Origin of the sequence: Martelella mediterranea (assembly GCF_021021415.1) — a bacterium.
In the GTDB taxonomy this organism is placed as follows: domain Bacteria; phylum Pseudomonadota; class Alphaproteobacteria; order Rhizobiales; family Rhizobiaceae; genus Martelella; species Martelella mediterranea_C.
In genome coordinates, this window is sequence record NZ_JAINWJ010000010.1 from 113,393 (window position 1) to 169,997 (window position 56,605).

General features: G+C 63.0%; 55 protein-coding genes, 1 pseudogene and 1 riboswitch (2 of these 57 cut by a window edge). Of the genes and pseudogenes, 32 read left to right on the forward strand and 24 right to left on the reverse strand.

Annotation, left to right across the window (positions count from 1 at the left end; genetic code table 11):
* The 5 genes from dapB to mepA all read right to left on the reverse strand — a co-directional run.
* On the reverse strand, positions 1–232 hold the 5' portion of the coding sequence (gene dapB / locus K7H91_RS08355; protein ID WP_230719765.1) for a 4-hydroxy-tetrahydrodipicolinate reductase. Its footprint begins 590 nt before the window's first position; the window shows 232 of its 822 coding nt (coding positions 1–232); it begins with the start codon at positions 230–232; the stop codon falls past the left edge of the window.
* Positions 233–299: 67 nt separating this feature from the next.
* On the reverse strand, positions 300–1,169 hold the full coding sequence (locus tag K7H91_RS08360) for an oxidoreductase (RefSeq protein ID WP_230719766.1): 870 nt from the start codon (positions 1,167–1,169) through the stop codon (positions 300–302).
* Positions 1,170–1,311: 142 nt separating this feature from the next.
* Positions 1,312–1,920, reverse strand: a complete 609-nt coding sequence (locus tag K7H91_RS08365; RefSeq protein WP_230719767.1) for a TetR/AcrR family transcriptional regulator — start codon at positions 1,918–1,920, stop codon at positions 1,312–1,314.
* A 105-nt stretch (positions 1,921–2,025) separates the two neighbouring features.
* On the reverse strand, positions 2,026–3,048 hold the full coding sequence (locus K7H91_RS08370) for a glucokinase (RefSeq protein ID WP_230719768.1): 1,023 nt from the start codon (positions 3,046–3,048) through the stop codon (positions 2,026–2,028).
* Between the two features lie 137 nt (positions 3,049–3,185).
* A complete protein-coding gene (gene mepA / locus K7H91_RS08375; protein ID WP_230719769.1) occupies positions 3,186–4,202 on the reverse strand; it encodes a penicillin-insensitive murein endopeptidase in 1,017 nt (338 codons plus the stop codon).
* A gap of 159 nt (positions 4,203–4,361) precedes the next feature.
* Here mepA and K7H91_RS08380 point away from each other — a divergent pair, with 159 nt between their 5' ends.
* The 15 genes and pseudogenes from K7H91_RS08380 to ureC all read left to right on the forward strand — a co-directional run bounded on the left by K7H91_RS08380 (position 4,362) and on the right by ureC (position 20,562).
* A complete protein-coding gene (locus K7H91_RS08380; protein WP_230719770.1) occupies positions 4,362–6,191 on the forward strand; it encodes an extracellular solute-binding protein in 1,830 nt (609 codons plus the stop codon).
* Between the two features lie 241 nt (positions 6,192–6,432).
* Positions 6,433–7,530: a microcin C ABC transporter permease YejB gene (locus K7H91_RS08385; protein WP_230719771.1), complete on the forward strand. Its 1,098-nt coding sequence runs from the start codon at positions 6,433–6,435 to the stop codon at positions 7,528–7,530.
* Between the two features lies 1 nt (position 7,531).
* Complete coding sequence (locus K7H91_RS08390; RefSeq protein WP_230719772.1) at positions 7,532–8,674, forward strand: ABC transporter permease; 1,143 nt, start codon at positions 7,532–7,534, stop codon at positions 8,672–8,674.
* Positions 8,671–10,290: an ABC transporter ATP-binding protein gene (locus K7H91_RS08395; RefSeq protein ID WP_230719773.1), complete on the forward strand. Its 1,620-nt coding sequence runs from the start codon at positions 8,671–8,673 to the stop codon at positions 10,288–10,290. Before K7H91_RS08390 ends, K7H91_RS08395 begins: the two co-directional genes overlap by 4 nt.
* A 212-nt stretch (positions 10,291–10,502) precedes the next feature.
* The gene (gene urtA / locus K7H91_RS08400) at positions 10,503–11,798 is read left to right on the forward strand and encodes an urea ABC transporter substrate-binding protein (RefSeq protein WP_419197454.1); all 1,296 of its coding nucleotides are present in this window, start codon (positions 10,503–10,505) and stop codon (positions 11,796–11,798) included.
* Between the two features lie 92 nt (positions 11,799–11,890).
* Complete coding sequence (gene urtB, locus K7H91_RS08405; protein WP_419197455.1) at positions 11,891–13,531, forward strand: urea ABC transporter permease subunit UrtB; 1,641 nt, start codon at positions 11,891–11,893, stop codon at positions 13,529–13,531.
* A pseudogene (gene urtC, locus K7H91_RS08410) lies at positions 13,528–14,596 on the forward strand (urea ABC transporter permease subunit UrtC); the annotation flags it as partial. The gene urtB and the pseudogene urtC, both read left to right, overlap by 4 nt.
* Positions 14,597–14,699: 103 nt before the next feature.
* Positions 14,700–15,458 carry an urea ABC transporter ATP-binding protein UrtD gene (urtD, locus tag K7H91_RS08415; RefSeq protein ID WP_230719775.1) on the forward strand — a complete coding sequence of 253 codons (759 nt, stop codon included), beginning with the start codon at positions 14,700–14,702 and terminating at the stop codon, positions 15,456–15,458.
* A 278-nt stretch (positions 15,459–15,736) separates the two neighbouring features.
* A complete protein-coding gene (urtE, locus tag K7H91_RS08420; RefSeq protein WP_230719776.1) occupies positions 15,737–16,432 on the forward strand; it encodes an urea ABC transporter ATP-binding subunit UrtE in 696 nt (231 codons plus the stop codon).
* Between the two features lie 286 nt (positions 16,433–16,718).
* On the forward strand, positions 16,719–17,558 hold the full coding sequence (locus K7H91_RS08425) for an urease accessory protein UreD (RefSeq protein ID WP_230719777.1): 840 nt from the start codon (positions 16,719–16,721) through the stop codon (positions 17,556–17,558).
* A 24-nt stretch (positions 17,559–17,582) separates the two neighbouring features.
* Positions 17,583–17,885, forward strand: a complete 303-nt coding sequence (locus tag K7H91_RS08430; RefSeq protein WP_018065206.1) for an urease subunit gamma — start codon at positions 17,583–17,585, stop codon at positions 17,883–17,885.
* A 9-nt stretch (positions 17,886–17,894) separates the two neighbouring features.
* Positions 17,895–18,149: a DUF1272 domain-containing protein gene (locus tag K7H91_RS08435; protein ID WP_230719778.1), complete on the forward strand. Its 255-nt coding sequence runs from the start codon at positions 17,895–17,897 to the stop codon at positions 18,147–18,149.
* A 10-nt stretch (positions 18,150–18,159) separates the two neighbouring features.
* A complete protein-coding gene (locus K7H91_RS08440; RefSeq protein ID WP_230719779.1) occupies positions 18,160–18,465 on the forward strand; it encodes an urease subunit beta in 306 nt (101 codons plus the stop codon).
* Positions 18,466–18,467: 2 nt separating this feature from the next.
* Positions 18,468–18,824 carry a GFA family protein gene (locus K7H91_RS08445; RefSeq protein WP_230719780.1) on the forward strand — a complete coding sequence of 119 codons (357 nt, stop codon included), beginning with the start codon at positions 18,468–18,470 and terminating at the stop codon, positions 18,822–18,824.
* Positions 18,825–18,849: 25 nt separating this feature from the next.
* Complete coding sequence (gene ureC, locus K7H91_RS08450) at positions 18,850–20,562, forward strand: urease subunit alpha (RefSeq protein ID WP_230719781.1); 1,713 nt, start codon at positions 18,850–18,852, stop codon at positions 20,560–20,562.
* A 14-nt stretch (positions 20,563–20,576) separates the two neighbouring features.
* Here ureC and K7H91_RS08455 read toward each other — a convergent pair whose 3' ends face one another.
* Positions 20,577–20,855, reverse strand: coding sequence for a helix-turn-helix domain-containing protein (locus K7H91_RS08455; protein WP_230719782.1), 279 nt, complete (start codon positions 20,853–20,855; stop codon positions 20,577–20,579).
* Positions 20,824–21,138 carry a BrnT family toxin gene (locus K7H91_RS08460; protein ID WP_230719783.1) on the reverse strand — a complete coding sequence of 105 codons (315 nt, stop codon included), beginning with the start codon at positions 21,136–21,138 and terminating at the stop codon, positions 20,824–20,826. Before K7H91_RS08460 ends, K7H91_RS08455 begins: the two co-directional genes overlap by 32 nt.
* A 140-nt stretch (positions 21,139–21,278) precedes the next feature.
* Here K7H91_RS08460 and K7H91_RS08465 point away from each other — a divergent pair, with 140 nt between their 5' ends.
* The 4 genes from K7H91_RS08465 (at position 21,279) to ureG (ending at position 23,756) form a co-directional block, all read left to right on the forward strand.
* Complete coding sequence (locus tag K7H91_RS08465) at positions 21,279–21,818, forward strand: peroxiredoxin (RefSeq protein WP_230719784.1); 540 nt, start codon at positions 21,279–21,281, stop codon at positions 21,816–21,818.
* 169 nt (positions 21,819–21,987) lie between these two features.
* The gene (gene ureE, locus K7H91_RS08470) at positions 21,988–22,458 is read left to right on the forward strand and encodes an urease accessory protein UreE (protein WP_230719785.1); all 471 of its coding nucleotides are present in this window, start codon (positions 21,988–21,990) and stop codon (positions 22,456–22,458) included.
* Positions 22,370–23,128: an urease accessory protein UreF gene (locus tag K7H91_RS08475; protein WP_419197456.1), complete on the forward strand. Its 759-nt coding sequence runs from the start codon at positions 22,370–22,372 to the stop codon at positions 23,126–23,128. The genes ureE and K7H91_RS08475 overlap by 89 nt, the downstream gene beginning before the upstream one ends.
* Before the next feature lie 16 nt (positions 23,129–23,144).
* Entirely contained in the window at positions 23,145–23,756 is a 612-nt protein-coding gene (ureG, locus tag K7H91_RS08480) for an urease accessory protein UreG (RefSeq protein ID WP_230719786.1), read from the forward strand.
* Between the two features lie 4 nt (positions 23,757–23,760).
* Here the strand turns inward: ureG and K7H91_RS08485 are convergent, their stop codons facing one another.
* The 14 genes from K7H91_RS08485 to K7H91_RS08550 all read right to left on the reverse strand — a co-directional run bounded on the left by K7H91_RS08485 (position 23,761) and on the right by K7H91_RS08550 (position 38,188).
* On the reverse strand, positions 23,761–24,447 hold the full coding sequence (locus K7H91_RS08485; RefSeq protein ID WP_230719787.1) for a Crp/Fnr family transcriptional regulator: 687 nt from the start codon (positions 24,445–24,447) through the stop codon (positions 23,761–23,763).
* A gap of 327 nt (positions 24,448–24,774) precedes the next feature.
* Positions 24,775–28,059, reverse strand: coding sequence for an efflux RND transporter permease subunit (locus K7H91_RS08490; protein ID WP_230719788.1), 3,285 nt, complete (start codon positions 28,057–28,059; stop codon positions 24,775–24,777).
* Positions 28,060–28,070: 11 nt separating this feature from the next.
* Positions 28,071–29,258: an efflux RND transporter periplasmic adaptor subunit gene (locus K7H91_RS08495; protein WP_230719789.1), complete on the reverse strand. Its 1,188-nt coding sequence runs from the start codon at positions 29,256–29,258 to the stop codon at positions 28,071–28,073.
* A gap of 338 nt (positions 29,259–29,596) precedes the next feature.
* Positions 29,597–30,592: an ABC transporter substrate-binding protein gene (locus K7H91_RS08500; protein WP_419197457.1), complete on the reverse strand. Its 996-nt coding sequence runs from the start codon at positions 30,590–30,592 to the stop codon at positions 29,597–29,599.
* Positions 30,593–30,622: 30 nt separating this feature from the next.
* Entirely contained in the window at positions 30,623–31,489 is an 867-nt protein-coding gene (locus tag K7H91_RS08505; RefSeq protein ID WP_230719790.1) for an ABC transporter permease, read from the reverse strand.
* On the reverse strand, positions 31,486–32,355 hold the full coding sequence (locus K7H91_RS08510) for an ABC transporter permease (RefSeq protein WP_230719791.1): 870 nt from the start codon (positions 32,353–32,355) through the stop codon (positions 31,486–31,488). The genes K7H91_RS08505 and K7H91_RS08510 overlap by 4 nt, the downstream gene beginning before the upstream one ends.
* Complete coding sequence (locus tag K7H91_RS08515) at positions 32,345–32,809, reverse strand: GNAT family N-acetyltransferase (RefSeq protein WP_230719792.1); 465 nt, start codon at positions 32,807–32,809, stop codon at positions 32,345–32,347. Before K7H91_RS08515 ends, K7H91_RS08510 begins: the two co-directional genes overlap by 11 nt.
* Entirely contained in the window at positions 32,802–33,593 is a 792-nt protein-coding gene (locus K7H91_RS08520) for an ABC transporter ATP-binding protein (protein ID WP_230719793.1), read from the reverse strand. The genes K7H91_RS08515 and K7H91_RS08520 overlap by 8 nt, the downstream gene beginning before the upstream one ends.
* A complete protein-coding gene (locus tag K7H91_RS08525) occupies positions 33,590–34,012 on the reverse strand; it encodes an NUDIX hydrolase (RefSeq protein WP_018065223.1) in 423 nt (140 codons plus the stop codon). Before K7H91_RS08525 ends, K7H91_RS08520 begins: the two co-directional genes overlap by 4 nt.
* Positions 34,009–34,668, reverse strand: coding sequence for a LysE family translocator (locus tag K7H91_RS08530; RefSeq protein ID WP_230719794.1), 660 nt, complete (start codon positions 34,666–34,668; stop codon positions 34,009–34,011). The genes K7H91_RS08525 and K7H91_RS08530 overlap by 4 nt, the downstream gene beginning before the upstream one ends.
* 3 nt (positions 34,669–34,671) lie before the next feature.
* Positions 34,672–36,126 (reverse strand): dihydropyrimidinase, encoded by a 1,455-nt coding sequence (hydA, locus tag K7H91_RS08535; protein ID WP_230719795.1) that lies wholly within the window; start codon positions 36,124–36,126, stop codon positions 34,672–34,674.
* A gap of 54 nt (positions 36,127–36,180) precedes the next feature.
* On the reverse strand, positions 36,181–36,381 hold the full coding sequence (locus tag K7H91_RS08540; RefSeq protein WP_230719796.1) for a hypothetical protein: 201 nt from the start codon (positions 36,379–36,381) through the stop codon (positions 36,181–36,183).
* Positions 36,378–36,770, reverse strand: coding sequence for an endonuclease domain-containing protein (locus tag K7H91_RS08545; RefSeq protein WP_018065227.1), 393 nt, complete (start codon positions 36,768–36,770; stop codon positions 36,378–36,380). Before K7H91_RS08545 ends, K7H91_RS08540 begins: the two co-directional genes overlap by 4 nt.
* Positions 36,771–36,940: 170 nt before the next feature.
* Positions 36,941–38,188, reverse strand: a complete 1,248-nt coding sequence (locus K7H91_RS08550; protein WP_230719797.1) for a Zn-dependent hydrolase — start codon at positions 38,186–38,188, stop codon at positions 36,941–36,943.
* 219 nt (positions 38,189–38,407) lie between these two features.
* On the opposite strand from K7H91_RS08550, the gene K7H91_RS08555 reads away from it, so the two are divergent.
* Positions 38,408–39,043, forward strand: a complete 636-nt coding sequence (locus K7H91_RS08555; protein WP_230719798.1) for a TetR family transcriptional regulator C-terminal domain-containing protein — start codon at positions 38,408–38,410, stop codon at positions 39,041–39,043.
* Between the two features lie 9 nt (positions 39,044–39,052).
* Here K7H91_RS08555 and K7H91_RS08560 read toward each other — a convergent pair whose 3' ends face one another.
* The 3 genes from K7H91_RS08560 to K7H91_RS08570 all read right to left on the reverse strand — a co-directional run bounded on the left by K7H91_RS08560 (position 39,053) and on the right by K7H91_RS08570 (position 44,641).
* Positions 39,053–41,743 carry an EAL domain-containing protein gene (locus K7H91_RS08560; protein ID WP_230719799.1) on the reverse strand — a complete coding sequence of 897 codons (2,691 nt, stop codon included), beginning with the start codon at positions 41,741–41,743 and terminating at the stop codon, positions 39,053–39,055.
* Positions 41,744–41,960: 217 nt separating this feature from the next.
* Entirely contained in the window at positions 41,961–43,268 is a 1,308-nt protein-coding gene (gene preA / locus K7H91_RS08565; protein WP_230719800.1) for an NAD-dependent dihydropyrimidine dehydrogenase subunit PreA, read from the reverse strand.
* 11 nt (positions 43,269–43,279) lie between these two features.
* The gene (locus K7H91_RS08570; RefSeq protein ID WP_230719801.1) at positions 43,280–44,641 is read right to left on the reverse strand and encodes an NAD(P)-dependent oxidoreductase; all 1,362 of its coding nucleotides are present in this window, start codon (positions 44,639–44,641) and stop codon (positions 43,280–43,282) included.
* Positions 44,642–45,005: 364 nt separating this feature from the next.
* Here K7H91_RS08570 and K7H91_RS08575 point away from each other — a divergent pair, with 364 nt between their 5' ends.
* From K7H91_RS08575 to ptsP, 12 genes are all read left to right on the forward strand, one after another.
* Positions 45,006–45,965: a 2-hydroxyacid dehydrogenase gene (locus K7H91_RS08575; protein ID WP_230719802.1), complete on the forward strand. Its 960-nt coding sequence runs from the start codon at positions 45,006–45,008 to the stop codon at positions 45,963–45,965.
* 74 nt (positions 45,966–46,039) lie between these two features.
* Positions 46,040–46,261, forward strand: a complete 222-nt coding sequence (locus K7H91_RS08580) for a hypothetical protein (RefSeq protein ID WP_230719803.1) — start codon at positions 46,040–46,042, stop codon at positions 46,259–46,261.
* Between the two features lie 3 nt (positions 46,262–46,264).
* Complete coding sequence (locus K7H91_RS08585; RefSeq protein ID WP_230719804.1) at positions 46,265–46,507, forward strand: hypothetical protein; 243 nt, start codon at positions 46,265–46,267, stop codon at positions 46,505–46,507.
* 136 nt (positions 46,508–46,643) lie between these two features.
* The gene (pncB, locus tag K7H91_RS08590) at positions 46,644–47,948 is read left to right on the forward strand and encodes a nicotinate phosphoribosyltransferase (RefSeq protein WP_230719805.1); all 1,305 of its coding nucleotides are present in this window, start codon (positions 46,644–46,646) and stop codon (positions 47,946–47,948) included.
* A 1-nt stretch (position 47,949) separates the two neighbouring features.
* The gene (locus K7H91_RS08595; protein WP_230719806.1) at positions 47,950–48,579 is read left to right on the forward strand and encodes a GNAT family N-acetyltransferase; all 630 of its coding nucleotides are present in this window, start codon (positions 47,950–47,952) and stop codon (positions 48,577–48,579) included.
* 119 nt (positions 48,580–48,698) lie between these two features.
* Positions 48,699–49,208, forward strand: a complete 510-nt coding sequence (locus K7H91_RS08600) for a DUF421 domain-containing protein (protein ID WP_230719807.1) — start codon at positions 48,699–48,701, stop codon at positions 49,206–49,208.
* Positions 49,209–49,276: 68 nt separating this feature from the next.
* Positions 49,277–49,466: riboswitch (cobalamin riboswitch) on the forward strand.
* A 151-nt stretch (positions 49,467–49,617) separates the two neighbouring features.
* Positions 49,618–51,537, forward strand: a complete 1,920-nt coding sequence (locus tag K7H91_RS08605) for a TonB-dependent receptor domain-containing protein (protein WP_230719808.1) — start codon at positions 49,618–49,620, stop codon at positions 51,535–51,537.
* The gene (locus tag K7H91_RS08610) at positions 51,538–52,395 is read left to right on the forward strand and encodes an ABC transporter substrate-binding protein (RefSeq protein ID WP_230719809.1); all 858 of its coding nucleotides are present in this window, start codon (positions 51,538–51,540) and stop codon (positions 52,393–52,395) included.
* Complete coding sequence (locus K7H91_RS08615; RefSeq protein ID WP_230719810.1) at positions 52,388–53,389, forward strand: FecCD family ABC transporter permease; 1,002 nt, start codon at positions 52,388–52,390, stop codon at positions 53,387–53,389. Before K7H91_RS08610 ends, K7H91_RS08615 begins: the two co-directional genes overlap by 8 nt.
* A complete protein-coding gene (locus tag K7H91_RS08620) occupies positions 53,386–54,162 on the forward strand; it encodes an ABC transporter ATP-binding protein (RefSeq protein ID WP_230719865.1) in 777 nt (258 codons plus the stop codon). The genes K7H91_RS08615 and K7H91_RS08620 overlap by 4 nt, the downstream gene beginning before the upstream one ends.
* A 200-nt stretch (positions 54,163–54,362) precedes the next feature.
* Complete coding sequence (locus K7H91_RS08625) at positions 54,363–55,613, forward strand: aspartate kinase (protein WP_230719811.1); 1,251 nt, start codon at positions 54,363–54,365, stop codon at positions 55,611–55,613.
* Between the two features lie 78 nt (positions 55,614–55,691).
* Positions 55,692–56,605: the beginning of a phosphoenolpyruvate--protein phosphotransferase gene (gene ptsP, locus K7H91_RS08630; protein ID WP_230719812.1), read on the forward strand. Its footprint extends 1,354 nt past the window's final position; the window shows 914 of its 2,268 coding nt (coding positions 1–914); the start codon lies at positions 55,692–55,694; its stop codon lies beyond the right edge, outside the window.

Genomic DNA, 56,605 nt, shown 5'->3' on the forward strand with positions numbered 1-56,605 from the left:
CAAGCACGCCATCGGCATCGACAAAGGCCTTCAGCGGATCGTCGGTGATCGCCACGCCAAGCTCGCCGACGCCGGCAAGAACGCCGGCATCCTTGCCAAGCGCCGGACTGTCGGGCCGGTCGATCGCGGCGTGCAGCACGGCGCCTTCGGTTTCGCAGATGACGCGGATGAGGGTCTGACCCATCCGTCCGCTGGCGCCCACGACGACAAGCTTCATTGCCGGAGAATTCATATGTCTTCCTGGTATTTTCGATTTACGGCGACCCCGCCGCAGGTGAATGCGGCGGGGCAGGCAGACCTTATTGCAAGCGCTCCAGGAAGGAAAGATCGGCATCGGCGAAATCCGTCGAACGCGAGACCGCTTCCCATTCGGCATCGACCTTCAGGCGGTTCTCCTCGGTGCTTGTGACCAGTTCGAAGGCATCGCTGCCAAGCAGGAGATGTGCCGGCAGGTCGGCGCGGTTGGAAAGGTCGACAAGGACGGCCGCGATCTTGTCCGGATCGCCGACCTCGTTGCCGGCCACGGCCTGCAGCATCTCCTCCAGGTTTTGCATGCCCGGCGCGTAATCCTCCATCAGTTCGGGCGTGCTGCTGCCTGCAATTTGGGCCCATTCGGTGCGCATGCCGCCCGGTTCGATGGCAACGCAGTTTATGCCGAATTCACGCACTTCGCTCGCAACCGCTTCGGAAAAGCCGCTGACGGCCCATTTGGAGGCATGATAGGCCACCATTCCGGGAATCGTCAGACGGCCGCCCATCGAGGAAATGTTGAAGATGTGACCGGCGCGCTGGCGGCGCATCAGCGGCAGCGCGGCGCGCATCAGGTAGACGACGCCGAAGAAATTGGTTTCGATCTGGGCGCGGAAAATGCCGGGGTCGGCCTGTTCGAACGGGGCGAAGTGGCCGAAGCCGGCATTGTTGACCAGCACGTCGAGGCGACCGAAGCTTTCGATCGCGAAATCGACGGCGGCCCGGGCCTGCGTCTCATCCGAGACGTCGAGCTGGAAGGGTTTTACACGATCGCCGAATGCTTCCACCAGCGGCTGGAGCTGTTCGGGCCTTCGGGCGGTAGCGACGACATTATGACCGGCTTCGAGAGCCGCGCGCGCGATATTGAGGCCGAGCCCGTGGGCGCTGCCGGTGATGAGCCAGGTCTTGTTGGATGTCACAGTCGTTCTCCATAATTTATTGAGTGAGTAGGCACTCAATTTTTTGAATAAAACAGGCGATCATAATGCCTGCGGTGGGACCGGTGTTCGACACCGGAATAGGGTTGAAGTCCTTGTTTGCCGGAGGGCGGTTGATTCTTCCTCAAGCCGGCCGCATCGAAACCTCGGCTTGGTCAGTTTTTCCTGCGGCAATGCCGTTCCAGAACAGTTCGAACCCGAGCTCGGTATAGTGCCGTTCGCGGCTCGGTTCGGCGGCGATGCATTCGAATGTCACTTCGGCCAGCGCATTCAGGACAAGGGCGGCATAATCGACGGTCACGCCCTTATGCGCATGGTTGCGGAGCGCCTTCGCCAGGGCCGTATGGACATCGCCGAACAGCGCGTCCATCTGCTGGCGTCCGGCGTCGGTCAGAAACTCCGATGCTTTGAGGCGTTTTATGGCGCGCCATTTCGCCGAGTGAGTGGCGCCGAAGGCGATCATCCGCTCCCATGCATGGCGGATATCCTCGCGTCCGCCATCGCCGGGCATGGCATCGACCTTAAATGCCGCCGCAAGTTGCTGCTCCAGCTCACTGAGCAGTGCGGCCATAAGCGCGGCCTTGGTTTCGAAGTAGACGAACACGGTGCCTTCGGCGACGCCCGCAGCCTTGGCAATCCGGGCGGTGGACACGCCGGTGCCGGTCTCGGCAACCAGCTTTTCGGCGGCTGCGAGGATCGCCTTGCGTTTTTCTTCACTGATGGGGCGTGCCATGTCGCTCGTCAATAATAAGTGAGTAGGCACTCAATATAGCGAGCCGCCGCCGCCGTGCAAGGGGCAGCCCTGAGAATTCAGCCGTGTGGCGAGGTCGCCATGCGGCTACACCCGCCAGCGGCGGCCGTCGAGGGCGAGGCCGAAGCGGGTGGGGGTGCGGGCGAAGCTGGAAAGGCCGGCAAGGGCTGCCAGCGGATGGGTCACGACATAGGTCGGGATCGCTTGCAGAAGCTTGGTGTGCGGGGCCTTGTCCTCGAAGGCGGCCCGGAATTCCGGCTTTTTCAGCGCCGGCAGGATTTTCTGCGAAATGCCGCCGGCGAGATAGACGCCGCCGCGCGCCATGAACACCATGGCCATGTCGCCGGCAAGGCGGCCGAGATAGGTGGAAAACAGCGTGAGGGTTTCGACCGCTTGGCGGTCGGCGCCGTCGAGCCCGTGCTGGCTGACATCCTTCGGCTCATAGGGTTTCGGCTCGATGCCGTCGGCGGCGCAGATGGCGTTATAGAGGTTCACCATGCCGCGGCCACACAGGATCTGCTCGGCCGCCACCCGTCCCTCGATCGTCTTGATATGGGGGAAAACCTCGTAGTCGCGCGCGGTGCGCGGGCCGACATCGATATGCCCGCCTTCGCCGGGAACCGGAATCCAGCGCTCCTCGGCATGGACGAGGCCGGCCACGCCGAGCCCGGTGCCGGGGCCGAGCACGACCCGCGAGGCGAGCATCTTGTCCGGCCGGTCGCCGATCGGCTCGCGAAACTCGTCGGGCATGTTGGCGATCGCCAGCGCCTGGGCCTCGAAATCATTGATGACGATGACGTCGACAAGGCCGAGATGGGCGATCATGTCGCGCGGCTTCACCACCCAGTCGCAATTGGTCAGCGGAATTTCATCGCCCCGGATCGGTCCGGCGACCGCGAGGATCGCGCTTCTCGGCTGCAGCGAGGACTTGTCCATCACCGCGGCCTGGATCGCGTCGCCGATCGTGGCGAAATCGGCGGTATGCACGATCGGGAAGTCGCGCGGCTCGGCATAGGGATCGACCAGCAGCGAGAACCGGGCGTTGGTTCCCCCGATGTCGCCGATCAGGATGGGGAAGGCGAGCGGTTGTTCGAGCGGTATTCTGGCCATGGTGTCTCCCCTTGCGATCGGCAAAGCGCTTCTGCTTCTGGCGGTTCCGGACGGTGCGGTGATATCAACGCGAAAGTAAGATCCGCAAGCCGGTTGGCGTTTCCTACATCAGTTCAAACCGCTTTGAAAGGGCCGGCTCACCCTCTCGGCCTTTGCGTCGGCACGGGGCCGATCTCGGGCCATGGCGCCAGCGGCGGCAGCGGGATTACCGGCGTCAGCGCGGCCTGCGGCAGCTCGGCCGGCGCCGGCGCATCGAGCACGGCCGTGCAGGCCGCCGGCAGGTCCGACATGATGGTGTAGCTCGGCCGGGTCGGCTTCGGCGGCGGCTTTTCGGGCTTTTCGGGCGGTTTTTCAGGCTTTGCGGGCGCCCAGGGTTCGTCGGAAAGCCACCAGGCGAGGTTCGCGCCGCAGCCGTCATCGGCCATGTCCACCCGGTTCTGCGGGTCGCAGTCGGGCGAGCCGGGGCGGCAGAACAGGCGGATATGGAAATGGTAGTGATGGCCGTAATAGGGCCGCACCTTGGCAAGGTTTGTGCGCTCGCCCTTCCAGTCGTCGCACAGCGCCTTCTTGATGCCGGGATGGACGAAGATCCGCTGCACCTCCGGGTAGCTCGCCGCCCGCATGATCAGGCGTTCGTGGGCGGGGGTGAATTTCTCCGGGTCGACGAACAGCGTGCCGTCGTTCTTCAGCACGGACTGAGCGGAGATGTCTTCCCGCTCGCGTAGCGTCAGTCGCCGGTCGGGCATCGGGTTCAGCCAGATATCGGCGTCGAGCCCCACCTGATGCGAGGCGTGGCCGGAAAGCATCGGTCCGCCGCGCGGTTGGGAGATATCGCCGACCAGCAGTCCCGGCCAGCCATCATACTGGGCGGCCTCGCGCGACAGTTTCTTGATCAGCGCGATCGTGTCGGGGTGGCCGAAGCGACGGTTGCGCGAAAGCCGCATCGCCTGCCATGTCGGCCCGTCGATCGGCAGCGCCTCGGCGCCGGCGAGGCAGCCCTTGGAATAAAAGCCGATCGATTGCGGCTTGCCGGCGCTCGGCGCGGCTTCCGACGCGAACAGCACCTTGGCGGGCGGCGGAAAGTCCTCGGCAACGGCGGAAGATGCCGCCATCGCAAGGGCGAGGACCGCGGACAGGGTTTTGATCCACCGCATGCTGTTGCTCCCTCCACGCCGCGCGTTCTGGCCGAAAACGACAGGCGCAAAACCCGCTGCCACCATGTTTTCACGAAATGGCCACTTGTGCACCCATGCCGATATTTGCTTATTCTTGTTGATGAAACGAGAAAAGCAAGCACGCAGAAGGCAAAAACCATGTGGATAAAGGCTGCTTGGGCGATCGTGATCGCAGTTGCGGGGCTTTCCGCCCCCGCTGTTCTGGCTGAGGACAATGGCGGTGGCGATTGGCATTATGCCACGGCGCTGACCGGGAGCCCGCAATACGCCGCGGATTTCGCGCATTTCGACTATGCCAATCCGGATGCGCCGAAGGGCGGCGAGTTGAAGCTTTCGGCGACCGGCACCTTCGATTCGCTCAATCCTGTGCCCTATGGCGGCAACAAGGCGATCGGTCTCGGGCTGGTGTTCGAAACGCTGATGACCTCGTCTCAGGACGAGATCAACGCGATGTACGGCCTTCTGGCCGAGGCTTTCCGCTATCCCGAAGACCTCTCCTCGGTCACCTACAGGCTGAACCCGGAAGCGAAATTCTCCGATGGCGAACCGGTGACAGCGGAAGACGTCGTGTTCTCCTTCGACAGCTTCAAGAAGCTGAACGCCCAATATGCCAATTATTATCGCCACGTGACCAGCGCTGAAGCGACCGGAGAGCGGGAGGTGACGTTCCATTTCGACGAGACGGGAAACCGCGAACTCCCGCAGATCGTCGGGCAGCTTCTCGTCCTGCCCAAACACTGGTTCGAGGATGAAAGCGGCAATGTCGTGCACGATATTTCGGCAAGCACGCTCGAAAAGGTGGTCGGTTCCGGCCCCTATGTGGTCGACACCGTCAATCCGGGTTCGTCGATCACCTATCGCCTCAACGACGACTATTGGGGCAGGGACCTGAACGTCAATGTCGGGCGCAATAATTTCGGCACGGTGAAATATCTTTATTTCTCCGATCTCGACGTCGCCTTCGAGGCCTTCCGCGCCGGCACGTTCGATTTCTGGGTCGAGACCCGGGCCAAACGCTGGGCGACGGGCTATAATTTTCCGGCGGTGAAGGATGGTGACGTCACCCGTGAGGCCGTGCCCAATCCGCTGCGCACCGCCGGCATCATGCAGGCGCTGGTGCCCAACAACCGCCGCGCGCCGTTCGACGACAAGCGGGTGCGCGAGGCACTGATCTATGCCTTCGATTTCGAGACCATCAACAAGAACCAGTTGAGCGACGCCTATGCGCGCGACAATTCCTTCTGGTTCGGAACCGAGCTTGCCTCATCCGGACTGCCGAAGGGCGAGGAGCTGCAGATCCTCGAATCCGTGCGCGATCTGGTGTCGCCGGACGTGTTCAACAAGGCCAACAAGCTGCCCGTGGGCGGCACGCAGGAGGAGGCGCGCGCCAACCTGCAAAAGGCGTTCGAACTCCTGCGGGAGGCCGGATATGAAAGGCAGGGCGGCAAGCTAGTCAACAGCGAAACCGGCGAACCCTTCGCCTTCGAAATCCTGCTCGACAATCCCTCGCTTCAGGTGGTCGTGTTGCCCTATGTCGAAAACCTGCGCAAGCTTGGCATTGATGCTTCGGTTCGCGTTGTCGACACTTCGCAATATCAGAACCGCGTGAATGATTTCGACTACGACATGATCTGGGAACTCTGGGCGCAGTCGCTGAGCCCGGGCAATGAGCAGTTCAACTACTGGGGCTCGCAATCGGCCGACCAGCCGGGCTCGGAAAACTATGCCGGCATTTCCGACCCCGGCGTCGACGCGCTGATCCAGAAAATCGTGTTCGCCGATGACCGCGACACGCTGGTCGCCGCCACCAAGGCGCTCGACCGGGTGCTGCTCGCCAATGACTATATCATCCCGCTCTATTATTCGAGGGACTACCGCATCGCCTACTGGAACGGGATCACCCACGGCGAATTCCCCGAATACGGCCTCGACTTCCCCGCCGGCTGGTGGTCGACGGAGGCGGAATGAGCGTGCGGTTTGGCGGCGGCGTAGTGGATTTTTTGCGCAAGAACATCCAAGACCTCCAAACAATCTCCCCCCTTGAGGGGGAGATGTCGCGAACGCGACAGAGAGGGGTAATGGGCGTAAGCCGCTCGCTCCGAATTTGCCGAAACGGTTCACCCCTCTCTGCCCCTGTCGGGGCATCTCCCCCTCAAGGGGGGAGATTGGCGGAGGCTATGCGGTCAGGTTCCGTCAGAGGATACGCCTGATGGGCTCCTATATCCTTCGCCGCATCCTGCTGATGATACCGACGCTGATCGGGATCATGACGATTTCCTTCGTCATCGTGCAGTTCGCGCCGGGCGGGCCGGTGGAGCAGGTGATTGCCGAGATCAACGGCCAGGGCGGCGGCGCGGAAAGCCGGATTTCCGGCGGCTCGGATGCCGGCATGTCGATGGACAGTTTCGACAGCGCGTCGTCGTCCAGCTATCGCGGCGCCCAAGGGCTCGATCCTGAGCTGATCGCCGATCTCGAGCGCCAGTTCGGCTTCGACAAGCCGCCGCTGACCCGCTACCTGCTGATGATGCGGGATTTCGCCACCTTCGATTTCGGCGACAGTTTCTTCCGCAATTCCTCGGTGATCGATCTGATCATCGACAAGCTGCCGGTGTCGATCTCGCTTGGCGTCTGGGTGCTGATCCTGTCCTACGGCATCTCGATCCCGCTCGGCATCCGCAAGGCGGTGAAGGACGGATCGCGCTTCGATGTCTGGACCTCGGGCGTGATCGTGATCGGTTACGCCATTCCGGGCTTCCTGCTCGGCATCCTCTTGATCATCCTTTTTGCCGGCGGCTCGTTCTTCAACTGGTTTCCGCTGCGCGGCCTGGTCTCCGACAATTTCGCGCAACTGCCCTTGTGGCAGAAGCCGCTCGACTATTTCTGGCATCTGGCCCTCCCGCTGATCGCGCTGTCGGTGTCGTCCTTCGCCACGACCACGCTTTTGACCAAGAACTCGTTCATCGACGAGATCGGCAAGCAATATGTCGTCACCGCCCGCGCCAAGGGGCTGACCGAGAACAAGGTGCTCTACGGCCACGTGTTTCGCAATGCGATGCTGATCGTGATCGCGGGCTTCCCGGGCTCGTTCATCCTGGCCTTCTTCACCGGGTCGCTGCTGATCGAGAACGTGTTCTCGCTCGATGGCCTCGGCCGGCTCGGCTATCTCTCGCTGGTCAACCGCGATTATCCGGTGGTGTTCGCCACGCTCTACATCTTCTCGCTTCTCGGCCTGGTAATCGGGCTCGTCTCCGACCTGATCTACACCTGGATCGATCCGCGCATCGATTTCGAAAAGAGGGATGTGTGAGATGAGTGAGCTCGCATCCCCCGACGTGGCGGCGAACGTGCCGAAATCCGGCATATTGTCGCCGATGAACGCCAGGCGCTGGCAGAACTTCAAGGCGAACCGGCGCGGCTTCTGGTCGCTGTGGATCTTCCTGTTCCTGTTCATCATCAGCCTCGGCGCGGAATTCGTGGCCAACGACAAGCCGCTGGTCGCCTCCTATAATGGCGAGATCCTGTTTCCGGTTCTGGTCGATTATCCGGAGGAGAAATTCGGGGGCTTTCTGGCCGTCACCGATTACCGCTCCGGCTTTATTCAGGAGGAGATCGAGGCCAATGGCTGGATGATCTGGCCGCCGGTGCGCTATTCCTATCGCACGATCAACGCCAATGTGCCCTATTCCGCGCCGACGCCGCCCTTCTGGCTGATGAGCAAGGAGGAGCGCTGCGCCGGCTATCCGCAGGGCGTTGACGATCCGGGCTGCGTACTCGGCAACATGAACTGGCTCGGCACCGACGATCTGGCGCGCGATGTGCTGGCGCGGGTGATCTACGGCTTCCGCGTCTCCGTGTTGTTCGGCCTGCTGCTCACCGGCTTTTCCGCCGTGATCGGCGTCAGCGCGGGCGCGGTTCAGGGGTATTTCGGCGGCTGGGTCGATCTTTTGATGCAGCGGTTCATCGAGATCTGGTCGTCGCTTCCGACGCTGTACATTCTGCTGATTATTGCCGCGATCCTGCCGCCCGGATTCTGGGTGCTGCTCGGCGTGATGCTGGTGTTCTCCTGGGTCAGTTTCGTGGCGGTGGTGCGCGCGGAATTTCTCAGGGCGCGCAATTTCGAATATGTCCGCGCCGCCCGCGCGCTCGGCGTCGGCAATGGCACGATCATGTTCCGCCATCTGCTGCCGAACGCGATGGTGGCGACTCTGACCTTCGTGCCCTTCATCCTGTCGGGGGCGATCGTGACGCTGACCTCGCTCGATTTCCTGGGCTTCGGCATGCCGCCGGGCTCGCCCTCGCTCGGCGAGCTGGTCAATCAGGGCAAGAGCAATCTGCAGGCCCCCTGGCTCGGCATCACCGCCTTTATGACGCTGTCGATCATGCTGTCGCTGCTGGTGTTTGTCGGCGAAGCGGTGCGCGATGCCTTTGATCCGAGGAAGACCTTCCAATGACAAAGACGCCGCTTCTTTCCGTCAAGGGCCTTTCCGTCGCGTTCCGCCAGGGCGGGGCGGAAAGCCTTGCCGTCGACCGGGTGTCGTTCGACATCATGCCGGGCGAGGTGGTCGCGCTGGTGGGCGAATCGGGCTCCGGCAAGTCCGTGACCGCCGCCTCCGTGCTGCGGTTGCTGCCCTATCCGGCGGCAAGCCATCCGAGCGGGGAAATCCTGTTCGAAGGCCGCGACCTGCTGAAGGCCGATGACCGCACGCTGCGCCATGTGCGTGGCGGCGATATCACCCAGATATTCCAGGAGCCGATGACTTCGCTCAACCCGCTCCACACCGTCGAGCGCCAGGTGGGCGAGACGCTGGCGCTGCATGCCGGGCTGACCGGGGCCGCCGCGCGCAAGCGGGTACTGGAGCTCCTGAACGAGGTCGGCATCCGCGAGGCGGAAAAACGTCTCGGCGCCTTCCCGCACGAGCTTTCCGGCGGACAGCGCCAACGCGTGATGATCGCAATGGCGCTCGCCAACCGTCCGAAACTCCTGATCGCCGACGAGCCGACGACCGCGCTCGACGTCACCGTGCAGGCGCAGATCCTGAAGCTGCTGAAGTCGCTCCAGCGCGACCACGGCATGTCGATGCTGTTCATCACCCATGATCTCGGCATTGTGCGCAAATTCGCCGATCGGGTCTGCGTCATGACCAAGGGCAAGATCGTCGAACACGGCCCCGTTGCCGAGATTTTCGACGATCCGCAGCATGATTACACCAAACACCTGCTCGCTGCAGAGCCGAAGGGCACGCCGCCGGCGCATGATCCGGCGCGCGAAGTGGTGATGGAGGCGGACAATCTGAAGGTCTGGTTCCCGGTCAAGGTCGGCCTGCTGCGCAAGACCGTCGATCATGTGAAGGCCGTCAACGGCATCTCGCTGAAGCTGAGGGCCGGCGAGACGCTCGGCGTCGTCGGCGAGAGCGGGTCGGGAAAGACAACGCTCGGCCTGGCGCTGACGCGGATGATCTCGTCGGAAGGCCGGATCGCCTTCATCGGCAAGGACATCGACGCTTACAGTTTCAAGGCGATGAAGCCGCTGCGCGAACAGATGCAGATCGTGTTTCAGGACCCCTACGGCTCGCTCTCCCCGCGCATGTCGATCGGCGAGATCATCGCCGAGGGGCTGAAGATCCACGAGCGCGGCCTTTCCGCCGCCGAACGGGAGGCCCGCGTCGGCGCGGCGCTGGAGGAGGTCGGCCTCGATGCCGCCACCCGCTGGCGCTACCCGCACGAATTTTCCGGCGGCCAGCGCCAGCGCGTCGCGATCGCCCGCGCAATGGTGCTGAAACCCCGCTTCGTGATGCTGGACGAGCCGACCTCGGCGCTCGACATGAGCGTGCAGGCGCAGGTGGTCGACCTGCTCTCCGCGCTGCAGAAGAAGCATAATCTCGCCTATCTGTTCATCAGCCACGACCTGAAGGTGGTGCGGGCGCTGGCGAACGAGATCATCGTCATGCGGCTTGGCGAGGTGGTGGAGCGGGGGCCGGCCAAGGACGTGTTCGAGAACCCGCAGGCCGAGTACACCAGGGCGCTGCTCGCCGCCGCCTTCGATATCGAACCGGTCGAGGCGGACTGATCCTTCCGGAGCGTCGGGCGAAAAAGTGGAATCCGGTTTTTCGATAACCCGACGCGGCAAAAGAGCCGGGCCCGTCGCCTTTCCCCCTGAACTACGTCAAATGACGTATGTGGGGTTTTCCCGCCCTCAACGATAGTTGGTCGAGGCGCTGCTTTAGCGGCGTCGCGAAATCCAAAGCCATTCAGGCGATAGTCGTTGAGGGGAATAAAACGATGAATTTCAAAAAGGGATTGACCAGCGCCGCGCTTCTCGCCGCGCTCACCACCGCCGGCATCGGCGGCATGGCTTATGCCCAGGAAGACACGATCAAGGTCGGCATCCTGCATTCGCTGTCCGGCACGATGGCGATTTCGGAAACCACGCTGAAGGACGCCATGCTGATGCTGATCGAACAGCAGAACGAGAAGGGCGGCCTGCTCGGCAAGCAGCTCGAGGCGGTCGTCGTCGACCCGGCGTCCGACTGGCCGCTGTTCGCCGAAAAGGCGCGCGAGCTGATCGAGGGCGACAATGTCGCCGCCGTGTTCGGCTGCTGGACCTCGGTGTCGCGCAAGTCCGTGCTGCCGGTGTTCGAGGAACTCGACAACATCCTGTTCTACCCCGTTCAGTATGAGGGCGAGGAAAGCCAGCGCAACGTGTTCTACACGGGTGCCGCGCCGAACCAGCAGGCGATCCCCGCCGTCGACTACCTGATGGAGAATGACGGCGTCGAGCGCTGGGTGCTGGCCGGTACCGACTATGTCTATCCGCGCACCACCAACAAGATCCTCGAAGCCTATCTCAAGGATCACGGCGTTGCCGAAGAAGACATCATGATCAACTACACGCCGTTCGGCTTCTCCGACTGGCAGACGATCGTGTCCGACATCAAGAACTTCGGTTCGGAAGGCAAGAAGACCGCCGTCGTCTCCACCATCAATGGTGACGCCAACGTGCCGTTCTACAAGGAACTCGCCAATCAGGGCATCTCGGCTTCCGATATTCCGGTCGTCGCCTTCTCGGTCGGCGAGGAAGAACTTGCCGGTCTCGACACCGCGCCGCTGGTCGGCCATCTCGCCGCCTGGAACTACTTCCAGTCCGTCGACACCGATGCGAATTACGACTTCATCGACGCCTGGCATGCCTTCACCGGCGATGACGCCCGCGTGACCAACGACCCGATGGAAGCCCATTACATCGGCTTCAACATGTGGGTGAAGGCCGTTGAAAAGGCCGGCACAACCGATCCTGATGCCGTGATCGACGCGCTGATCGGCGTTTCGGTGCCGAACCTTTCCGGCGGCTATTCCGCGATGATGCCGAACCACCACATCACCAAGCCGGTTCTGATCGGCGAAATTCAGGACGATGGCCAGTTCGACATCGTCTACGAAACGCCCGGCCTCGTCGCCGGCGATGCATGGTCCGACTTCCTGCCGGACTCGAAGAACCTGATTGCCGACTGGCGCGCTCCGATGTCGTGCGGCAACTTCAATGTCGAGACCGGCAAATGCGGCGGTATGGCTGAATAATCCAGGCTCGACGCCGGGCGCGGTCAACGTGATCGCGCCCGGTTAACAGGGGGGCGGCCGGATATTTCGAGGGCCGTCAATTGGGGGCGCATATGTCCAAAATATTCCAGATGCACTGTTTCAGAGCATTCGTTTTAGTAGCCATTTTGTTTCTGACATATGCGCCCTCGTCTTCTTTTGCACAGACCGACCTTGCCGGCACGATCGACCGGTTCGGTTCCTCCCGCGGCTTCGGCCAGACCGAAACCCTGGTCAACGAACTGGCCGCCACCGGCGATGATGCCGCCGTGCCCGCCCTGAAGGCGCTTGCCGCCGGCGATCTCTACACCCGCAAGAGCGATGGCAAGGTGTTCATCACCCGCAAGGGGTCTTCCAGCCGCGACCTTCTGCTGATCGATCCGGTGACCGGCGAGGAGGCCGGCGAACTTTCCAAACGCGACCTCGACAAGGTCAAGGTCAACAATAATCTGCGCTCCACAATCGATGCCGCCCTTGCCGGCATGACGCTGATGAGCCCCAATCGCGCCACAAGGCTTTCCGCCGCGCAGTCGCTGCTGAAGGCGCCGAGCGAGGACAATCTGATCCTGATCGAGCAGGCGCTCGAAAAGGAAGAGGATGGCGAGGTTGCCTCGGTTCTGGCGCAGGCGCGCGCCGTCTCGGTGCTGAATTCCGACCGTAGCCCGGATGAAAAGGCTGAAGCCATTTCCGATATCGCCGATATCGGCGGACGCGAGGCGATCTCGATCCTGCTCTCGGCCCGTTCCAGCGTCGGCCCCGATCTCCAGGACGAGATCGACGCGGCGCAGGCGAAGATCGAAAAACGGCTCGCCTTCTGGGATGTGGCCCAGAATGTCTGGTACGGGCTGTCGCTCGGTTCCGTTCTGCTTCTGGCGGCGATCGGGCTTGCGATCACCTTCGGGGTGATGGGCGTCATCAACATGGCCCATGGGGAGATGGTGATGCTCGGGGCCTACTCCACCTATATGGTGCAGCAGGTGATCCGCACCGCCTATCCGCATCTGTTCGACTGGTCGCTGGCGATTGCGCTCCCGGTCGCCTTCATCGTCACCGCGGCCGTCGGCCTTGTGATCGAGCGCGGCGTGATCCGCTTTCTCTATGGCCGCCCGCTGGAAACGTTGCTCGCCACCTGGGGCGTGTCGCTGATCCTGCAGCAGGCGGTGCGCACCATTTTCGGCCCCACCAATCGCGAGGTCGGCAACCCGTCGTGGATGTCCGGTTCCTTCGATCTTGGCGGGCTTATGATCACCTGGTCGAGGCTCTGGATCGTGCTGTTCTCGCTCGCCGTGTTCGCCGCCCTTCTGCTGCTGATGAAGCGCTCGGCCTTCGGCCTGCAGATGCGCGCCGTCACCCAGAACCGCCGCATGGCGGCCTCGATGGGCATCCGCACGCCCTGGGTCGACGCCTTCACATTTGCGCTGGGTTCCGGCGTTGCCGGCCTTGCCGGCGTGGCGCTGTCGCAGATCGACAATGTCTCCCCCAATCTCGGCCAGTCCTACATCATCGACAGTTTCATGGTCGTGGTGTTCGGCGGCGTCGGCAATCTCTGGGGCACGTTCGTCGGCGCGTTCTCGCTCGGCATCCTCAACAAGTTCCTGGAGCCCTATGCCGGCGCGGTGCTCGGCAAGATCCTGGTGCTGGTCTTCATCATCCTGTTCATCCAGAAACGGCCGCGCGGGCTGTTCGCACTCAAGGGAAGGGCGGTGGAAGCATGATCACGGCCTATCTTTTCCGCTCGCTCGACCGCAAGGTCTCTATCGCGATCGTCATCCTCTTCGCGGTTGCCCTGCTGGTGCCGTTCGCCAACCTCATCATCCCGGCAGACAGCGCCTTTCACCTGCCGACCTATCTGGTGTCGCTGTTCGGCAAATATCTCTGCTATGCGCTGCTCGCCCTGTCGCTCGATCTGGTCTGGGGGTTCTGCGGCATTCTCTCGCTTGGCCACGGCGCCTTCTTCGCGCTCGGCGGCTATGCCATGGGCATGTATCTGATGCGCCAGATCGGGCCGCGCGGGGTCTATGGCGACCCGATCCTGCCGGATTTCATGGTGTTCCTGAATTACAAGGCTCTGCCCTGGTTCTGGCATGGCTTCGACATGTTCTGGTTCGCCATGGCGATGGTGCTCTTGGTTCCCGGCGCGCTCGCCTTCGTGTTCGGCTGGTTCGCCTTCCGCTCGCGCGTCAACGGCGTCTATCTCTCGATCATCACCCAGGCGATGACCTATGCGCTGCTCTTGGCCTTCTTCCGCAACGACATGGGCTTCGGTGGCAATAACGGGCTCACCGATTTCAAGGACATTCTCGGCTTTTCCGTGCAGGCCGACGGCACCCGCGCGGCGCTGTTTGCCGCCTCGGCGCTGTTTCTGGCGCTCGGCCTGTTCATCGCCTCGGCGATCGTGCGCTCCAAGGCCGGCAAGGTGCTGGTCGGCGTCCGCGATGCCGAAAGCCGGGTGCGCTTCCTCGGCTACCGGGTGGAGAACTACAAGCTCTTCACCTTCGTCGCCTCCGCCATGATGGCGGGCGTTGCAGGCGCGCTCTACGTGCCGCAGGTCGGCATCATCAATCCGGGCGAATTCGCACCCGCGAACTCCATCGAAGTGGTGATATGGACGGCGGTCGGCGGGCGGGCAACGCTGATCGGGCCGATCATCGGAGCGATCCTCGTCAATGGCGGCAAGACCATCTTCACCGGTCTGTTCCCCGCCTTCTGGCTGTTCGCGCTCGGCGGCCTGTTCGTCGCCGTCACTCTGTTCCTGCCCAAGGGCATCGTCGGAACGCTTGCGCCCCGGTTTTCGAAAAAGCCAGGCCCTGACGCCAGGGAGCGGATCGAGCACTCCGAAGACGCGGAAGCCGGAATCGACGGCATTGCAGAGGAGCCGGCCCGATGAACCCCCATGAAAAGCGCGCCAAGAGCCTGCTCTACCTCGACAATGTCTCGGTCTCGTTCGACGGCTTCAAGGCGCTGAACAGCCTGTCCTTCGTCATCGATCCCGGCGAGTTGCGTGCCGTCATCGGCCCCAACGGCGCGGGCAAGACCACGATGATGGACATCATCACCGGCAAGACCCGGCCGGACGAGGGCGAGGTGTTCTTCTCCGACACGATCGACCTCACCCGCCGCGACGAGGCCGATATCGCCCAGCTCGGCATCGGCCGCAAGTTCCAGAAGCCGACCGTGTTCGAAAGCCATACGGTATGGGACAATCTGGAACTGGCGCTGAACCGCAAGCGCGGCGTCTTCTCGACCCTGTTCTACAGCCTGACCGGCGAAGACCGCGACCGCATCGAGGAAATCCTCGAGACGATCCGCATGACGGCGCGCCGCGACGAGCTTGCGGCAAATCTCTCCCACGGCCAGAAGCAATGGCTGGAGATCGGCATGCTTCTGGCGCAGGAACCGAAACTTCTGCTTGTCGACGAACCGGTCGCCGGCATGACCGATGCCGAAACCGTGGAAACCGCCCGCCTGTTGCGCGAGATCGCGAAAACGCGGGCGGTGGTGGTGGTCGAACACGACATGGGCTTCGTCCGCGACCTCGGCGTCAAGGTCACCTGCCTCGCCGAAGGCTCCGTCCTCGCCGAAGGCTCGATCGACTTCGTGTCGAACGACCCGAAGGTGATCGAGAATTATCTGGGGAGGTAAGGGGATGATGGAGGGGTCGATCGTGCGGATTGGCTGCATGGATCCTCGGGTCAAGCCCGAGGATGACCCGTGGGGTGGGCGGAGTGCTAAAGCCGCAAACTCTTCGAGGCGGGTTCGCGACCGCCGCCGCCTTCGTGACAGCAGGTCGAACAAAACGCTCACGCGTCGCGGAACAGACTGCACCCCTCCCCAGGTGTCATCCTCGGGCTTGACCCGAGGATCCAGGCGGCTGGCTCTGGCCTGTCAGTATCCTCTCCTTGCGAAAAAGGTCCAACTCCATGCTGACCATTGAAAACGTCAACCTCCACTATGGCGCGGCGCAGGCGCTCAGGAATGTCTCGCTGACGGCCGAAATGGGCAGGATCACCTGCGTGCTGGGACGCAATGGCGTTGGCAAGTCGTCGCTGCTTCGGGCTGTCACCGGGCAGCATCCGATCTCGGGCGGTACGATCAGTTTCGGCGGTGACAAGCTTGATGGGCTCGCGCCTTACACCCGCGCCAAGCGCGGCGTCGGCTATGTGCCGCAGGGGCGCGAAATCTTTCCGTTGCTGACCGTGCGCGAAAATCTGGAGACCGGCTTCGCGCCGCTGGCGCGCGGCGACCGCAATATTCCCGACGAGATCTTCTCGCTGTTTCCGGTGCTGCAAACCATGCTGTCGCGCCGCGGCGGCGATCTGTCGGGCGGACAGCAGCAGCAGCTCGCCATCGGCCGCGCCATGGTCACCCGGCCGAAAATCCTGGTGCTGGACGAGCCGACCGAGGGCATCCAGCCCTCGATCATCAAGGATATCGGCCGTGCCATCCGTTACTTGCGTGACAGCACCGGCATGGCGATCCTGCTGGTCGAGCAATATCTCGATTTCTGCCGGGAACTCGCCGACAAGGTCTATATCATGGACCGCGGCGTGATCGTGCATGAGGGCGCAGCCGAAACGCTCGACACGCCCGAGGCGCGCCGTCATCTGACGGTGTGATGCTTCGACGCGCATAATGAGGAGAATTTGTGCGCTTTTGAGGGAGCGACAGACGAGGTTCTTGCGTTTAACTTTTTATCGGGGCGCGGCGAGACGGACTGAATTCTGAAATCTCTTGCCCGGCCCGTCGATGCGGCATGAAACTTGCGTTTAGCCGTTCGACAGCATCACGATAAAAAGGAAAAGCGATGGGCTGGAAGTATCAATTGCGCGGGCGGGCCGCAGGATCGGCGAGTGCGCGCGCCGGTCAGGTCGCAGTCGGGTCAGCGTGCCCCTGGGAGGGGCCATGGGCGGCGGGATGGAACTGTTGACGCCGGGCCTCACCGTGGGGCCGCAGCGGACATCCGGCACGGGCCGGGTGAGCGCCAAATCGGCCGGTGGCAAGACGCGTCTTGATGTCTTCTATCAGGAGGGTGCGGCCAAGATTCGCATTCCCGAAAGCTTCGACGGCGCGATGGAGGCGGTGCTGATCAACACCTCCGGCGGCTTGACCGGCGGCGACCGGCTGCAATGGGAACTGGAGGCCGGTGATGGCACGGCGCTGACGGCCACCACCCAGGCCTGCGAGAAAATCTACCGTTCCGACAGCGGACCGGCGGCGATCGATACCGAGATCAGGGTCGGCGAGAATGCCCGGCTCGACTGGCTGCCGCAGGAAACGATCCTGTTCGACGACGCCTCGCTCAACCGCAGGCTCGACGTCGATCTGGCCGAGACCGCCGAGTTCCTGGCGATCGAGGCCGTGCTGCTCGGCCGTAAGGCCATGGGCGAGGCGGTGCGCTGCGGCAATTTCCGCGATCGCTGGCGGGTGCGCCGTTCGGGCACGCTGATCCATGCCGAGGACGTGCGCATGACCGGCGATATCGAGAACCTGGTGGCGCAGACGGCGGTGCTGGGCGGCGATGTCGCCTTCGCCACGTTGCTCTATTGCGGCCCGCAGGCCGAAGCGCTGATGCCGAAAGTGCGCGAAGCACTGGGTGAGGCTTCCGCCGGCGCCAGCGAGTGGAATGGCAAGCTCGTCGCCCGCATCGTCGCCGCCGACGGCTATAGTTTGCGAAAAAGCCTGATTCCCGCGCTTAAGGTCTTGCGGGACGGGCAGAATCTGCCGAAAGTCTGGCATCTGTAAGTTGTGAAGGGGTGAGAAAACCGCATGAACCTGACGCCGCGTGAAAAGGACAAGTTGCTGGTTTCCATGGCCGCCATGGTCGCGCGCCGCCGGCTGGAACGGGGCGTCAAGCTCAACCACCCGGAGGCGATCGCGCTGATCACCGATTTCGTGGTCGAGGGCGCCCGCGACGGACGGCCGGTGGCCGAACTGATGGAAGCCGGCGCCCATGTGATCACCCGCGACCAGGTGATGGAGGGCATCCCCGAAATGATCCACGATATCCAGGTGGAGGCCACCTTCCCCGACGGCACCAAGCTGGTGACCGTGCACGAGCCGATCAGGTGAGGAGCCGCGATGCTTGAACTCAGACCGAATTGCGAGTGCTGCGACAAGGACCTGCCACCCGAAAGCGTGGATGCAATGATTTGCACCTATGAATGCACCTTCTGCCGCGATTGCGTTGATGTGGTGCTGAGCGGCGTCTGCCCCAATTGCGGCGGCAATTTCGCCTCGCGACCGATCCGTCCCGCACGCAACCTTGCCAAGGATCCGGCCTCGACGGTGCGTGTTCTGAAAGCCGAGGGCTGTGGTCCGCGGCAAGTAGCTTGAGGAGAAAGACATGATCCCCGGTGAACTGATCGCCGCAGACGGCGAGATTGAAATAAACGCCGGCCTGCCGACCGTGACGCTGACCATTTCCAATACCGGCGATCGGCCGGTGCAGGTCGGCAGCCATTATCATTTCTTCGAGGCTAATCCGGGGCTCTCCTTCGAGCGGGACAAGGCGCGCGGCATGCGGCTTGATATCGCGGCCGGCACGGCGGTGCGGTTCGAGCCGGGCCAGACCCGCGACGTGACGCTGGTGCCTTATGGCGGCGAGCGCACGGTTTACGGATTCCGGCAGGAAATCATGGGGAAGCTCTGACAATGGCCGTTCAGCATTATCACGGAAGCTGCCAGTGCGGCGCGGTGGACTTCGATGTTGATATCGAACTCGGCCACACCGTTACCTGCAACTGCTCGCGCTGCAAGCGTCTCGGTTCGGTACTGGCGTTCGCGCCGCGTGAAAACTTCACCCTGAACAGCGGCGAGGACAGCCTCACCGAATACCTGTTCAACAAGCACCAGATCCATCATCTGTTCTGCAAGACATGCGGCATCGAGAGCTTTGCCTATGCCACCGGCCCCGACGGGGCCGACATGGTCGCGGTCAACGCCAATTGCCTCGACGGCGTCGATCCCCGCAGCCTCAGCTCGCAGCATTACGACGGCGCCGCCGTATAACGCTTTCCGCCCCAGGAGAAATTCCATGCCTTTCAAGATGTCCCGCGCAGCCTATGCCTCGATGTTCGGCCCGACAACGGGCGACAAGGTGCGGCTTGCCGATACCGAGCTTTTCGTCGAGGTGGAAAAGGATTTCACCCATTACGGCGACGAGGTGAAGTTCGGCGGCGGCAAGGTGATCCGCGACGGCATGGGGCAGTCGCAGGTGACCCGCGCGGACGGCGCGGTCGACACGGTGATCATCAACGCGCTGATCATCGATCACTGGGGCATCGTCAAGGCGGATATCGGCATCAAGGACGGGCGGATCGCGGCGATCGGCAAGGCCGGCAATCCGGATACGCAGAAGGGCGTCGATATCATCGTCGGCCCGGGCACGGAAGTGATCGCGTCCGAAGGCAAGATCATCACCGCCGGCGGCATGGATGCCCATATCCACTTCATCTGCCCGCAGCAGATCGAAGAGGCGCTGATGAGCGGGCTGACCTGCATGCTCGGCGGCGGCACCGGGCCGGCGCACGGCACGCTCGCCACCACCTGCACGCCGGGGCCGTGGCACCTGGAGCGGATGATCCAGGCGGCCGACGCCTTCCCGATGAACCTCGCCTTTGCCGGCAAGGGCAATGCCTCGCTTCCCGGCGCGCTGGAGGAGATGGTGCTCGGGGGTGCTGCCGCGCTGAAGCTGCACGAGGACTGGGGCACGACCCCGGCTGCGATCGACAACTGCCTTTCGGTCGCCGACAAATACGATGTCCAGGTGATGATCCACACCGATACGCTGAATGAGAGCGGCTTTGTCGAGGACACGATCAAGGCCTTCGATGGCCGCACCATCCACGCCTTTCACACCGAAGGGGCCGGCGGCGGCCACGCGCCGGACATCATCAAGGTCTGCGGGTTTTCCAACGTCATCCCGTCCTCGACCAACCCGACCCGGCCCTATACCAAAAACACCATCGCCGAGCATCTCGACATGCTGATGGTCTGCCATCACCTGTCGCCGTCGATCCCGGAGGATATCGCGTTTGCCGAAAGCCGGATCCGCAAGGAGACGATCGCGGCGGAGGATATTCTCCACGATCTCGGGGCGTTTTCGATCATCTCGTCGGACAGCCAGGCCATGGGCCGGGTCGGCGAGGTCGCGATCCGCACATGGCAGACCGCCGACAAGATGAAGCGCCAGCGCGGACGGCTTGCGCAAGAGCAGGGCGAGAACGACAATTTCCGGGTGAAGCGCTATATCGCCAAATACACGATTAACCCGGCGATCGCCCACGGTCTGTCGCATGAAATCGGCTCTGTCGAGGTCGGCAAGCGCGCGGACCTGGTGATGTGGTCGCCGGCGATGTTCGGCGTCAAGCCGGACCTCGTTCTCCTCGGCGGCATGATCGCGGCAGCGCCCATGGGCGATCCGAACGCCTCGATCCCGACGCCGCAGCCGATGCATTACCGCTACATGTTCGGCGCCTATGGCAAGGCGCGGACCAATTCGTCCGTCACCTTCGTCTCGGAAGCCTCGCTCGATGGCGGCCTTGCCCACAAGCTCGGCGTTTCCAAGCAGCTCCTGCCGGTGAAAAACACCCGAGGCGGCATCTCCAAGGCCTCGATGGTCCACAACTCAGCCACGCCGGAGATTTCCGTTGATCCGGAAACCTACGAGGTCCGCGCCGACGGCGAGGTGTTGACCTGCGAACCCGCCGACGTGCTTCCGATGGCGCAGCGGTATTTTCTGTTCTGAGCAGGGGGCGTCGCTCAGGCGACGACTTTCGACACCAGATCCGGGTATTGCGCAATCACGCGGACATAGGCGACGGCGAAGTCAGGTGCGGTGACGCGCGCCTGCTCCCAATCGCGAAGCGTGCCCACGGGAACGCGAAATCTACTGGCGAATTCCGTTTGCGATAGTCCGAGCGCTGTTCTCGTCCGGCGGATCAGGCGAGCGCGTTGGCCGCGATCTTCCGCCGAAGCGCTTACATCGAAGTCTTCGACGTCAGTCGGGTCAGCTTTCAAGACGATAGGATCGTTCTTCACCCTTGTTACTCCTTCTTACCGAAATGAAGCGCGGCAGATCGTCGCGCCACACGAATACGCCGGTATAACAACGCCCGTCGACCAGGCCGATAACCTTGAACCGTTCTTCGCCATCGATCAGGCGGATAGACGGTACGATAAGGTGATCAATATCCTCGAATATACGGTCCCCGAACGCGAGCGGCAGACCGTGCTTCTTCCTGTTGATGGCGTCCTTGGCAGGGTCGAAGCGCTGAACCAAGCAAGGATTATACGGAAATTCCGTATTTACTGCAACTGACATTGCTACCCATGCGCTCAGCGCATACCCGCTATGCGTTTACCCCTAATCGGGCTTGCCGGCCTTTGATTCCCGGTCTGGAATCGTTAAATTCAGGCCAAGCTTGAAGCAACAAATTTCCAAGACTGAGCAAGGAGATCGCCATGATCGGCCGTAAAGTTCCGAACGTCACCTTCCGCACCCGCGTCCGCGATGAAAGCATCGAGGGGCCGAACCCGTTCCGCTGGCAGGACATGACTTCGAACGATTATTTCAAGGGCAAGCGCGTCGTGCTGTTTTCGCTGCCGGGCGCCTTCACCCCGACCTGCTCGACCTATCAGCTTCCCGATTTCGAAAAGCTGTTCCCCGAGTTTCAGGCTCAGGGCATCGACGACATCTACTGCATGTCGGTCAATGACGCCTTCGTCATGAACGCCTGGGCCAAGGGCCAGAATCTCGAGCACGTCAAGGTCATCCCGGACGGTTCCGGCGAGTTCACCCGCAAGATGGGCATGCTCGTCAACAAGGACAATCTCGGCTTCGGCATGCGCTCCTGGCGCTATGCCGCCATCATCAATGATGGCGTCGTCGAGCAGTGGTTCGAGGAAGAGGGCTTCTCCGACATGTGCGAGACCGACCCCTACAGCGTGTCCTCGCCGCAGAACATTCTCGAAAACCTGAAGCGCGAAGCCAAGGCCGCCTGAGGCCTTTCGGCCCGCTTCGATGGAAAGCGAGGGCGGTCGGCAACGGCCGCCCTTTTTCTTGCGTGGCGTGTCCCGGATGCGGCGATGCACGCGCTTGCCAAGTGGCGCAATCTTGCTATGAAAGAAGGAGCGCCCGGCATCGTTACAGACCGGGCCGTCAGGGGAAAGCATGCAGCGCGTTACCAGTTTCATTCCCGCGGGCGAGGGCGGCGGCGTGGTCGCCGGCCGTGTCGAGCTGACGCATGACGGGCGGCATCTCCGCCGCAAGGCGCTGAAGCTTGAAGACGGTTCAAGCGTGATGCTCGACCTGAAGGAGGCTGTACTGTTTGCCACCGGCGATCGGCTGGTGCTGGAGGACGGAAGGACGATCGAGATCGTCGCCGCGCCCGAGGAACTTTACGTAATTCATGCGCATGACAACCTGCACTTGATCCAGCTCGCCTGGCATCTCGGCAATCGCCATCTGCCGGCGCAGATTGAGGAGGGCCGGATCCTGATCCTGCGCGATCACGTGATCCGCCAGATGCTGGAAGGCCTCGGGGCCCATGTGCATGAGGTCGTCGAGCCGTTCCAGCCGGTGCGCGGCGCCTATCACAGCGGACACGGAGACCATCACCATCACGGCCATCACCACGATTGACGGCGGCGCCGTTTCGGGCGCCGCGCTTCTAAGGCTGTTGGCCTGGCTGTCGCCGGCCTTTCCGCTGGGCGGGTTTTCCTATTCCGGCGGGCTTGAGCGTGCGGCGCATGACCGGCTGCTGGAAGATGCGGATGACGTGGCCGCATGGCTCGCCGTCTCGCTTCGCCACGGGTTTCTATGGAATGACGCCGTGCTGTTGTGCGAGGCCCATCGCGCGGCGGGCGACCCGGAGCGGCTTGCCGCCACCGCCGCCCTTGCCGCGGCGCTGGCCGGTTCGCGCGAGCGCCACGCCGAAACGCTGGCGCTGGGCGCGGCCTTCGTCGCGGCCGCCGGCGCATGGTCCGCGCCTGGTGACGAAGCCTTGCCGCCGGAAACGCCGCTGCCGGTCGCCTTCGGCGCGATCGCCGCATCGCACGGCATTGGTCTCGAAGTGGCCTGTCAGGGCTATCTCCATGCCCAGGTGTCGCAGTATATTTCGGCCGCGATCCGGCTGTCGCTCGCGGGGCAGGTGGCCGGCCTTGCCGTGCTTTCCGGGCTGGAGCAGCCGATCCTCGACCAGGCGGCGCGGGCGGCGGCATCGACGCCGGATGATCTCGGCGGCTGCGCCTTCAGCGCCGATATCGCCGCTCTGCGTCACGAGATCCAGCATTCGCGGCTGTTCCGGTCGTAATGAACGAGGTAAGACAATGAAATCCGAAAACGGTCCCCTGCGCGTCGGCATTGGCGGCCCGGTCGGCTCCGGCAAGACCGCGCTCACCGAAAAGCTGTGCAAGGCGTTGAGCCGCGACTATTCCGTCGCCGTGGTCACGAATGACATCTACACCCGCGAGGATGCCGAGGCGCTGGTGCGCATGCAGGCGCTCACCTCCGACCGGATCGTCGGCGTGGAGACCGGCGGCTGCCCGCATACCGCCATCCGCGAGGATGCGACGATCAACCTGCAGGCGATCGCCGGGTTGAACAGCCGCATCCCCGATCTCGATATCATCTTCATCGAATCCGGCGGTGACAACCTTGCCGCCACCTTCTCCCCGGACCTTGCCGATATCACCATCTATGTGATTTCGGTCTGCCAGGGCGAGGAAATCCCGCGAAAGGGCGGTCCGGGGATTACCCGGTCGGACATGCTGGTGATCAACAAGAAGGATCTGGCACCCTATGTCGAGGTCGACCTCGATGTCATGGCGCGCGATTCCGAGCGCATGCGCAATGGCGGCCCGACGGTGTTCACCGACCTGAAGCGTGGCGATGGCGTCGAAGCCGTCGCCGCCTTTTTGAAGGAGGCCGGCGGGCTGTAGCTGTCTATAGACGCTTCAGCGCCTCGATATCGGTGATTTCGATCGTCCGGCCGTGGACATTGACGCCGAGTGTCTTGAGCGTGCCGAAGGCGCGCGACAGGGCTTCCGGGGCAAGGCCGAGCTTGCCGGCAAGCAGGCTCTTGCGGCAGGCAAGACGGAAGGTGACGGGCTCGGTGTCTTCCGGACACTGGTCGAGAAGGTAGTGCGCCACGCGTTGCAGCGCTGTATTGAGCCGGTCATCGGCCACGCAGTCGACGGCTTCCCGCAATTGCGCCGACAGCGAAATGGCAAGCACACGCGCCAGGCTGCCGTCGTCATTATTGGCGAGTTCCCGCACTTTGGCGAGGTCATAGCACACCAGCGTTGCATTTTCGGCGGCCTGGGCGCTGTAGCGGCAGGCGTCACCGCCGAAAACCAGTTCGTCCCCGAACGTGTCGCCTGGCCCGCAGATACGGATGTCTGCCTCGCGGCCTTCATGGTTCTGTCTGAACAGCCGGACAAAGCCGGTCACGACGCTGTAAAAATGCCGCGCGTCATCCCCCTCTACAAACAGGATGTCGGGCGGTGTGACGTTGACGAAGGTGGCGCATTCCATCAGCCTGTTAACCGTCGTCATGTCCGCCGCGGCCGTCAGGCCGGTTGCGATGAACTGTGCTTTCCTGCGCTCGCTCACATTGATGGTCGTGTTCACTGTCCCGCCTCCCATGGCGTGGCTATGATGGTGTGTCTGCACGAAACGGTTCCTTCGCATCTCGCCCACCGCATTCCGGTCCGAAAGAAAGCGGCCGTCATCGTCAAGTTATGACGATCACGATGCAAAAGGTTTGATTTCAATCAAGCGATGACGGCGCTGGTCTGAAGAAGACGCGGCGAAGAGCGGCTCCGAGGTGGCCGCATGTCCGATATCGCGGCAAGCGCAGCCTGGCGTGTCGCGCGGAGCGGGTATGTCCGGAGCGGGCTTGAAGCACGAAGGCCGGCGCAAACGGCCGGCCTTCGTCTATCTTGTCCGGCAGGCGCGTTACGCCATGCCGCGCTTGGACAGGTTGTCGCGATCGCCTTCCAGGGTCTCCACTCGCTCCTCGAGTCTCGCGAGTTTCGCCCGATTGGCCTCGCTCATTCGTCCGGCGGTTTCGGCGGTGTAGACCACGTCATTGGGGTCCGCCTTGCCGATGAATCGGCTGAAGGCCCAGCGCAGCAGGCGCGCCAGATCATCCATGATCATGAAGAAGGCGGGGACCACCAGCAGCGACAGCGCGGTGGAGACGATGATGCCGCCGATCACCGCGATCGCCATCGGCGCGCGGAAGGACGAGCCTTCGCCGACGCCAAGCGCCGCCGGCAGCATGCCCGCCGACATCGCGATCGAGGTCATGATGATCGGCCGCGCGCGCTTGCGCCCGGCCTCCACCAGCGCCTGACGCCGGTCGAGTCCGTGCCAGATCGCCTCCTTGGCGAAGTCCACCAGCAGGATCGCGTTCTTTGTCACGATCCCCATCAGCATCAGGAGCCCGATCAGCACCGGCATCGAGATCGGATTGTCGGTGACGATCAGCGCGATCGCCACTCCGCCCAGCGCCAATGGCAGCGAGAACAGGATGGTGAACGGCTGGATCACGTCCTTGAACAACAGGATCAGCACCGCCAGCACCAGGAACAGGCCGAGCATCATCGCGTTCATGAAGCTCTGCTGCATTTCGGCAAGGATCTTGGCGTCGCCGCTTTCGGCAAGCGTCACGCTTGCGGGTAGGTCGGTGCTGTCAACGATCTCGCGGAACTTCGCCGTCGCCGGATCGAGCGCGACGCCCGGTGGCAGGTTGGCCCCGATCGAGACCACGCGATGGCGGTCATAGCGCTGCACTGTGCTGACGCCCTCGGAATAGTCGACGTCGGCGACGACCGAGAGCGGCACCATTTCGCCCGATGCGGTCTTGATCTTCAGCGCCCGGATCGCGGCAAGGTCGCGCCTGAGTTCCAGATCGGTGCGCACCCGCACCGGGATCAGGCGGTTGTCGAGCGAGATTTTCGCCAGATTGGCGTCGACATCGCCGACGGTCGCCACCCGCACCGTTTCGGAAATCTGCGCCGGGGTGATGCCGAGCCGGGCCGCGATTTCCTTCTTCGGCCGGATTTTCAGTTCCGGACGCGGCAGCGCGCCTTCGGAGGAAACCTTGTCCAGCATCGGTTCGGCCCTGAGCTTCGCTTCCAGTATGGCGACGGCTTCCTGCAGGTCCTCTTCATTGTCGGAGAGGAAGTTGAACTCGATATCGCGCTGTCCGCGGTCGTTGAGCTTGGTGATTCGAAGGTCGGGAATGTCGGACAGGCCTGCAAGGATTTCCTGCTCGATCTGCCATTGCGGGATTTCACGCCCCGATGGCGGGATTTTCGGGAGATATTGGCCGATCAGCGGCAAGCCGCCGAGCATATCGTTGACCAGCGCTTCCGGCAGCGAATGCGCAAGCTTGCCGAGCGTGACCGTGATGGTGGCCCGGCGATATTCGAGGTCGCCCAGCGGCGAGGAGCCACCCAGCACGGTAACGTCCTCGACGCCGTCATAGCCTTCGATCCGCTCGGCGATCAGGTCGGTCATTTTCTCGGTGTCGGAAAGCCGCGCATTCGGCGGCAGTTCCACCGAGAGCACGATGCGCGAGGCGTCTTCCGGCGGGATGAAGCTGCCGGGAATGCGCGCCATGAAGAACAGCGAGACCGCGAGAACGCCGATCGCGGCCACCAGCGTGGCATAACGCCATTTCGTGGTCCAGCGCACGGCAGCGGTATAGCTGCGCATGATCCGGCCATCATTGTGCTCGGCGTCTTCCTTGTGCTTGTGCTTGCTGGGCTTCAGCATATAGGCCGCCATCACCGGGGTGATCAGGCGGGCGACGACCAGCGAGAAGAACACGGCGAACGCCACCGTCAGGCCGAACTGGATGAAGTACTGGCCCGGAATGCCCGGCATGAACGACACCGGTACGAACACGGCGATGATGGTGAAGCTCGTCGCGATCACCGCAAGGCCGATCTCGTCGGCCGCCTCGAGCGCCGCGCGATAGGGCGTCTTGCCCATATTGATGTGGCGCTCGATGTTCTCGACCTCCACGATCGCGTCATCGACGAGAATGCCGGTCGCCAGCGTCAGCGAAATCAGGCTCACAAGATTGAGGGAGAAGCCGAGCATGTCCATGATCCAGAAGGTCGGGATCACCGAAAGCGGCAGGGCGACAGCGGCAATCAGCGTCGCCCGCCAGTTATGCAGGAACAGGAACACGACGATGATGGCGAGCAGCGCGCCCTCATACAGCGTGTCCATCGCGGCGGTGTAGTTGCCCTTGGTGAAGTAGACGGCGTCATCGATCAGCGAGATCGAGACATAAGGGTTTTCCGCCCGCACCTCGTCCAGCGCCTCGGCCACCGCGTCGGCAACCGTCACTTCGCTGGCACCCTTGGAGCGGAACACGCCGAAGGAGACGACAGGCTCGCCGCCGTGGCGCGCGAAGGTGCGCGGCTCCTCATAGGTATCCGTGACCGTGCCGAGATCGGAAAGCCGGGCGTACCGGCCGCCGCCGAGCGCGATCGTGGTGTTGGCGAGATCGGAGACGCTGCGGCTGTCGCCAAGCGTGCGGATCGCCTGTTCCGAGCCGCCGACCTGGCCGCGGCCCGAGCCGACATCGGCATTGGTCTGGCGTAGCTGCGCGTTCACCTCCGAGGCGGTGATGCCATAGCTTGCCAGCTTGTCGGCATTAAGCGAGACCTGGATCTCGCGGTCCGCGCCGCCATAACGGTCGACCCGGCCGACGCCTTTGATGCCCTGCAGCGCGCGCTCCACCTTGTCGTCGACGAACCAGGACAGTTCCTCCAGCGACATGTTGGGGGAGGAGACGGCGAAGGTCTGGATCGCCTGACCTTCCACATCGATCTTGCGCACCACGGGGTCTTCGGCGGTGGCGGGCAGATCGGAGCGGATATTGTCGATCGCGTCCTTGACGTCGCGCAGCGCCTCGTCGGGGCTCACTTCCATGCGGAACAGAACCGAGGTCGTCGAGATGCCGTCCGTCACCGTCGAGTTCAACTCGTCGACGCCGGTGACGCTTGCGATCGCGTCCTCGATCTTCTTGGTCACCTGCATTTCAAGCTCGGCGGGGGCGGCCCCCGACTGCGCCACGGTGACGGCGACGACCGGCACGTCGATATTCGGAAAGCGCGTGACCGGCATGTCCTTGAAGGCCTGCAGGCCCAAAAACAGCAGCAGCCCCATCGCCAGAAGCGGCGCGACAGGATTTCGGATCGCCCAGGCTGAAAAATTCATCGCTCAGATCCTCAGTTGGACGCCGTGGTGGAGGCAGGCACCGGGTTGATGCGGTCGCCGGCGCGCACATAGGCGCCGGCCTTGGCCACCACCTGGTCGCCTTCGGCAAGCCCGCTTGTGATCTGAACGGTTTCGCCGTCCTGAATACCGGTCTCCACGTCAACGACTTCAACAATACCGTCCTTGACGCGGCGCACCGTGGCGCTGCCCTGGCTGATATTGACCGCCGTCAGCGGCAGGGCGAGGTCGTCCGCCTGCTTGGTGATGATTTCGGCGCTGGCATACATGCCCGAGCGCGCGCTTTCCGGATTGTCGATGCTGATGAACACATCGGCAAGCCGGGTGGCGTCGTTGACGATCGGCGAGACCAGGCGCACCGTGCCCATGATCGGCGCACCGGCGCCGACGAGCTCGATTTTCGCCTTCTGGCCTGCTTCGACCTTCATGACCGAATCTTCCGGCACCTGCGCCACGAGCTCGATCGCGCCGTCCTCGATGATGGTGAACATCGGGCTGGCCGACCCGCTGGCGATGGCGCCGATACGGGCGTTCTTGTCGAAAATCACGCCAGAGACCGGCGCCTTGATATTGGTGCGCTCAAGACGCAGCGCGATGTCGTCGATCTGCGCCTCGGTGACCGCGATCTCGGCGTGGGCGACCGAGATGGCCTCGCGGGCGGCCGCCGCGCTGGCATCGGCGCGTAATGCTTCAGTTTCGGCCTGCTCCAGCGCCGAAGTCGAGACGGAGCCGTTGTCGGCGAGCCTTTGGGTGCGCTCGAACTGGCGGCGCGCGTCGGTCTGGGCGGCTTCACTGGCGGTCAGCTGCGCCTTGAGCTGCGCCAGGCTCGCTTCGGCCCTGGCCTTGTTCGCCTGCAGGCTGCTGCGCTCCAGCTCCAGCATGTCGGTGCGCAGGGTCGCAAGCACCGCGCCGGCCTCGACCCGGTCGCCGATCTCGGCCTTTATGGTCTCGATTGAAAGCCCCTCAAGCAGCGGCTGCACGAAGACTTCCTCAACCGGGCGGATGGTGCCGGTTGCCAGCACAATTTCGGTCAGCGGCTTTACCGTTGCATCGGTGACCACGATGGCGGGAAGGGAGACGGCCGGCTCGGCAGAGGCCTCGGCATCTGCGGCAAGGGAGGGTGCTGCGGCAAGTGCGATGAGCACGGCGGTCGCGGCGGCAAGGCGGGTCGGTTTCGGCATGTAAAGTACCCCAGTCGGCCGGGAGGAGGCCGGTTCCTCGTGAGCAATCGTCCCGCGCGAATGGCGGACTTCCAAGCTCGTTTACGTGTCGCGCCGGGCGGTCGGATTGCCGCCATGGCAAAAACTCAATCTGGCAATCGCGAGAGCGGCCCCCGGGGCCTGCGTCGTCGCGTCGTGCGGCAGTTCGTCATAAACCCGGCATTTTTCAAGATGGCTTCGCGCATAAAGCCGCATTAATTGAACCGAGTGGTTCGATTTAAAGCCGATCTGGTGCAAAAATGCAATACGCGCGACATCACAACGATGCCGCGCGTAAAAATTTAGCTGCCTGTATGGGCTTAGTTGGAAAGCGCCGAGTCGGTGATTTCCAGCGTATAGGCGCCTTCCGGCTGCTTGGTGATGACCGGGTCGGAACCGCCGCCGAGCAGAACCTCGACGGTGCGCTGATAGTCGGCCGGGTCGAGCGCGCCGTTGGAGCCGGCGGTCAGCTTGGCGACTTCCGACATCATCCGCTTCTGATGTTTTTCGGTCTGGGCGCCGGTATCGTCATATTCGAGCACGATTTCCGCGGCCTCGTCCGGGTTTTCCTCCGCCCATTTCCAGCCCTTCATCGAGGCGCGAACGAATTTGACCATGTCTTCCTTGAACTTCGGATCCTTCAGGTCGTCTTCCAGGACATAAAGACCGTCCTCCAGCGTTGCCACACCCTCGTCCTCGTATTTGAAGGTGTTGAGCTGGTCCTCGGAAATGCCGGCGTCGATGACCTGCCAGTATTCATTGTAGGTCATGGTGGAGATGCAGGCGGCCTGCTTCTGCAGCAGCGGATCGACATTGAAGCCCTGTTTCAGCACGGTCACGCCGTCCTCGCCGCCATCGGTGGGAATGCCGAGATGGGCCATCCACGACAGGAACGGATATTCATTGCCGTAGAACCAGACGCCAAGCGTCTTGCCGGGGAAATCCTCCGGGCTCATCACGTTGTTTTCCTTCAGGCACGTCAGCATCATGCCCGAGGATTTGTAGGGCTGGGCGATGTTGACGAGCGGCACGCCCTTTTCACGGGTGGCAAGGGCCGACGGCATCCAGTCGACGATCACATCGGCGCCGCCGCCTGCCAGAACCTGTGCCGGCGCAATATCCGGGCCGCCGGGCTTGATCGTCACGTTGAGGCCTTCTTCCTCGTAAAAGCCCTTTTCGAGGGCCACGTAGTAGCCGGCGAACTGGGCCTGCGTGACCCATTTGAGCTGCAGCGTGATTTCATCGGCTGAAAAGGCCTGGCCTGCCCCGAGCATCATGCCGCCTGCGGCAAGCGCCGCGATAAAAGTCGATTTCATGGTTACGTTCCCCTATTTTGGCTTGTTGCATCACGACCGGCCCGAACGGACGGAGGGATGCCAGAAGGTGACGACGCGCTGAATGAGCGCCACCACCCCGTAAAACGCGGAGCCGGCAACCGCCGCCACCGCTATTTCGGCCCAGACCATGTCGATATTGGCCCGGCCCACTTCCGTGGAAATCCGGAAACCCATGCCGACGGTGGGTGTGCCGAAAAATTCTGCCACAATAGCGCCGATCAGCGCCAGCGTGGAATTGATCTTCAAGGCGTTGAATATGAACGGCCATGCGGCCGGCAGGCGCAGCTTGATCAGCGTCTGCGACCACGTGGCGGCATAGGTGCGCATCAGGTCGCGCTCCATGTCGCTGGCCGAGGACAAGCCCTGGATGGTGTTGACCAGCATCGGAAAGAAGGTCGCGACCACCACCACGGCGGCCTTGGACGGCCAGTCGAAGCCGAACCACATCACCATGATCGGCGCGATGCCGACAATCGGCAGCGCCGAGACGAAATTGCCGAAGGGCAGCAGCCCGCGTTTGAGGAAGGGCGAGCGGTCGATCAGGATCGCCACGATGAAACCGGAACCGCAGCCGAGCGCATAGCCGATCAGCACCGCCTTGAGGAAGGTCTGGCGGAAATCGGCCCAGAGGATAGGCAGCGAGTTGGTGAGACGCACCCAGACATCGCTCGGCGCCGGCAGTAGGATCGGCGGAATGTCGAAGGCGATGACGACGCCTTCCCACAATATCAGCAGCGAAACGCCGAAGATCACCGGAACGGCGAACCATGCGATCCGCGACAGCGTGCGGTTGGAAAACTTCTGCCGCACCAGCCATTCGTTGAAGGCCCAGCCGCAGATCCAGAAGGCGAGCGCAAACCAGACGAAACCGCTCATGGCTTGACCCCCATGCGCTTCAGAACCATGGCCTGCGCGACGCCGACAAGCGCGACAAGGATCGAGGCTAGGATCGCGGCCATGAACAGCGCCGACCAGATCTGCACCGTTTGCCCGTAATAGGAGCCGGAGAGCAGCCGTGCGCCGAGCCCGGCCACGGCACCCGTCGGCAGTTCGGCGATGATCGCGCCGACCAGCGAGATCGCGATCGCGATCTTCAGCGAGGTGAACAGATAGGGCATGGCCGATGGCAGCCGCAGCTTCCACAGCACCTGCCGGTCATTGGCGTTATAGGTGCGCATCAGGTCGAGCTGTAGCTGATCGGGCGAGCGCAGCCCCGAAACCATGCCGACGGCGACCGGAAAGAACGACAGATAAGTCGAAATCAGCGCCTTGGGCAAGAGCCCGGTAATGCCAATCGCGTTCAGCACCACGATCAGCATCGGTGCGATCGCGATGATCGGGATGGTCTGGCTGGCGATGATCCACGGCATCATCGAGCGTTCCATCGTGCGGTTATGGACGATGGCGATCGCCAGAATGATGCCGAAGCCGGAGCCGATGGCAAAGCCGAGCAGCGTGGAGGACAGCGTGATCCACGCGTGATAGACGAGGCTGCGTTTCGACGTGATCTTCTTGTTCGCTGTCGTATCCCAAAGCTCGGCCGCCACCTGCTGCGGCGACGGCAGCACCGGCCGCTCCAGCGTGTAGCTCTGTTTCACGATCTCGGCGAACGAGATTTCCTGCCCCGCGCGCCGCGCCTGATCCTCGACAAACTGCCGGTTCATGACCACCACGAACACGCACCAGATGGCCAGAATGGCAAAGACGACGGTGGCAACGGGAAGGACGCGCTCACGCAGCATGGCGTTCTCCCGGTACCCAGGCATAGAGAATATCGGGAAGACATTCCTCATTGTCTCCGCCCGTGCGACGGAGTTCCGAAAATTCCTCACGCTCATAGAAGTGCCTTGCGGCCCTATTGGCCTGAAAGGTCCATAGCTTCAGTCCGCTGGGCCGCGCCGCTTTGGCCTTGTCGAGCAGAGCTCTGCCCAAGCCGTGACCACGCGCAGTCGCTTCAACATAGAGCGCCGTGACGTAAGCGTCCTCGGAAACTGCTGAGAATGCGACAACCGCCCCGCTCATATCAGCGACGGTCACCGCATGTTCAACAAAAACCGTCTCCCGGTAATGGCGTTCGACATCCCTATGGTCGTGAACGCGCGGCATCCAGGGCGTTTCATCGATCCAGTCGTTGAGGATGGCAGCGCACGCAGTCATGTCTTCGATTGTGGCGGGGCGAAGCGCGTAACTACTCATAACTATGCCCCGCCCTCAGCCCCTCGCGCACGCGGTGCGCAATCTTCAAAAACTCCGGGCTTTCGCGGATGTCGAGCGGGCGCTCCTTCGGCAGCGGGCTCTCGATCACGTCGGTCACGCGACCGGGCCGGGGGCTCATCACCACGATCCTGGTGGAGAGGTAGACGGCCTCCGGAATCGAGTGGGTGACGAAGCAGATGGTCTTGTCGGTGCGCGCCCACAGCTTCAGGAGCTGCTCGTTGAGGTGATCGCGGACGATCTCGTCAAGCGCGCCGAAGGGTTCGTCCATCAACAGCAGATCGGCATCGAAGGCGAGGGCGCGGGCGATCGAGGCGCGCTGCTGCATGCCGCCGGAAAGCTGCCATGGGAATTTTTTCCCAAAATTGGCAAGATCCACCAGTTCCAGCACGCGTTCGATCCGGCGCTGCTGGTCGGCCCTTGTATAGCCCATGATTTCCAGCGGCAGGGCGATGTTCTTCTCGATCGTGCGCCACGGATAAAGCCCCGCGGCCTGAAACACATAGCCATAGGAGCGGTCAAGGCGGGCGTTTTCGGGCGTGGTGCCGTTGACGGTGATCTCGCCGGCGGTCTTCTTCTCCAGATCGGCGATGACGCGGAGGAACGTGGTCTTGCCGCAGCCCGACGGGCCGATGAACGAGACGAAGTCGCCCTTCTTCACCTCGAGGTTGACGTCCTTCAGCGCATGCACCGGGCCGTCATTGGTCTCGAAGGTGAGACAGAGGTCTTTGGCTGAGACCACGGAACGCGGATTGTCTTCGGTCATGCGGGTCTCCGGGTTTCGGCAAATCGGCGGGCTGCGATGGGAAACAGATGTCTGCGCGTCAGCGCCGCGCGCTCCACGGTGATCGGGCCTTCGACCGGCAGCCATTTCAGCTCCTCGATCTCGGCCTGCGGCGCGACTTCCGGCTCGGCAAGCCAGGAGAATGCCTCCGCCTCGACAATCATGTCCGCTTCATTGGCGGCCTGTTCGCGGTAGCAGCCCTCATAGCGGAAATTGTCAGGCTCGGCGTCGAGCGCCAGTTCCTCGCGCAATTCCCGCACAAGTGCTGCAATCGGCGTTTCGCCGGCATCGATCTTGCCGCCCGGCTGCATGAAGGCGGTGGTGCCGCGCTTGCGCACGGTCAGCATCTCGCCCCGGCTATTGATGATCATGGCAACGGCGATGCGGATATCGGCCCTCATGCGCGCCGCTCCCATGCAAGAATGCCCGCCAGCGCGATCAGAACCCCGCCGGCAATCGCCTCCAGCCACTGCACCACGCGCTCGGTGATGACCTGTGCAAGGGCGGAAAAGGCCAGCGCATAGATCAGCAGCACGGGAAGCTCCAGCAGCACCGAAACGCCGCCGAGCACCGCCATCTGCAAGGCCACCGGCCCGGCGGGATCGATGAACTGCGGCAGGATGGCAACGAAGAAGGCGAGGTTTTTCGGGTTCGCCGCCTGGACGCTGATGCCCTTCCAGTAGAGCGTCAGCGGCGGGGCCGTGAGCCGGGGCGAGGACTCGGCCGCGAGCGCAAGCGGGACATCGCCCTTCTCGCCGCTGCGCCATGCCCGCCACAGCGGCAGGATCATCCCGAGACCGAGCCACGCCAGATAGACCGCGCCGACGATCTTCAGCACGTAAAACAGCGTGGCGCTTGCCAGGATCAGCGAGGCGACGCCTGCCGCCGACAGCGCGAAGTAGATCGCATTCGTCGTCAGAATGCCGGCAGCGGCGGCCTGCGAGCGCCAGAACCCCTGCCGCATCGACAGGCCGACCACCAGCAGTACCGCCGGGCCGGGCGACAGACAGAGCAGGAATTCGGTCGCGGCGAAGGCCGCGATATTGGACCAGTCCATGGCTCAGACCCCGGAGCGCGGAATGCCGGAACGCTCGACCTTGCGCGGCGCGACCAGTTCCTTCCAGGTGGAAAGTGCCTTGTTGACCGCGGTGAAGGGCTCGCGGGCGACGAACTTGCCGTGGCCTTCCTCGGTCTTCACCGTCGCCTCCTCCACGACCACCTTGCCGCGCGACAGCGTGAAGCGCGGCAGGCCCTTCACATGCTTGCCCTCAAAGACGTTGTAATCGATCGCCGATTGCTGGCTCGAAGCGGAAATCGTCTTTTCGCGGGCAGGGTCCCAGACCACGATATCGGCATCCGAGCCCACCAGGATCGCGCCCTTTTTCGGGTAGATGTTGAGGATCTTGGCGATGTTTGTGGAGGTGACGGCGACGAACTCGTTCATTGTCAGCCGGCCCGTTGCCACACCATATGTCCACAGCATTGGCAACCGGTCTTCAAGGCCGCCGGTGCCGTTCGGGATCTTGGTGAAATCGCCGATGCCGGTGCGCTTCTGGTCGGTGGTGAACGCACAATGGTCGGTGGCGACGCAGGAGAGCGAACCGGCCTGAAGCCCGGCCCAGAGACTGTCCTGATGGCTTTTGTTGCGGAATGGCGGCGACATCACCCGGCGGGCGGAATGGTCCCAGTCCTTGTCGAAATATTCGCTCTCGTCCAGCGTCAGATGCTGGATCAGCGGCTCGCCATAGACCCGCATCCCCTTCTGGCGCGCGCGGCGGATCGCCTCGTGGCTCTGCTCACACGATGTGTGGACAACATAGAGCGGCACGCCGGCCATATCGGCGATCATGATCGCGCGGTTGGTGGCCTCGCCTTCCACTTCCGGCGGGCGGGAATAGGCGTGGCCTTCCGGGCCGTCATTGCCCTCGGCGAGCAGCTTCGCCTGCATGCTGGCGACGACATCGCCGTTTTCGGCATGGGCCAGCGGCAGCGCGCCAAGCTCGGCGCAGCGCTGGAACGAGGCATACATCTCGTCGTCATTCACCATCAGCGCGCCCTTGTAGGCCATGAAATGCTTGAAGGTGTTGATGCCCTTGTCCTTGACGATGGTTTCCATCTCCTCGAACACCTGTTTGTCCCACCAGGTGATCGCCATGTGGAAGGAGTAGTCGCAGTTCGCCAGCGTCGACTTGTTGTCCCAGCGTTTCAGCGCGTCGAGCAGCGACTGGCCGGGATCGGGCAGACAGAAATCGACCACCATCGTGGTGCCGCCGGCGACGGCAGCGCGGGTGCCGCTTTCGAAATTGTCCGACGAATAAGTGCCCATGAACGGCATTTCGAGATGGACATGCGGATCGATGCCGCCGGGCATGACATAGCAGCCGGTGGCATCCAGCGTCTCATCGCCGGAAAGATCGGGACCGATCGCGATGATCGTGCCGCCCTCGATCTTCACATCGGCCTTGTAGGTGAGGTCCGCGGTCACGACCGTGCCGCCCTTGATGACTGTGCTCATAACTGTTCCCTTCATGCTTTCAACGGGCGGTTTTCCGCTTCTCGTTATTTCTGTTCACTTGATCCGCCATTTTGGCCGCGGCGGAATGTTTTCCTCAAGCCCCCTCGGCGCCCCGGTCGGGTTTGGCTTGACCGCGCCCCGGCTTTTCGCGGGGCCGGAGAGCTTCTGCGGCCCGGTATCGGCGGTGACCGACGAGGCGGGTTTGGCGCCGATGAAGCCGCGGGAGCGGAGCAGGGGCTTTTGCGTGGACTTCATAGGATTTGCTCCGTGGCAGGGTGGAACCGTGTGACGTCGCAGGCTTCGGTCAAGCGGTTTTCGAGAATGGCGATAATGGTTTCGAGCACATCGTCTCTTTCTCTAAGTACTTCTTCGTTCCAGAATCGTATAACTGAAAAGCCCGCTCTGTTGATGTAACGCGTCCTCTCCACATCTCTCGTGTTTTCGGCATGTTGCGCGCCATCCAGTTCAACAACAAGCGCTTTTTCCCGGCAGGCGAAATCGGTGACGTAGGGACCGATCGGATACTGCCTGACAAACTTGAAACCGTTCAGATTGCGATTCCGAAGTTCGCGCCACAGCAGCTTTTCGGCGTCCGTTTCGTTGCGGCGCAGCGTTCGGGCAAACTGGGTGCGCGTGCTTGGCATGAGCCCCCCTCATCCGGCCTTCGGCCACCTTCTCCCCTCAGGGGAGAAGGGGCGGCGCTTCGCGTCCAATGACAGTGCTCGTTGGTTATTCAGAGTACGCCCCACGCTCCCCCTCTCCCCGTGGGGAGAGGGTGGCGCGGATGCGCCGGGTGAGGGAGCGGCGTCTGCGATCATTCCACAATCTCCGCCGTCTTCAGCACCGCCCTGAGCAGCACATCCGCGCCGGCAACCGCCCATTCCTTGGAAATCTCCTCGGCCTCGTTGTGCGACAACCCCCCGACGCAGGGGCACATCACCATGGTGGCCGGCGCGACCTTGGCGGCCCAGCAGGCGTCGTGGCCGGCGCCGGAGACGATGTCCATATGGCTGTAGCCGAGCTCGACGGCCGCCTCGCGGACATTGCCGACGAGTTCCCGATCGAAGGTGACGGGGTCGAAATGGCCGACAGCCTCTACCGAACAGCCGACGCCGAGGTCTTCGCAGATTTCGGCCGCCTGCTTCTCGATCGCGGCGCGCATGCCGTCGAGCTTGTCCTGATCGACGGTGCGGATATCGACGGTGAAGGTCACGGTGCCGGGCAGCACATTGCGGGAATTCGGCTTGAACACCATCTGGCCGACGCCGCCGACGGCGTTGGGCTGGGCGTCCATCGCCACCTTCTGCACCATTTCCAGAATGCGCGCCATGGCGAGCCCGGCATTGACGCGCATGGCCATCGGCGTCGAGCCGGTATGGGCCTCCTTGCCGGTGAGGGTGAATTCCAGCCACCACAGGCCCTGACAGTGGGTGACGACGCCGATCTGCTTGTCCTCCGCCTCGAGGATCGGGCCCTGCTCGATATGGTATTCGTAATAGGCGTGCATCTTGCGCGCGCCGACCTCCTCGTCGCCGACCCAGTCGATCCGCTTCAGCTCGTCGCCGAAGCTTTTTCCCTCGTGGTCCTTCCGGCCATAGGCATAGTCGAGGGTCAACTCACCGGCGAATACGCCCGAGGCCATCATCGCGGGGGCAAAGCGCGCGCCCTCCTCATTGGTCCAGTTGGTCACCACGATCGGGTGCTTCGTCTTGATGTCGAGGTCGTTGAGCGTGCGCACCAGTTCCAGCGCCGAGAGCACACCGAGCACGCCGTCATATTTGCCGCCGGTCGGCTGGGTGTCGAGATGGCTGCCGACATAGACCGGGAGCGCGTCCGGATCGGTGCCCGCGCGCGTCATGAACATGGTGCCCATCTTGTCGACGCCCATGGAAAGCCCGGCTTCGTCGCACCATGTCTTGAACAGCGCGCGGCCCTCGGCATCCGCGTCGGTCAGCGTCTGGCGGTTGTTGCCGCCGGCGACCCCGGGGCCGATCTTCGCCATCTCCATCAGCGCGTCCCAAAGGCGGTCGCCGTTGATCCGCATGTTTTCGCCTGCCGCCATTTTTTGCTCCCCTGGCTCTGTTCCCATTTGCGCCATTGCGGCGTCTGTGGTGTTTTTGACCGGTTGGTAAACTTTACAGCTTCCATCGCAAGGCTCAAGAGATCAATATGAAATTCGGCGGCAAATTTGGAAGAAATTGCCCAGCTTTTCGGCATGAATTGATTTTGGGCAGAAACAGTCTATGGAATGCTGGGCGGAACGAGAAGAAAGCGGGCGAAAATGACGGCACGGGCGGCGAAGACGCAGAGGCGCACACGCATCCAGGTTGCGAAGGAAGAGGTGATTCTCGAAGCCGCCCTCGACGTGTTTTCGGCAAACGGCTTCCGCGGCGCGACGGTGGACCAGATCGCCGAGGCTGCCGGCATGTCCAAGCCCAACGTGCTCTATTATTTCCGTTCCAAGGAAGCGATGTTTTCCGCCTTGATCGCGAGCGTCATGGACATCTGGCTCGATCCGCTCAGGGTTTTCGACGTGGACAAGGACCCGGAGGCGGAGCTGCGCTCCTATATCCGCCGCAAGCTGGAGATGGCCCGGGATTTTCCCCGCGAAAGCAGGCTGTTCGCCAATGAGGTGATCCAGGGCGCGCCCAATACCGAGGCCTTTCTGAAGGGCGAGTTGAAGGATCTGGTCGATGAGAAGGCCAAGGTCATCCGCGCCTGGCAGAAGGCCGGCAAGCTGCGCAAGGTCGACCCCTACCACCTGATCTTCTCGATCTGGGCGACGACCCAGCATTATGCCGATTTCGATGTCCAGGTGCGCGCGGTTCTCGGCGAGGGGCTGGCGGGCGAGGGCCGGTTCGAGGATGCGGCGCGCTATCTCGAAACGCTGTTCGTCAACGGGCTGATCGTGCGGTGAATTCGGCCGTCAATCCGCTACCGGCGGATCGGCGTTGACGTCGAACTGTTCGACCCATCGGCGCTCCCGCGCGAAGCGCTGAAACGCCTCGTTGTCGAGCGGCGGGGCGAAGAAGAAGCCCTGAAACGCGTCGACGCCGAGGTCGCGCAGAATCCTGGCGTGTTCCAGCGTCTCCACGCCCTCGGCAATCACCTCGATGCCGAGCGCCTGGCCGATTTCGACGATCGAAGCGACTAGCCGGCGCTGGCTCTGGCCGGTGGTGATCGGGAAGACGAGCTGGCGGTCGATCTTCAGGCGCTTCGGCTCAAGGGCGAGCAGGCTCAGGATCGAGGCATAGCCGGTGCCGAAATCGTCGATCTCTACATCCACGCCGAGGGCCTTGATCTGGGCGACGCTGGTTTCCAGGCTGGTGCCCTGCTCGTCGAAGGAGATCGATTCAAGCAGTTCGAGGCAAAGCGATCCAGGTTTCGGCGCGATCTCCCGAATGCTGTCCAGAAGTCCGGGATCGACAAGGCGCTGGGCGGAGATGTTGACGGAAACATGCGGCACGGCGATGCCCATCTCACACCAGGCCCTGTGCTGGGCGGCAGCCTTGTTCAGCACCACGGCGTCGATGCGCGCAATCGAGCCGGTGGTCTCTGCCGTGGGGATGAAATGACCCGGCGCCAGCATGCCGCGCTCGGGATGGCGCCAGCGCACAAGCGCCTCGGCGCCTTCGATTTCCAGCGTATGGGCTGAAATCTGCGGCTGATAGAAAACCTGGAACTGGTCGTTTTCCAGCGCCACCAGCAGTTCGTCGGCGACCTTCTTGTTGGTGATCGCGATGTTGCGCAGCGCGGCGTCGAAAACGACGGCCTGGTTGCGACCCATGCGCTTGGCCTCGTAAAGCGCGATCCCGCCATTGACCAGCACCTCGCGCATCGAGCTCGCCTCGTCATCCATCCAGGCAATGCCCACGCTCGCCGAAACCCGAACCTGATGCTCGCCATATTGCAGCGGTTTTCCGAGCGCGCGGATAATGTTCTGCGCGAGACGGGAAAGCCTTTCGGCGTCGCCGTCCCAGTGCGTCACCAGCGTGAATTCATCGCCGCCGACACGGGCCAGAAAATCCCTCGGCGCGGCGATCGAGCGCAGCATGTTCGCCGCATGGCGCAGCATCGCGTCGCCGGCGCTGTGGCCGAGCGTATCGTTGATTTCCTTGAACCGGTCGAGATCGATATGCAGCACGGCGTAGGGTGGTCCCACCCCCGCCTTTTCGTCGCCCTTCACAAACGCGGCTTCGAGGTAGCTGCGATTGGGAAGCTCGGTCAGCCCGTCATGAAGCGCGTTGTGGCGCAGAACTGCCTGTGCGCGTTCCAGCTCCCGGTTTTTCTCCAGCGTTTCGGCATTCGCGCGTTTTATGTCCTCATGCAGCCGGATATCCTCGGTGATATCCCAGTTGACGCCGACGACATGCGTCCGGCCGTCGATATCATTGTAGAATCCGCCAAAGACCTGGAGGTGGCGGACGGAGCCATCGTCGAGAACGATGCGGAAATCGCTGCGGAAATTCTGCTGCTCCGCCAGAAAATGTTCCAGCCGTTCGAGTTCAAGCTGCCGGTCCTCTGGGTGCAAGCGACGGGACCAGATTTCGACGCCGTTCTTGTCGCAGTCCGGACGCTCGCCGTAAAGCGCGTACATCCGCTCGTCCCAGATTGCCTCGCCGGTTTCGGCATCCATGTCCCAAACGCCGATGCGCGAGGCTTCCAGCGCGAACTGCATGCGTTGCGACAGATGCTGGAGTTCCGCCTCGCGGGCGCGGAGCATCGTGATGTTACGGTTGCGCTCGCGCATCAGCTTGGCGATGCCGAGCATGAAGGCGATGATCAGGATACCGATCGAATCGACCAGGAGATGACGGGAAATGCGCTGGCGCAAGGGCTCCTTCCAGCCCTGCCGCGGAATGGCGGCGACCGTCCAGTTGGTGTTGGCGAGCGCGACCGTCTGCGTGACCGGGTCTCCGGCGAAGATGGCATCGCCGCCGGAAAGGACCTGGGCCGGCGCGTCGTCGTCTGCATCCTTGCGGATGGCCATTATGAGATCCGGGTGGAGGGCGGCGAGCGTTTTGCCCGAAAGCAGGCGGTCGACGTTGATAATAGCGGTGAAGATGCCCCACGCTTCGTTTTCGGGGCCGTCGTAGAGCGGATAATAGGCCACTAGCGCATTGCCACCCTGCACCAGCGGTATCGGTCCGTCGATGACGGGTTCGCGGGTCAGCAGCGCCTTTTCGATGGCGGCCATCTGATCGGGGCGGTCGGCGTAGTTGAGGCCGATGGCCTCCCGGTTCTCGGTGAAGGGATAGACCATTTCGATTGTCATGTCGCGCGCGAGCGCCAGGCTCACCAGCGCCGAATCCTGCGCCAGCAGCTTGGTGGCCAGATCCTCGAACCGGCGCGGTGAAATTTCCGGCTCGAGCGAAATCGCAAGTCCGAGCCCTTCCGCCAGGGTCAGGTTTTCACGGATGCCGGCCGTTACCCTTGTGCTGGAGAGAGCGACCTTCTCCGCGGTCTGCAGGCGAAGGTTGTGGGTGAAGTCCGAATCCAGCGCGCGGTTGGTGAAATACATCGAGGCAAGCACCAGCGCCGTGGCCGAAAGGGCCAGTATGTCGCTCGGGATAATGCCCCATCGTCTGGCCCCAGGGGTTTTCGCCGGTTCTACCATGCCGTCCTGTCCATCTTATCCGGCAATAAGCATCGCCCATGCAATGCGGATAAAATGGGATTATAGATTTGAAAATTTAAAAAATAATATACGATGAAAATACTGGTAAATAATAATCATTTATATTCATGTATTTTCTTGTGCTCATTTAATATTACCTAATATGCAATGAGTCGCGAGGAGAAGGTCCGCGACTCACTGAGTGTTTCGCCATTTTTTACTTTGATGCCGCCATCGGGTTGTTGGGGTGCGTTGTCCAGTTGGCGTAGTCCGCCGATACGAGCTCGCCGGTGCGCTGGTCCTTCTCGCCGGGGGCGAGCGTCACCATGTCGATGCAGTTTTCGACCGGGCAGACGTTGACGCAGAGATTGCAGCCGACGCAGTCCTCTTCCTTCACCATGAAATGCCGTTCGCCGTCGACCATCGCCGTGATCGCCTGGTGCGAGGTGTCCTCGCAGGCGATGTGACAGCGGCCGCATTTGATGCAGGCATCCTGGTCGATGCGGGCCTTGGTGATGGAATTGAGGTTCAGATACTGCCAGTCCGTGACATTCGGCACGGCGCGACCGGAAAGCTCGTCAAGCGTGCGGAAGCCCTTGGTGTCCATATAGGCCGAAAGCCCCGAAATCATTTCCTTGACGATCTTGAAGCCATAGGTCATCGCCGCGGTGCAGACCTGCACGTTGCCGGCGCCGAGCACCATGAACTCGGCCGCATCGCGCCAGGTGGTGATTCCGCCGATGCCGGAGATCGGCAGGCCGGCGGTTTCCGCATCGCGGGCGATCTCGGCCACCATGTTGAGCGCGATCGGCTTGACCGCCGGGCCGCAATAGCCGCCATGGGTGCCCTTGCCGCCAACCGTCGGGTTCGGCGCGAAAGTGTCGAGATCGACGGAAACGATCGAGTTGATCGTATTGATCAGCGACACCGCATCCGTGCCGCCGCGGTGCGCAGCGCGGGCGGACTGGCGGATATCGGTGATGTTCGGCGTCAGCTTGGTGATCACCGGCATGCGGGTATATTGCTTGCACCAGCGCACCACCATCTCGACATAGTCCGGCACCTGGCCGACGGCAGCCCCCATGCCGCGCTCGGACATGCCGTGGGGACAGCCGAAATTGAGTTCGATGCCGTCCGCGCCGGTCTCTTCCACCAGCGGCAGGATCGCCTTCCAGCTTTCCTCCTCGCAAGGGACCATGATCGAGACCACGATGGCGCGATCCGGCCAGCGGCTTTTGACTTCCTTGATCTCACGCAGATTCAGATAGAGATCACGGTCGGTGATCAGTTCGATATTGTTGAGGCCGAGCAGTCGGCGGTCCGCGCCCCAGATCGCGCCGTAGCGCGGGCCGTTGACGTTGACGACCGGCGGGCCTTCCTCGCCCAGCGTTTTCCAGACCACGCCGCCCCAGCCCTCGCGAAAGGCGCGCTCGACATTATAGGCCTTGTCCGTCGGCGGCGCGGAGGCGAGCCAGAACGGATTGGGCGACTTGATACCGACGAAATTGTTTCTGAGATCAGCCATTGTCGTTCTCCTCAGGCCACGGCCGTTGCCAGCGGCGCTTCGCCCGCCAGAACGTGATTGATGGAAATCGCGGCGTCTCGCCCTTGCGCGACCGAGGTCACCGTCAGGTCCTCGCCCTTCTTCACGCAGTCGCCGCCGGCCCAGACATCGGCAAGCGAGGTGCGGCCCTCGGCATCGATGGCAATCCGGCCGTGCTCCAGTTTCAGGCCTTCCAGATGCTCGGTGACGAAGGTCTGGCCGATTGCCTTCAGCACATGGTCGGCGGCGATCACGCCGGTCTCGCCGGTCGATACCAGCTTGCCGTCCTTCACCTCCGTATGCTCGAACAGCACGCCGGCAACCTTGCCATCCTCGCCAAGAATTTCCTTCGGCGCGAGATAATGGCGGATGAACACGCCGCGCGAGGCCGCGAGTTCCTGCTCGAATTTCGAGGCGCCCATGGCCTCCGTGCCGCGCCGGTAACAGAGCGTCACCTCGTCGGCGCCGAGCAGTTTCGACTGCACGGCGGCGTCGATGGCGGTCATGCCGCCACCGAGCACCACGACATGGCTGCCGACGGCAATCTCGGAAAGATCCTCGGCCTGGCGGATTGCCGCGATGAAATCGACGGCGTTTTCGCAGCCCGCAAGGTCTTCGCCCGGAATGCCGAGTTCGTTGACCCCGCCAAGGCCGAGGCCGAGGAAGACGGCGTCATAATCGCGGCGCAGTTCGCCGAGTGTATAATCGCGGCCGAGCATCTGCCCGCCGCGAATTTCAATGCCGCCAATCTCCAGCAGGTAGGCAATTTCCTTCTGGGCGAAATCATCGACCGTCTTGTAGGCGGCAAGGCCATATTCGTTGAGCCCGCCGGCCTTGTCCTTCGCCTCCAGCACAATGACGTCGTGGCCGGCCATCGCCAGACGATGGGCGCAGGCAAGGCCCGCCGGGCCCGCGCCGACGACCGCGACCCGCTTTCCGGTCTCGTGGGCGCGGGTGTAGAACTGCTTGTTTTCGGACATCGCCGCGTCGGTGGCATAGCGCTGCAGCAGGCCGATCTCGACGGGCTTCTCCTCCGCCGTGTTGCGCACGCAGGCTTCCTCGCACAGCGTTTCGGTGGGACAGACCCGGGCGCACATGCCGCCGAAGATGTTCTGGTCGAGAATGGTCTTCGCCGCGCCCAACGGGTTGTCGGTCGATATCTGGCGGATAAACAGCGGGATATCGATCGCCGTGGGACAGGCCGTCATGCACGGCGCGTCATAACAGAAATAACAGCGATCCGCCTCCACCGCCGCCTCGTGCCTATCAAGCGAAGGGTGCAGGTCGGAAAAGTTCTTGTGATACGCATCGGGCGCAAGTCGCCCGCCCTTCAGGGCCGGGTTCAAGTCTCGCATAGCAATGTTCCCCAATTTTTGGTTGTTGGGGAAATGCTACCGCGAAAATAAAAATTTATCAAACGGTAAAAGTTTGACATGAATCCGCTTTCCCGGGGAGGATGAAACGGGCTTCGCAGGCCGTCTTCCCGCCGTCCTCTCCGTGTCATCCCCGTGCTTGACACGGGGGGATCCATGAAACGTCCTCCGCGTGGCTGGATGCTCGTGTCAGGCACGAGCATGACACCGTGGGAGAGGTCGGGCGCAAGCGGTGAAGTGGCGAAATGGCTTGCTGCTTTCTCCCTCCACATTCCATCTTTCCTGTTGCTCATCCCGCCTGAAACATGGTGTCTGTCGGCTTCGCAAATCTCACCGGAAACCTGCCATGACCAAACCGCCGCTGCTGATCGACCTCAAATTCTCCGACCGCGCCGCCGTGGTCGCCGCGCTGAAGCGCCATTTTGCCGATCGCGATGTTATCGATCTCGGTGCGGCCGAGAATGCCGGGCGCGATCTTTCCGATTGCCGCTACGCGATCCTGTGGCAACCCGATGCAGACCTGTTTTCCCGCGCGACAAACCTCGATGTGCTGTTTTCCGGCGGGGCGGGCGTCGACAGGGTTCTGGCGCTTGAGGGTTTGCCGGATGCGCCGCTGGTGCGCTTCGTCGATCCGTCGCTGACCCGGCGGATGAGCGAATATGTGGTGCTGCAATGCCTGTATCACCTGCGTCAGGTCGCCGCCTATCGCTCCAGCCAGAAGGCTCGGCGCTGGCAGCCGCTGCCGCAGCCGGAAGCCTGCGCGGCGACGGTCGGGATCATGGGGCTCGGCGAACTCGGCCGCGATGCGGCGGCGAAGCTGAAGATGATGGGGTTCAACGTCGTCGGCTGGTCGCGGACGGCCAAGACCATCGACGGGGTCGAGACCTTCGATGAGGCGGGCCGCGATGCCTTTCTTGCGAGGACCGATATCCTGGTCGGCCTGCTGCCGTTGACGGCCGAGACCACGGGCCTCTTCGACCTGGCGCTTTTCGAAAAGCTGAGGCGCGGCGGTCCGCTCGGCGCGCCGGTGTTCATCAATGCCGGCCGCGGCGGCTCGCAGGTGGAGGCCGATATTGTCGCCGCGCTCGATCGCGGCATACTCGGCGGCGCGTCGCTCGATGTGTTCGAGACCGAGCCGCTTTCCGCCGAAAGCCCGCTATGGGATCGCGAAAATGTCGTGATCACGCCTCATGTGGCGGCCGACAGCGATATCGGCGCGCTGTTTGCGCATGTCGAGCGCCAGATCGCGCGGTTCGAGGCGGGAGAACCGCTCGAGCATGTCGTCGGCCGGAAGCGGGGCTACTGACAAACGGAACAATCGGCACGGCCTTGACGTTTCTCCTTCAGCTGAACCCGCAAGCGGCAGGCAAGGAGGAAGTTATGGCAACGCATTTCGATCCCAAGGAAGCCCGACCCGTCAAATATCCGGGTGAGGAAGACTATCCGCAGAACCAGGAAGACAATGGCGGCGTGTCGCCGACCGAAAGCCGGCATCTCAATCGCGGGCAGACGGTGATCATGATCCTGATCGCGATCATGGTCGGCGTCGTCCTGATATGGGGCGGCGCGGAATGGCTTTTCGATACGCCGGCAGTGGAGTGATTGATGATTGACCCGAACAAGCCCAACCAGACCAATGAACCGGAAACCGGAAAGTCCGAACTGTCGCCGAACGAGGCGCGGCAATCCGAAAGGGGGCGCGGCCTGATTTACGTTCTTGGCGGCGGGCTCGCGCTGGCCATCGTGGTATGGGCGGTGATGGAATTATTAGCGCCGAAGGGCGCCAGCCCTGACGTCGAGACCGTGACCGAGGATGCCGAACAGGTGGCCCCCGCGACGGATCAGTAAGCGGGCCGCTTAAACTCGCTTTGAGCAAAAGCGCCGCCGCGCTCTGGATTTCCGATAACAGAGCGGCTAAATCATGGGCCCGGAGGGGCGCATGACTGCCCTTCACGCGAATGACGCCTGAAGGGAGCGGGAGGCGATGGCCAAGACCGATATTGCCACACGGGTCTATGATCACAGCTGGAAGCTCGACCCGATCATCCGCAGCCTTCTGGATACCGATTTCTACAAATTGCTGATGCTGCAGATGATCTGGAAGCTCTATCCGGACGTCAACGCCACCTTTTCGCTGATCAACCGCACCGCCTCCGTCCGCCTTGCCGACGAGATCGACGAGGGGGAACTGCGCGCCCAGCTCGACCATGCGCGCGAGATCAAACTCACCAAGAAGGAAATGATCTGGCTCGCGGGCAACAGCTTTTACGGCCGCTCGCAGATATTCGAGCCGGAGTTTCTCACATGGCTCGCCAATTTCCGCTTGCCCGAATATGAGCTGACGCGTCATGACGGCCAGTATCAGCTGACCTTCCACGGCCGCTGGATGGAAACCACGATGTGGGAGATACCGGCGCTTTGCATCATCAACGAGTTGCGCTCGCGCGCGGCGCTGAAGGGCATCGGCCTGTTCACGCTGGACGTGACCTATGCCCGCGCCAAGGCCAAGATGTGGTCGAAGGTCGAGCGGCTGGCTGCCCTCGACGGGCTCAGAATATCCGATTTCGGCACGCGCCGGCGGCATTCCTTCCTGTGGCAGCGCTGGTGCGTCGAGGCGCTGAAGGAGGGGATCGGCCCGGCCTTTACCGGTACCTCTAATGTGCTGCTCGCCATGGATACCGATCTGGAGGCCGTCGGCACCAACGCCCACGAGCTACCGATGGTTGCAGCCGCCCTTGCCGAGACGGACGAGGCGCTCGCCGCCGCTCCCTACAAGGTGATGCAGGACTGGAACAAGCTCTATGGCGGCAATCTGCTGATCGCGCTGCCGGATGCCTATGGCACGGCTGCCTTCCTGCGCAACGCGCCGGAATGGGTTGCCGACTGGACCGGCTTCCGCCCCGACAGCGCGCCGCCGATCGAGGGCGGCGAGAAGATTATCGACTGGTGGAAGAAGATGGGCCGCGATCCGCGCGAGAAGATCCTGATCTTCTCCGACGGGCTGGACGTCGATGCCATCATCGAAACCTACAAGCATTTCGAGGGCAGGGTGCGCATGAGCTTCGGCTGGGGCACCAATCTCACCAATGATTTCATCGGCTGCGCGCCGCATCGCGTCGGCGGGCTGAAGCCGATCTCGATCGTCTGCAAGGTCTCTGACGCCAATGGACGCCCGGCGGTCAAGCTTTCCGACAATCCGCAGAAGGCCACCGGTGATCCGGCGGAAGTCGAGCGCTATCTGAAGTTCTTCGGCTCCGAGGACATGGTCGATCATCCGGTGATGGTCTGACATGCTTATACGCGAAGGCAGGACAGAGGACCTCGACGCGCTTTACGCGATCGCGCTTGCCACTGGCGACAATGGTCGCGATGCGAGCGCGCTTTACGACGATCCGCAGATGATCGGCCATATCTATTCCGCGCCCTATCTCATGGTCGATGGCGGCTTCTGCTTCGTGGCCGAGGATGAGGCGGGCGTGTGCGGTTATGTTGTGGGCACCGCCGATACCGAGACCTTCGCGCGGACGCTGGAGGCGGACTGGTGGCCGGCGCTCAGAAAGCGCTACCCGGAGCCGGATGCGCAAAACCGCGCGCAGTGGACGCCGGATGACCGGCGCGCCCATCTGTTTCATCACACGGAAGCGCCGCCGCCGGCAGTGGTCGCGGCCTATCCGGCGCATCTGCATATGAACCTTCTGGAGCGGGCCCGCGGCCATGGGCTCGGGCGTCAGCTTCTCGGCGCGGCGTTAAGGCGACTCGCGGAACTTGGGGCCGGTCACGTCCATGTCGGTGCCGGCTGGACCGAGGCGGGCGGCGCCGCTTTCTGGCAGGCCTCGGGGTTCGAGGTGCTGGAGGAGAGCGAGCGCGGCGTCGTTTATCTCGGCCGCGCGGTTCCTCCGCTCGATGGATCGGTGCGCTAGGATTCGCCAGGGGAAGGCGGCCTTCTCACAAGCGATATCCCGTCGCCGGTCTCGGCGTTGCGAAACGATCCGACACCTTTGGCTCTGTCATGCGTTCTCTCCTCATAAAGGGAGAACACATGTTTTTTGAAAGCTGGAACGGCATTATCCGCGTCCTCGTCGTCGGCGGGGCCGCCTATCTGGCGCTGGTGCTGATGTTGCGCATCAGCGGCCAGCGCACGTTGACCAAGCTCAACGCCTTCGACCTTGTCGTCACCGTCGCCCTCGGCTCGGTCCTGGCAACCGTCATGCTCAGCAAATCCGTGCCGCTTGCGGAGGGTATCCTGGCGCTTGCGGTGCTGATCTTCCTGCAGTTCGCCATCACATGGCTCTCCGTCAGGTCGTCCGCCGTAAGCCGAATGATCAAAAGCGAGCCGGCGCTGGTCTTCAGCGATGGGGTCTTCCTCGAAAAAGCGATGAAGCGTGAAAGGTTGACAAAGGACGAGGTGCGCGCCGCCATCCGCTCGTCCGGCACGGCGAAGCCTGACGCCATTTCCGCGGTGATCCTGGAAACGGACGGATCGCTCAGCGTCGTGAAACGCCCCGAGCAGCCGAACCTGGCCGGCGTTCCCCGCACCGAAGGCCTGTAGGCCGACCACGCAGGTTTGTCCGCAGAAATCAGCATTCCGCCGCATTGACTTGGCTTATCGCCGACCCGTAAATAGGTCCCGGATCAGGTTCCGTTCGCGAGAACGGATGAAAAGGGAACGCGGTTCAAAACCGCGGCTGCCCCCGCAACTGTAACCGTTGAGCCATTTCCACCACGTCACTGGGCGCATGTCCGGGAAGACGGAAATTCAGGCGATGACGCGGAAGCCAGGAGACCTGCCCGATCCGGTCACCCTTGCTTGAACACGGGGTTCTTGTTCAGGCGCGGTCGTCCGTCGCGGTGACATTCGAAAACGATGTTGCCGTGGATGGATGGTCGGGCCAAACCGCTTTCCCATTCCCCACGGTGCTTTTTTGCCGGCCGCGGCCGGCCCGAATGGGGATTTTGATATGAGAGAATTCATTGCGGCCGGCATGGCCGTCGCCGTGCTTGCTTCGGCCGGAGAGGGGGCGGCGCAAGATACCGGCGCCACGACGGTTCTGGAACCCATCTATGTGACGACGCCCTTGCGCCGCCCGTCCACGATCGTGCAGTCGACCTCGACGGTCACGGTGGTCACCGAGGAGGATATCGAGCGCTCCGCCGCCGTCGATCTTCCCTCGCTGCTGAGAAGCTATCCGGGCGTCAACGTCACCACCAATGGCGGCATGGGCGCGAACGCGGGGATTACCCTGCGCGGCACCAATACCGGCCAGACGCTGGTGCTGGTCGACGGTATGCGCGTCGCCTCCGCCACTGGCGGCTCCACCGCCATCGCCAATATTCCGCTTTCAAGCATCGCCCGCGTCGAGATCGTCGAGGGCGCGCATTCGGCCCAGTGGGGCGCGGACGCGATCGGCGGCGTCGTCAACATCATCACCAAGGATGGCAGTTTCTGCGAAAACGGCGCTTCGATCTGCTCCAGCGTGGAAACCGGCGTGACCTGGCCCTGGGGCGGCTTCGGCACGCTGTCGAGCCGCGGGGTCACCGGCTCCGGCGTCGATTTCAATGTCGGCCTCTCGGTCATCGGCACGGAAGGCTATGATTTCACCACGCCGTCCAACTCCGTTCATGAGCCGGGCCGCGACGGGTTCCTGCAGGGCAGCTTCAACTATTCGATCGGCAAGGATTTCGCCTGGGGCCGGGTCTATTCGCAAGGCTTCTACGCCCGCTCCAATCCGCATTTCGACAGCGCACCCTATGCCGACTGGATGACCGGCGACATGGTCTATGGGGCCAATCAGTCGATCCAGACGAATGCCGCCTTCAAGCTCGGCGCGGAATTCGACCACTCCGACGACTGGTCTTCGGTGTTCGAGATTTATTCGGCCTTCGACTACCAGAAGAATTTCCGCGACGATCATCCGGAAGCCGATACCCATTACGACACCAATCGCTTTGGGATTTCCGGTTCGACCACGAAGGAAGTCTTGGCGGGCGATGCGCTCAACATCTTCACGCTCGGCTTCGACGCCTATCGCGAAACGGTCGATTCCTCCGTCGATTACACCGAGACCGGGCGCAATGTCGGAGCCTTCTACGGCCAGTACGGCCTGGAGCTTGACGCTCTCACGGTGAATGCCGGCCTGCGCTACGATGCCGACGAACAGTTCGGCGGGGCGCTGACCTATAATGTCGGTCTCGGCTACGAACTGGTCGAGGGGCTGACGGCGCGCGCCTCGTTCTCCACCGGTTTCAACGCGCCGACCTTCAACGACCTCTACTGGGCGTTCGACGGCTCCTATGTCGGCAACCCCTATCTCGACCCGGAAACCTCGAAGAACTGGGAGGCGGGGCTGAACTGGGATTCCGGCGCGGGCAGCGTGGTCGACGTCGTCTATTACGAGAACTATATCGACGACATGATCGTCTTCGTCTCCGATCCGATCACCTATATCGGCACCATGGAGAATATCGAGAAGGCCAAGGTCAGCGGCGTGCGCGCCACCTATTCGCAGATGCTGCTCGACGACCGGCTCGGCCTTGATTTCGGCCTGGAATACCGCCTGCCCAAGAACGAGACCGATGACGAGTATATCGCCAACCAGAACCGGCTGAAGCTGACGGCGGCGGCAAGCTGGCAGGCGACCGAGCGTCTCAATCTGAACGCCGGCATCGAATATGTCGGCAGCCGCTGGACCAATGAGTCGAATTTCAATCCGCAGCTTGGCGACTATACCGTGGTCGATATTTCCGCCAATTATGCCGTGGATGACTTGTCAAACGTCAAATTCGCGGTCGAAAATCTCTTCGACGAGGATTACCAGACAATTCCCGGATATAATGCGCCCGGCACAACCGTGACGCTTTCTTACCGAAGGACCTTCTAAATGCCGCACCCGGCGCACGCCAAACGCAAAGTTTTCAGCGCAGCGTGCGCCGGGTTTCTTCTACTTCTTCCCTTCACCGCCGCCGCCGCGCCGCAACGCGTGGTCTCGATCAATCTGTGCACCGATCAGATGGCCATGCTGATTGCCGATGAAGGGCAGTTGCTGTCGGTCTCGCGGCTTGCGGCCGATCCGGCCATCTCGGCGATGGCGGCAGAGGCCGCCGGTTACCGGCTGAATGACGGGCTGGCGGAGCAGGTTTTCCTGATGAAGCCCGACCTGGTGCTCGCCGGCAGCTATTCGACGCGGGAGACGGTCGATCTCCTGAAGCGGCTCGGGATCGCGGTCGCGGAATTCCAGCCCGAGGCATCGCTTGATGATGTGCGGCACAATCTGGAGCGCATCGGCGTGCTGCTCGACAGGAAGCAGGCAGCGGCGGACGTGATCGCCGCGATGGATGAAGGCCTCGCCGATCTCGCCGAAACGCCGCCCGGCAAGCGCACGGCCGCGCTCTATTACGCCAATGGCTATACCTCTGGCAAAAACAGTCTCGCCGGCGACATGATCGCCCGGCTCGGTCTTGCCAACATCGCCTCGGAGGCTGGCGTCGACAGGCTCGGGCGATTGCCGCTGGAACGGCTGATCATGGCCGCGCCGGATGTGATCGTCGGCGGCGACGCGGATTATGACGCCCCGGCGCTTGCCCAGGCCGGGTTCAGGCACCCCGCCTTCGTGGCCGCCACCGAGCGGAGCGACTATGTCAACCTGCCGAGCCGCTATTCCATCTGCGGCGGGCCGTTCAATGTCGCGGGTATCGCCCTGCTCGCCGAAAAACTTGGCGGAGGCGGAGCGGATGAATGAGCGCCGGCGCTACTGGCGGCTGATGGTCGTCCTCGGCATTCTCGTCCTGGTGCTGTTTACCGCCTCGCTCGTCATCGGGCCGGCAGGCATCGGGTTCCGGCAGAGCGTCGCCGGCCTGTTCGGGCGCGATGCCGCGTCCATCGTTCTGATCATGCAGGAAATCCGGCTGCCGCGCGCCATTCTCGGGTTGATGATTGGGGCCACGCTCGGGCTTTCCGGCGCGGTGTTGCAGGGCTATCTGCGCAATCCGCTGGCCGAGCCCGGCCTGCTCGGCGTCTCGGCGTCGGCCTCGCTCGGCGCGGTGATCGCGATCTATACCGGCCTTTCGGCGCTGTTTTCGCTGGCGCTGCCGCTCTTGGCGCTCGCCTTCGCCTTCGCCTCGGTGCTGCTGGTGCGGTTTCTGGCCGGCGGCGGGGCGCGGAGCCTGACGATCATTCTCGCCGGCGTCGCTGTGACCAGCTTCGCGGGGGCCATGACCTCGCTGGCGCTCAATCTCTCGCCCAATCCTTTCGCGGCGATGGAGATCATGTTCTGGATGCTGGGCTCGCTCGCCGACCGCTCCATGCTGCAGGTGTGGCTCTCAGCGCCGTTTATGCTGGCCGGCTGGGTGCTTCTGTTCGGCTGCGGCCGCGCGCTCGACATGCTGACGCTAGGCCATGAGGCGGCGGCCAGTCTCGGCATGTCGCCGAAGCGCACCGAGCGGATGGTGATCTGGGGCGTGGCGGCAAGCGTCGGCGCGGCGACCGCCGTCTCCGGCGCGATCGGTTTCGTCGGCCTGGTGGTGCCGCATATCCTGAGGCCGCTCGTCGGCTCGGTGCCGTCCAGGCTGCTGCCGGCGAGCGCGCTCGGCGGAGCGGCGGTGCTGCTGGCGGCCGATGTCGCGGTCAGGCTGGTGGCCCCGGAGCGTGACCTGAAGATCGGCGTGGTGACGGCGCTGATCGGCGCGCCGTTCTTCCTGTGGCTGATTTACAAGACGCGGAGAGAACTGGTCTGATGCTGCTTCGCGCCGAAAACCTCACCGTTGAAAGAGGCGGCCGCGCCATCGTGGATGGCGTCGATCTGAAGGTCGGGCGCGGCGAGCTGGTCGGCCTGATCGGCCCCAACGGCGCGGGCAAGACGACGCTTCTGAAGGCGCTGATCGGCGTGACGGCGGCATCCGGGGCCGTGTTCCTGCAGGATAGCCCGCTGGAAAAGCTGAGCGCCAACGAGCGCGCGCGCCGGGTCGCCTTCCTGCCGCAGGATCACGAGATCGCCTGGCCGGTGAAGGTGCGCGAGGTGGTGGCGCTTGGCCGCCAGCCGTGGATCCAGGACAGTTGTTTCGGCGATTACGCCCGCGGCCAGATCATCGCCGAGGCGATGGTGCGCATGGGCGTCGAAGGCTTTGCCGAGCGCACCGCCGACACGCTTTCCGGCGGCGAGCGCGCCCGCGTGCTGATCGCACGGGCGCTGGCGCAGATGACCCCGCTGCTGATCGCCGACGAGCCGGTCGCCGGGCTTGATCCTGCCCACCAGATCGGCCTGATGGAGGTGTTCGTCTCGCTGTTGCGCGAGGGGCGCTCGGTGCTCGTGTCGCTGCACGATCTCGGCCTTGCGGCCCGCTGGTGCACCCGGCTGATCATGATGGATGGCGGCAGCGTGGTGGCCGACGGTCCGCCCGCCGCGGTGCTGACGGCGGAAAACCTGCGCCGGGTTTATGGCATCGAAGCCTATTTCGGAAAAGCCGATGGCGGTCCGGTGATCATGCCGACCCGTCTTTCACCGAAATAGCGTTGCGGCGGGAGCGGCGTCCCGTTCCCGCCGAAAGCGCCATTGCGCGAAGGCGGCGATTTCGCTAAGAAACCGCAGTTTTCCCGGCATGCGTCGAAATCTGGCTTTCACGAGCCAGCCCAACGACCTGACGGCGAACGCGGTATGGATGTGGCGTCCGGTTCCGGACGCCCTGGAATATTGAGTTTGGAAAGTCTTCAATGGCCCGCATCGTCATGAAATTCGGCGGCACGTCTGTCGCCAATATCGAGCGTATCCGCAATGTGGCGCGCCATGTGAAACGGGAAGTCGATGCCGGCCACGAGGTCGCCGTCGTGGTCTCCGCCATGGCCGGCAAGACCAACGAACTGGTGGAGTGGACGCGCGAGGCCTCGCCGATGCACGACGCCCGCGAATATGACGTCGTCGTTTCCTCCGGCGAGCAGGTGACCTCCGGTCTGCTGGCGATCGTGCTGCAGGCGATGGGTGTCAATGCCCGCTCCTGGCAGGGCTGGCAGTTGCCGATCAAGACCGACGGCACCCATGGCGCGGCCCGCATCGTCGATATCGACGGTTCGGACATCATCAAGCGCATGGGCGAGGGCCAGGTCGCCGTCTGCGCCGGTTTCCAGGGCATCGGCCCGGATAACCGGGTTGCGACGCTCGGTCGCGGCGGCTCGGATACCTCCGCCGTCGCCATCGCCGCCGCCGTAAAGGCCGATCGCTGCGACATCTACACCGATGTCGATGGCGTCTACACCACCGATCCGCGCATCGAGCCGAAGGCCAGGCGCCTGAAGAAGGTGGCGTTCGAGGAAATGCTGGAAATGGCCTCGCTCGGCGCCAAGGTTCTGCAGGTTCGTTCGGTCGAGCTTGCCATGGTTCACAAGGTGCGCACATTCGTGCGTTCAAGCTTCGATGCGCCGGACGCCCCCGGCATGGGCGATTTCGACAATCCGCCCGGTACCCTGATTTGCGACGAGGATGAGATTTTGGAACAGGAAGTCGTAACCGGCATCGCGTATGCCAAGGACGAGGCTCAGATTTCGCTGCGTCGCGTCGAAGACCGCCCCGGCGTGGCCGCCGCCATCTTCGGCCCGCTCGCCGATGCCCATGTCAATGTCGATATGATCGTGCAGAACATCTCGGAAGAGGGCACGCATACCGACATGACCTTCACCGTGCCGGCATCGGATGTGGAAAAGGCCAAGGCCGCGCTTGCCGCCAAGCAGTCGGAAATCGGCTATGACGTGATCCAGAGCGAGACCGAGCTTGCCAAGATTTCGGTGATCGGCATCGGCATGCGCTCGCATTCCGGCGTTGCCGCCTCGGCCTTCAAGGCCCTGTCGCAGAAGGGCATCAACATCAAGGCGATCACGACGTCCGAGATCAAGATCTCGATCCTGATCGACGGCGCCTATGCCGAGCTTGCAGTCAGGACTTTGCATTCCTGCTACGGTCTCGATAAATAGACCCTAAAAAGGGTGGCTGGTGAGTCCCGGTCACCCATGGAAGCCGAACGGACTTCCGCGAACGGGGACAGAACTGCAATGAACCACCAGGCATCGAGCCCGCGCATCCTGCTGAAGCGGTTGAGGGAACTGATGGCGGAGCCATTGGAGCCGCAGGACCGCCTCGACCGTATCGTCGGCCAGATCGCCGACAATATGGTGGCCGCGGTGTGCTCGGTCTATGTGCTGCGCGCCGACAGCGTGCTCGAGCTTTACGCCACGCAAGGCCTGAAGCGCGATGCCGTTCACCTTGCCAGCCTGCGCATGGGGCAGGGCCTCGTGGGCACGATCGCGGCCTCGGCCCGTCCGCTGAACCTTTCCGACGCCCAATCGCATCCTGCCTTCCGTTACCTGCCGGAGACCGGCGAGGAAATCTATCACTCCTTCCTCGGCGTGCCGATCCTGCGCGCCGGCCGCACGCTCGGCGTTCTGGTCGTCCAGAACACCGACGAGCATGCCTATAGCGAGGAGGAGGTCGAGGCGCTGCAGACGGCCGCGATGCTGCTGGCCGAACTGATCGCCTCCGGCGACCTGAAGAAGATCACCCGCCCTGGCATGGAGCTCGACTTGACCCGTTCGGTGTCGCTGTCTGGCGATGCCTATGGCGAAGGCATCGCGCTCGGCCATGCCGTGCTGCACGAGCCGCGCATCGTCATCAACAACCTCGTCAACGAGGACAGCGACGCCGAAATCGCGCGGCTGCGCGCGGCCGTCGAAAAACTGCGCTTCTCGATCGATGAGCTGTTGCAGCGCAATGACGTGCCGTCGGAGGGCGAGCACCGCGAGGTGCTGGAAACCTACCGGATGTTCGCCCATGACCGCGGCTGGGTCCGCCGGCTGGAAGAGGCGATCACGCTTGGGTTGACCGCCGAGGGCGCGGTCGAGAAGGTGCAGAGCGACACCAAGGCGCGGATGATCCGGCTGACCGACCCGTTCATGCGCGACCGGATGCA

Bases quoted from the DNA above. Each gene is read 5' to 3' on its own strand.
- K7H91_RS08365 (WP_230719767.1), bottom strand. From the start codon at position 1,920: ATGGCACGCCCCATCAGTGAAGAAAAACGCAAGGCGATCCTCGCAGCC.
- K7H91_RS08370 (WP_230719768.1), bottom strand. From the start codon at position 3,048: ATGGCCAGAATACCGCTCGAACAACCGCTCGCCTTCCCCATCCTGATC.
- mepA (WP_230719769.1), bottom strand. From the start codon at position 4,202: ATGCGGTGGATCAAAACCCTGTCCGCGGTCCTCGCCCTTGCGATGGCG.
- K7H91_RS08380 (WP_230719770.1), top strand. From the start codon at position 4,362: ATGTGGATAAAGGCTGCTTGGGCGATCGTGATCGCAGTTGCGGGGCTT.
- K7H91_RS08385 (WP_230719771.1), top strand. From the start codon at position 6,433: ATGGGCTCCTATATCCTTCGCCGCATCCTGCTGATGATACCGACGCTG.
- K7H91_RS08390 (WP_230719772.1), top strand. From the start codon at position 7,532: ATGAGTGAGCTCGCATCCCCCGACGTGGCGGCGAACGTGCCGAAATCC.
- K7H91_RS08395 (WP_230719773.1), top strand. From the start codon at position 8,671: ATGACAAAGACGCCGCTTCTTTCCGTCAAGGGCCTTTCCGTCGCGTTC.
- urtA (WP_419197454.1), top strand. From the start codon at position 10,503: ATGAATTTCAAAAAGGGATTGACCAGCGCCGCGCTTCTCGCCGCGCTC.
- urtB (WP_419197455.1), top strand. From the start codon at position 11,891: ATGTCCAAAATATTCCAGATGCACTGTTTCAGAGCATTCGTTTTAGTA.
- urtD (WP_230719775.1), top strand. From the start codon at position 14,700: ATGAACCCCCATGAAAAGCGCGCCAAGAGCCTGCTCTACCTCGACAAT.
- urtE (WP_230719776.1), top strand. From the start codon at position 15,737: ATGCTGACCATTGAAAACGTCAACCTCCACTATGGCGCGGCGCAGGCG.
- K7H91_RS08425 (WP_230719777.1), top strand. From the start codon at position 16,719: ATGGGCGGCGGGATGGAACTGTTGACGCCGGGCCTCACCGTGGGGCCG.
- K7H91_RS08430 (WP_018065206.1), top strand. From the start codon at position 17,583: ATGAACCTGACGCCGCGTGAAAAGGACAAGTTGCTGGTTTCCATGGCC.
- K7H91_RS08435 (WP_230719778.1), top strand. From the start codon at position 17,895: ATGCTTGAACTCAGACCGAATTGCGAGTGCTGCGACAAGGACCTGCCA.
- K7H91_RS08440 (WP_230719779.1), top strand. From the start codon at position 18,160: ATGATCCCCGGTGAACTGATCGCCGCAGACGGCGAGATTGAAATAAAC.
- K7H91_RS08445 (WP_230719780.1), top strand. From the start codon at position 18,468: ATGGCCGTTCAGCATTATCACGGAAGCTGCCAGTGCGGCGCGGTGGAC.
- ureC (WP_230719781.1), top strand. From the start codon at position 18,850: ATGCCTTTCAAGATGTCCCGCGCAGCCTATGCCTCGATGTTCGGCCCG.
- K7H91_RS08460 (WP_230719783.1), bottom strand. From the start codon at position 21,138: ATGTCAGTTGCAGTAAATACGGAATTTCCGTATAATCCTTGCTTGGTT.
- K7H91_RS08465 (WP_230719784.1), top strand. From the start codon at position 21,279: ATGATCGGCCGTAAAGTTCCGAACGTCACCTTCCGCACCCGCGTCCGC.
- ureE (WP_230719785.1), top strand. From the start codon at position 21,988: ATGCAGCGCGTTACCAGTTTCATTCCCGCGGGCGAGGGCGGCGGCGTG.
- K7H91_RS08475 (WP_419197456.1), top strand. From the start codon at position 22,370: ATGAGGTCGTCGAGCCGTTCCAGCCGGTGCGCGGCGCCTATCACAGCG.
- ureG (WP_230719786.1), top strand. From the start codon at position 23,145: ATGAAATCCGAAAACGGTCCCCTGCGCGTCGGCATTGGCGGCCCGGTC.
- K7H91_RS08490 (WP_230719788.1), bottom strand. From the start codon at position 28,059: ATGAATTTTTCAGCCTGGGCGATCCGAAATCCTGTCGCGCCGCTTCTG.
- K7H91_RS08495 (WP_230719789.1), bottom strand. From the start codon at position 29,258: ATGCCGAAACCGACCCGCCTTGCCGCCGCGACCGCCGTGCTCATCGCA.
- K7H91_RS08500 (WP_419197457.1), bottom strand. From the start codon at position 30,592: ATGAAATCGACTTTTATCGCGGCGCTTGCCGCAGGCGGCATGATGCTC.
- K7H91_RS08505 (WP_230719790.1), bottom strand. From the start codon at position 31,489: ATGAGCGGTTTCGTCTGGTTTGCGCTCGCCTTCTGGATCTGCGGCTGG.
- K7H91_RS08510 (WP_230719791.1), bottom strand. From the start codon at position 32,355: ATGCTGCGTGAGCGCGTCCTTCCCGTTGCCACCGTCGTCTTTGCCATT.
- K7H91_RS08515 (WP_230719792.1), bottom strand. From the start codon at position 32,809: ATGAGTAGTTACGCGCTTCGCCCCGCCACAATCGAAGACATGACTGCG.
- K7H91_RS08520 (WP_230719793.1), bottom strand. From the start codon at position 33,593: ATGACCGAAGACAATCCGCGTTCCGTGGTCTCAGCCAAAGACCTCTGT.
- K7H91_RS08525 (WP_018065223.1), bottom strand. From the start codon at position 34,012: ATGAGGGCCGATATCCGCATCGCCGTTGCCATGATCATCAATAGCCGG.
- K7H91_RS08530 (WP_230719794.1), bottom strand. From the start codon at position 34,668: ATGGACTGGTCCAATATCGCGGCCTTCGCCGCGACCGAATTCCTGCTC.
- hydA (WP_230719795.1), bottom strand. From the start codon at position 36,126: ATGAGCACAGTCATCAAGGGCGGCACGGTCGTGACCGCGGACCTCACC.
- K7H91_RS08540 (WP_230719796.1), bottom strand. From the start codon at position 36,381: ATGAAGTCCACGCAAAAGCCCCTGCTCCGCTCCCGCGGCTTCATCGGC.
- K7H91_RS08545 (WP_018065227.1), bottom strand. From the start codon at position 36,770: ATGCCAAGCACGCGCACCCAGTTTGCCCGAACGCTGCGCCGCAACGAA.
- K7H91_RS08550 (WP_230719797.1), bottom strand. From the start codon at position 38,188: ATGGCGGCAGGCGAAAACATGCGGATCAACGGCGACCGCCTTTGGGAC.
- K7H91_RS08555 (WP_230719798.1), top strand. From the start codon at position 38,408: ATGACGGCACGGGCGGCGAAGACGCAGAGGCGCACACGCATCCAGGTT.
- K7H91_RS08560 (WP_230719799.1), bottom strand. From the start codon at position 41,743: ATGGTAGAACCGGCGAAAACCCCTGGGGCCAGACGATGGGGCATTATC.
- preA (WP_230719800.1), bottom strand. From the start codon at position 43,268: ATGGCTGATCTCAGAAACAATTTCGTCGGTATCAAGTCGCCCAATCCG.
- K7H91_RS08570 (WP_230719801.1), bottom strand. From the start codon at position 44,641: ATGCGAGACTTGAACCCGGCCCTGAAGGGCGGGCGACTTGCGCCCGAT.
- K7H91_RS08575 (WP_230719802.1), top strand. From the start codon at position 45,006: ATGACCAAACCGCCGCTGCTGATCGACCTCAAATTCTCCGACCGCGCC.
- K7H91_RS08580 (WP_230719803.1), top strand. From the start codon at position 46,040: ATGGCAACGCATTTCGATCCCAAGGAAGCCCGACCCGTCAAATATCCG.
- K7H91_RS08585 (WP_230719804.1), top strand. From the start codon at position 46,265: ATGATTGACCCGAACAAGCCCAACCAGACCAATGAACCGGAAACCGGA.
- pncB (WP_230719805.1), top strand. From the start codon at position 46,644: ATGGCCAAGACCGATATTGCCACACGGGTCTATGATCACAGCTGGAAG.
- K7H91_RS08595 (WP_230719806.1), top strand. From the start codon at position 47,950: ATGCTTATACGCGAAGGCAGGACAGAGGACCTCGACGCGCTTTACGCG.
- K7H91_RS08600 (WP_230719807.1), top strand. From the start codon at position 48,699: ATGTTTTTTGAAAGCTGGAACGGCATTATCCGCGTCCTCGTCGTCGGC.
- K7H91_RS08605 (WP_230719808.1), top strand. From the start codon at position 49,618: ATGAGAGAATTCATTGCGGCCGGCATGGCCGTCGCCGTGCTTGCTTCG.
- K7H91_RS08610 (WP_230719809.1), top strand. From the start codon at position 51,538: ATGCCGCACCCGGCGCACGCCAAACGCAAAGTTTTCAGCGCAGCGTGC.
- K7H91_RS08615 (WP_230719810.1), top strand. From the start codon at position 52,388: ATGAATGAGCGCCGGCGCTACTGGCGGCTGATGGTCGTCCTCGGCATT.
- K7H91_RS08625 (WP_230719811.1), top strand. From the start codon at position 54,363: ATGGCCCGCATCGTCATGAAATTCGGCGGCACGTCTGTCGCCAATATC.